A 57,671-nucleotide genomic window follows, 5' to 3' on the forward strand; every position below is an offset into this window, starting at 1 on the left:
CTTGCTAACGCTGTGTCTGTGTTTCCGTGTTAGCGGCTGCAAACATACAACCATTTTTTATTCCAACAACACTTTTTTTAAGCTTTTTTTAAAACTCATTTAACCCAACCTAAAAACAAGCTAATTTTCAATGGGTTATAATATCAACTTTTTTAAGACTTTTTTAATGCGATAACTCCGTAATATCGCTTACCATTATAATACCTTATTGAATTCAGTAATTATAGATATAAAAAAGCTCCGTTAATTAGTTATTAACGGAGCTTGCAATATTGTATTTTTATAATTTTAAGGCTTAGCAACCATAAAAAAGAACGTAGTTCCTTCGCCTTTTTTACTTTCTAACCATACTTTTCCGTCATTGCGCTCGATAATTTTCTTTACCAAAGCCAATCCAATACCTATAGAATCCACATGTGCTTGCAATTCTAACTTCTGGAATAACTGAAATATCTTCTGATGGTACTTCTCCTCTATTCCTGGACCATTATCTGAAATCGAAAAAACATAGTCATTTACTCCTTCCTTTACATCTATATCAATATGTACATTATCTTTATCGTTATGCTTAATCGCATTTTGGATCAAATTCTGAAAAACCTGCAATAACTGAGACTCGTTAAAATACACTTCCGGTAATTTATTCTTTATTTCAATAGTACAGTTCTCCGAACTATTCACCATAATTATTCTTCTCACTAAAGAATCGACATTCACCTTATTCATTCCTTTCTCTTTCTCCATTTGCAGTGAGTAATTTAGAATACCATTAATAAGCATATCCATTTGTGTTACCTGCTCCTTTATAATAAAAAGATTCTCGTGCATCTCCGAATCTTCTTCAACACAGTTTTCTTCTAGAAGTTCCTTGGAGGTTACCCACTCCGCCAAAGTATGAATATTACGCAGGGGTCTTTTTAAATCGTGAGACACTACATAAGCGAATTCTTCCAAATCCTTATTACGCTCATATAACTCTTTCGCTCTTTTCTCAAGATCCTTCGTTCGTTCTTTTATTTTAGATTCCAATTGAGAATTGACCTGCTCAAGTCCTTTTCTATATTGCATTGCTCCGTTGAGTATAATAAAAGAAAAGACAAATATGGTTGTAATAGAAATTAAGATCGCCCCTTCCGTAACTAGATCAACATTGTTTGTTTCTACCTGGTAGGCCATATGTAATAACTGAAATGTACTAAATAACACTATCAGCCACCTATTACTAAGCATTAAAACACCTCCAAAGGTAGCGATGTAGGCACCTAATAAATAATCTAACGAAAAATTATTCAGAGCCATCATATAAATCAGATAATGCTCAAAAACAAACATTGTTAGAAATGTAAGCAGTCCGTAATACTCAAGAACAAATTTGTTCTTAATCATAGGCGATAATCCCACTCCTAAAAAAAGAATAGTAAAAAACTCTCGAGCATATGGTACTTCCACCAAACTCGGATTAAAATGATAAATTAATAAAGAGTAAATATATACCCCCGGACCAAGTAAAGATAATACGATGCTATTATTTTTTATCTCAAAGGCCTCTAATTTCCCCGCATCCTTTAAAAATCTCCAAATCATATTAAGACAGAAAATGTCGCATTATCTTGGAATAAAATAAATAGTAATGAATATGAAGCTATCAATTCTACGATTGCAAGGGTAAGTATCGATAAAATACCTTTATTTAACGTTGTTTGTTTTTACACTCTTCCAAACCATCTTTTTTCCATAAAAAAACTCTACCAATTTTCATTAGTAGAGTTTCTTTTATTTCGTATAAATCATTTATTTATTCAAATTGAGCTGAAGAAGCTGTAACCCCTCTGTCAATTTTACGCATTAATCCAACCAATACCTTTCCTGGACCAACTTCAACAAACTCTGTTCCTCCATCAGCTATCATAGCTTGAACACATTGAGTCCATTTTACAGGTGCAGTTAATTGAGATATTAGATTTTCTTTTATTTCTTGTGGGTTTGTAACTGCCTTTGCAACTACATTCTGATATACAGGACAAGTAGGCTCATTGAATTGAGTTTCTTCAATCGCTTTTGCTAACTCCTCTCTTGCTGGCTCCATCATAGGTGAATGGAATGCTCCTCCTACCGGTAAAACAAGTGCTCTTCTTGCTCCTTTTTCTTTTAGAATTTCACAAGCTTTCTCGATAGATTCTATTTCTCCTGAAATTACTAATTGACCAGGGCAGTTATAGTTTGCTGCAACTACTACTCCTTCAATTTCTTCACAAACCGTTTCAACAACTTCGTCTTCAAGACCAAGAACTGCTGCCATTGTTGATGGTTGAATTTCACAAGCCTTTTGCATTGCTAAAGCTCTTTTAGAAACTAACTTCAACCCATCTTCAAATGATAAAACTCCATTTGCTACCAATGCTGATAATTCTCCTAATGAGTGTCCAGCAACCATTTCAGGTTTAAAATCATCACCAAGTACTTTTGCCAAAATAACAGAGTGTAAAAATATAGCAGGCTGCGTAACCTTCGTTTGCTTTAGCTCATCAGCTGTTCCTTCAAACATAATATCGGTAATGCTAAACCCTAAAATATCATTCGCCTTTTCAAATAATTCTTGAGCGATTGGAGATTTTTCATATAAATCTAATCCCATTCCAGTAAACTGTGCTCCTTGCCCCGGAAATATATATGCTTTCATCTGTTTGTCTTTATTATTTTATGTATGGTAAGTTGTAAATATCTAATGCTGATTTCAATTACTTCCTCTTCTTAAAGAATAATTATTCAACATATCGATTCTATTTTTAATTGCTATTGTTTGTTTCCTGCAAACATACAATTTTTAAAATTACTATCTTCGTTTTATGACTACACAACAGAAATCACAGGCTCTTTTAATTTATTTAATTCTAGCCTCTTTATTTATTGCTTCTTTAGTAACATCAAACTTAATATTTCAAAAATTCTTTTATTGGTATCCATTTGATATAACGGTTTTTGACACCAAGCTTTTTGAAGTTTCCGTTGGATTACTTCCTTACCCAATTACTTTTTTAATTACTGATATTATATCAGAGGTTTATGGTAAAGCCAAAGCGAATCAAATGGTTATTGCAGGAATTTTTGCTTCTTTCTTTTCTTTAGGAATTATATATATATCAAAACATGCTCCCGCTACAGAATGGTCTCAGGTAAATGATGCTACATTTACACATGTTTTTGGGGCAGCTCCTCTGGCTGTGTTGGCTTCCATGCTAGCATATTTGTTTGCCCAATTTGTAGATATTCGTGTTTACCATTTCTGGAAATCTTTTACCAATGGAAAGCATTTATGGTTACGCAACAATTTCTCAACCTTTTCATCTCAATTCATTGATACCTTAACTGTACTAGTTTTGTTATGTATGTTTGATATTGTTGAATGGAATAAATTTTGGGGACTGCTAATAAGTGGCGTTTTATTTAAGATTATTGTTGCCGCTTTTGACACTCCTTTATTATATGTTACAGTTTATTTTTTCAGAAGAAAGTTTAACTTAAAACCTGGTGAAGAAATTCCTAATTTTGATTCCTAAAAAAGGCAAATGACAACAAAGTTTTTCTACCATATTTTCAAAGACAATCTTCATCTTCCTCATGAAGTTTCTATTTATCTGAATTTAGCATCTAACTTATTAATTATTCTTGCATTCGGATATGCTCTATTCCGAATACTCAGATTTTTGGGAAGAAAGTATTTAAGCAAAATAGCATATAAAACGAAAACTTCATTTGATGATTTATTAATTAAAAATCGAGTTTTCTTGAACGTAGCAAGGATTGTAATGCTACTGCTCTTTAACTCTTCATTACATATTCTTTTAGAAGAATTTCCAATTACCTATAAATATTTAGACAGAGTTGTATCAGTTGTAATTACATTCTTTATTATTTGGTTTATTAGAAGTATACTTTTAACTATAAAAGATTTTTTAAGAGAACTTCCATCTTTTAAGGATAAACCATTGGAAAGTTATGTTCAGATTTTTATGGTAATACTATGGATGATTGGCGTGATTATCGCATTTTCATTACTCACCAATAAATCTTTATACAAATTTCTAACGGCTTTAGGTACTTTCTCAGCAATATTATTACTGATATTTAAAGATACTATACTTGGTTTTGTAGCAAGTATTCAGATAACTGTTAATGACACGGTTCGTTTAAATGACTGGATTACTATGGAAAAGTATTCTGCAGACGGTAATGTTATAGAAATTAATTTGGCTTCTGTTATTGTTAAGAATTTTGACAATACGATAACAAGTATTCCTACATACTCATTGATTTCAGATTCTTTTAAAAACTGGAGAGCGATGAGTAATTCTGGAGGAAGAAGAATTAAACGCTCTATTTTAATTAAGGCTAATTCGATCAAGTTTATTGACGATATAAAATCATTTGAAAGAATTGAATTACTGAAATCTTATATAGAGAATATTACACAAGAAATATCAGAATACAACAAAACGAATAAGGTTGACAAGTCTGTATTAATAAATGGAAGAAATTTGACAAACTTTGGATTATTTAGAAAATATCTTGATGAATATTTGAAACAGCATCCTCAAATAAACCAAGAACTTCTTTTTATGACTCGACAACTCGCTCCAACTCCGAATGGAATTCCTCTTGAAATATATGCTTTTAGTACGAATAAAGTTTGGGCAAATTACGAACGTATAATGGCCGATATCTTTGATCATATTTTTGCAAGCGTTCCTTATTTTGATTTAGAAATTTTTGAGCTCCCTACTGGAAAGGATTTTCGAAACCACTAATAAACAAAAAAGAGTCTCAAAATTGAGACTCTTTTTTTTAATGCTTTACTATTGATAGTTCTTTGTTCATTTTTAATTCACTTAGAACATTCAATGCTTCATTCATATAAATATCTTTTTTTAAATTTTTATGCCATGCCACTCGTTTATCTTTTAAAACAGTATCTTTTTTAAATAGCTCGTACTCATATTTTGGTGAGTTAAAGGTTAAGTTAGAATCGAACTTAAAAACTTCTCTAAACTTTTTTCCTTCATTTTCTCGTTTTAAACTTTCTTCTTTAAAGTTATTATAGTTTAAAGAAAGTACATTATCGTCTTGATTTCTTTTCAACCATTTCGCATACTCATTAATCTTTTGAAACTTTTGATCGTTCATCACTCTTTGTTGAGAGTTATAAACAACATCTCCAAAATTACTATAAGAGTTTTTCGCTTTATAATTTGCTTGCTTCACCTTATCCCAAGGCAACGCTCCTTCTAAATCACGCTCTCCAAACTCCATATAACTATATCTTGAAGGTAAAGCAATATCTGAATAAACTCCTTCTTTTTGAGTTGAACCTCCATTTATTCTATAAAACTTCTGAATTGTCATTTTCAAAGAACCTAAATCACTTGGATATTGCTCATAAAAACGGTTTATAGGTAAAATATTTTGAACGGTTCCTTTCCCATAAGTTTGCTTTCCTCCTATAATAACTCCACGTTTATAATCTTGCATAGCTGCTGCAAAAATTTCTGAAGCAGATGCAGAGAATTCATTTACCATTACAACTAAAGGTCCTGTCCATTGAATTTTATCGTCGATATCATTTTTCACCATTGGGTCTTCTCCTCTATATTTTACCTGAACAATAGGTCCTTTATCTATAAATAACCCTCCAATTTCAATAGCCGTTTTTAACGACCCTCCACCATTATCTCTTAAATCAACCACCAAGCCAGAAACACCTTCAGTTTTCAATCTTTCTATCTCTTTTTCCATGTCTTTAGCAGCATCTCTTCTATTCAGATCGCTAAAATCGATATAAAATTTAGGCAAATTTATAATTCCATATTTCTTCCCGTTTTTCTCAACAATACTTGATTTCACAAAAGTTTCTTCTAATTCAACTACATCACGAATAATTGAAATTACATGTTGCGATCCATCTATTTTTTTAACGGTAAGTTTTACTTCTGTTCCTTTTTTCCCTTTGATAAATTTAATGGCATCATCCAAACGCATCCCCACAATATCAAGTGGTTCTTCTTCTCCTTGCGCCACTTTTAAAATAATATCACCTGACTCTAAATCTCCTTGCTTCCATGCTGGTCCTCCAGAAATCAATTCTATAACATGCGTGTACATTCCCTTTTTTTGAAGTCTAGCTCCGATTCCTTCCAGCTTACCCGACATATCTTGATCGAATCTACTTTTCACTCTAGGTGACATATAGGTAGTATGTGGATCAAAGCCACTCACAATACTATTTAAGAAAGAAGAGTACCAATCTGAATTCTCAAGTTCATCAATTCTTTCATAAAGCTCATTCATGTTTTCCAACACCTTTTCTCTCGCTTCTTTTTCTAACTCTGTAAAACTCTTCTTTTTAAACGCACTATCTTTTTTAGCCTTATCTTCTTGGTTACCTTCTGCTTGCTCAACTCTACTTATCACAGACAATTTTAACTGTTTTCTCCAGTAATCTAATAATTGTGCATTGTTTTTGGCAAAAGGCATTTTTTCATAATCAACATTAATTTCTTCTTTCTTACTGTAATTGAAAGACTCTTTTAACATCGACTGATATATAGATTTAGCGTCTTCTAGTTTTTCTAAAAATCGACCATATACTAATTTATAAAAGTCAATATTTGTGTTTCTTAATTGATCATCAATTAAAAATTTATATTTGGAGAACTCCAAAATATCTTCTTGTGTAAAATAACGCTTACTAGGATCTAATGCGTCAATAAATTCATTATACACATGTTCGGAAAAATCATCATCTAACCCTTTTTGAACATAATGATATCTGCTTAATATGTTTTTTAACACATAAACAATTATTCGATCCTTTTCGGGATCTTCCGTTATGTTACGTTTCTCATTTGCACTTAAAGTATTTGCAAATAATAATGCTGAAATAAAAAATGGAATGATAAATTTCGTCTTCATAAATCGTCTATCGTTTTTTGGTAAGTGATACTATATATCATGGCTAAGCTACTAAAATAATGCCACTTTTGCTAACTCTGTTATTTTTTATAAATTCCTTTAAACAACTTTTTAGTTTCTTTTCCTTTTTCATCTACTCGAACCCAATCTTGAATAACCGAGCCATTTGCTTGTTTTACCCAGGTTATTTTATCCCTATAAACTCCTTTTTCCCCTTTGGTTAAATCACTTTGTAAGACCATCATTCCTTTTTCAAATTTCCCTTTTAATCTCAATATTCCTCCTTTATTATCAATCCAAATTTGATTCCAAGAATTATCTTTGTTGTTAAAGTAATTGTAACTTGTTCCTTTACTATTAGAGTTTTTGGATTCCCAATTTTCTTGAATAGCACAAGCATTTGTCATTTTCACCACTTTATTTGTACCTAGTAAAGATCCTTCTTCATTATATACCTTCCAGTTTCCTATCCAAAAATCGAATTGGGTGTACTCCTTTGTATCACAAAAACTTTGCTTGTTACTTTGAGCAGAAACCTTTGAAAAGATTGCCAAAAAAATGGATACTAAGACATAAATTATTACTCGTACCATGATTTTCTTTTAGTTGATTACGACAATTTTACGCAATAATTACGGATTCTTGTCCTTATGAAATGTTAAAAATCAAAAGCACAATAGCATCATTTCAGTTAACTTGATTTGTTAAATTAAACTAGCTTCGAAGATTAGATTCAAATGGTAGGCTACGTTTTTATTTTTCCAGATATTTTAAATCAACCCGATTAAACGAGTTCAATAAAAAAATTCATGTACTTTTGTTGTAAAACTTGATTTTATATGGAGGACAGACCTTTAATTTTAGTTACCAATGACGACGGTATTACCGCTCCTGGTATAAGAATGTTGATTGAAATAATGAATAAAATTGGAGATGTTGTTGTTGTAGCCCCAGATAGCCCTCAAAGTGGAATGGGACATGCTATTACAGTTAATAACGTTCTTCATTGTAATCCGATAACCATTGATGAAGGACCTCAAATTGAGTATAGTTGCTCAGGAACACCTGCCGACTGTGTAAAAATGGCGAAGAACGAAATATTAAACAGAACTCCAGATTTATGCGTTTCTGGAATTAATCATGGTTCAAACTCATCAATTAATGTAATCTACTCTGGTACTATGAGTGCTGCTGTAGAAGCGGGAATTGAGGGAATTCCAGCCATCGGTTTTTCTTTACTTGACTTTGATTGGCATGCGAATTTTAGAGCTGCCAAAAAGTTTATCGAACAAATCACCTTAAACGTAATTTTAAATGGGTTACCTGAAGGTGTTGTTTTGAACGTAAACATTCCAAAATTAAAAGAAAATGAGATCAAGGGAATTCGTGTTTGTAGGCAAGCAAATGGTTATTGGAAGGAAAACTTTGATAAAAGAAAGAGTCCCTACGGAAAGGAATATTATTGGTTAACTGGTGAGTTTATTAATAAAGATAAAGGGCAAGATACTGATATTTGGGCTTTAGAAAATGGATATATTTCTGTAGTTCCAGTTCAGTTTGATATGACAGCTCATCATGCAATTCAAAAACTGAATACATGGGATTTATAAGAAAAGAAATTAGCATTGGAGTTTTAATATCTCTTTTTGCTACAGCCTGTGGTTTTTTCATCTATCTACAGTATATCTCAAAGTCTGACTTAGCTACAACTTTCGAGCAAATTAAAGAAGGTGGTGTTTTAGGTACTGCCTTGGCTTTAGCTGCTATTCCAAATTTATTTGTGTTTTTTGTTTTCTTAAAAAAGAAGCAGGATTATAGAGCTAGAGGTGTTTTAATCGGAACTATTTTTATAGCTCTACTTACGTTTATTTTAAAATTCATATAGCTCTCAAAACAACTTAACTACGTGAAATACTATATACTTGCAGGAGAAGCTTCAGGAGATTTACATGGGGCCAATCTAATGAAATCGTTATTAAAACAGGATGAAAATGCTGATATACGATTTTGGGGTGGTGATCTTATGCAGAAAATAGGAGGAGAATTAGTGCTACACTACAAAGAAAGAGCCTTCATGGGATTTGCTGAAGTAATTATGAACCTCAGAAAAATCTTAGGGTTTATTTCTTTTTGCAAGAAAGATATTGCTGAATTTAATCCTGACGTTATCATTTTTATTGATAATTCTGGTTTTAATTTGAGGGTTGCCAAATGGGCAAAACAAAAAGGCTTTAAAACTAACTATTATATATCTCCTCAAGTTTGGGCAAGTAGAGCGAGCAGAGTAAAAGCCATTAAAAGGGATATCGACAAGATGTTTGTTATACTTCCTTTTGAAAAGGATTTTTATAAAAAGTATGACTATGATGTTGAGTTTGTTGGACATCCATTAATAGATGGTATTGATGGAAGAAAACAGATAGATGAAAGTCAATTTAGAAACGAATTTTCATTAGGTGAAAAACCAATTATTGCGTTGCTTCCTGGAAGCCGTAAACAAGAAATTACCAAAATGTTATCGGTAATGTTATCTCTTGTTGAAAACTTTGATGGTTATCAATTTGTAGTTGCAGGTGCTCCAAGTCAAACCTTCGATTTTTATAAACCGTTTATCGAAGGAAAAAACATTTCATTTGTTTCCAACAGAACATATGATCTTTTAAGTATATCGTATGCTGCCTTGGTTACTTCAGGAACAGCTACTCTAGAAACTGCTCTATTTAAAGTACCACAAGTTGTTTGTTATAAAGGAAGCAACTTGTCTTATCAAATAGCAAAGCGAATTATTACTTTAAAATATATTTCTCTTGTAAACTTGATTATGGATAAAAAAGTTGTTACTGAATTAATTCAGAATGACTTTACTACTGAAAACTTAAAAAAAGAGCTAGCGCTAATTTTAAACCCTGAACATAGAGAAACCTTATTTTCTGAGTATTACGATTTAGAACAGCTTTTAGGCGGAAAAGGAGCTTCAGACAAAACCGCAAGGTTAATCGTTGAAGGTATCAAGGAATAATATTTTTATCAAGTAGATGGCGATCACTATCTTTTGTTAAAATTTAAGAATATCTTACACTCAATTTAAAACGAGTCTTAGTATCTTAGTCTTGTCTTTTATTTGAAAAAGTATTTGCTGTATCATATCGCACATTCTTTAATTTAATACAATCTAAAAGATATTTTCTAGAAACTATTGAACTACCTCTATGATAAAAAAATTACTTAGCCTATTACTATTTTCACTTTTTCTTTATTCTTGTGGTTCCTCTCAAAAAGTAACTCAACAAACAAATAAAAAGAAAACTGTTAAAACATCTACTTCAGATAAACCCACACTTGCTGATAAAGTTGTTTGGACAGCTGTTTCATATAAAGGAATTCCTTATCGATATGGAGGGATGAATGAAAATGGCATGGACTGTTCAGGATTGATTTATGTTTCATTTAAAAAAAGAAATATTAATTTACCTCGTACTTCGAGGTTAATGTATTCTGAAGGCTATCCAATACCACTTAACAAAGTTAAAAGAGGTGATTTATTATTTTTTAATACTGCTAGAAGAGGTAGAAATGTCAATCATGTTGGTTTAGTTACTTCCGCTAAAAGAGGAAATATTCAATTTATTCATTCAACCAGTTCAAAAGGAGTTCTGGTAAGTTACTTAAGAGAAAAATATTGGAAAAGAGCTTTTATTAAAGCAAAACGAGTTATTAATTAATGTTGAGTGTTGAGTGTTGAGTGTTGAGTGTTGAGTGTTGAGTGTTGAGTGTTGAGTGTTGAGTGTTGAGTGTTGAATAATAATTTATACGTTTTATTTAATTGATAACATAAGTAATTTTCTGTTTCGCCTACAAATTATTAATGTAGTTTTATTAACTTTAAGACTCGTAATCAACAGTTTCCCCTAATGAAACAACAACTCTTCTTATTTATAAGTTTATCAAGTTTTATCATTTATTGTTATGTTAAGGCTAATGATACTTCTCCTGTCGTACCTGTAACCATTAAATTATCAAAAACAGAAAAAGTAATTGGTTTTGCCAACTCATTTTTAAATACTCCTTACAGAGCTGGAGGAACAACAAAATCAGGCATGGACTGTTCCGGATTAGTTCAAACATCCTTTAAAGAAATAGATATTAAACTACCGAGGTCATCAGCGGAAATGAGTGATTTTGGCAACGCTGTTTCTTGGAAAAACATAAAACCCGGTGATTTACTTTTTTTCAATATTGAAAGATTAGAAGGAAATATCAACCATGTAGGACTTGTTACAGAAATAGCCAAACCTGACATTTACTTTATCCATTCAACCACTAAAAAAGGAGTAATTACAAACTCACTTCAAGAAAATTATTGGGCAACTTCTTTTGTTAAAGCAAAAAGAGTTATTAACTAGATAGAATAAAAAAAGCTACTTCTCAGTAGCTTTTCATTAAGATTATATCAGGGAGCTTTTAAAATAATCCAAGTATTTTACCATTTGTTAGTTTTAGCAGATCATTCACTGTTACTTCATCAGAATATTGATCTATTTTGTAATCAATTAATTTACATTCAAAAGCTGCTTCTATATATGATCTTCGAGTTTTCATATTGTACAATTGAACCTCTACATCTTCATATCTTTTAAAGCTGAACCAAGTGTTTGATTTATATCTATTGTATTCATATTGGCTATCGGCATCATTAGTGATTAAACTAGGTAACACTTTACTTGTGTAGGTTTTATTGTTCTTTTTATCCGTAATCTCAATTAAAAAACCTGTATACATTGGTAAATCATTCTCTAAAGCAGCTACCGTTGGATCTGTATATCTCATCCAATATAGATCTTTTGAAAAGATCTCCTCTTTCATCTCTTGTCTTGACACACCGCTTTGAGAAAACTTCTGTGAAAACGACAATTTAAGCTCATACTTTTCATTTGAGTAAGTACGATAAAATTGACCTAGAACTGCTGCATCGGGTAAACCGTCAATACCATGTGTACTAGTACCTATACCACCTGAACTAGGATATTTAAAATCTATAGTTATTGGCTCATTATTGAGTTCAAACGAAATAGTCATTCCTTGCGGCTCGGCTTGAGGTTCCTCCTTCATTTCTTCAGATGAATCACTACAAGAGATATAAAAAATTGATAAGAAAATTAAGAAAGTGATTCTAGTAATAGCTTGTAATATAGTTTTCATTTTATAAGTAGTTTTGGTTTCACTCTTAAAACCAAACTCCATGCCAGAAAATACAAGTTAAATAAAAAAAGAGTCACATCATTTAGTAACTCTTTTATTATCAATATTTTATTTATTATTATTTTAATTTAACATTTTCCAAACTTTATCTTTGAGCTCCATTAAACCTTGTTGTGCTACTGATGATATAAATACAGAATCAACTCCCTCGGGTAAATCTTGTGATATTTCTTCTTTCAATTCTTCATCCAGCATGTCACTTTTAGAAATTGCCAATAAACGTTGTTTATCCAACAACTCAGGATTGTGCTTTCGTAATTCATTTAATAGAATTTCATACTCTTTTTTAATATCATCGCTATCTGCAGCTACTAAAAACAGTAACACTGAATTTCTCTCAATATGACGCAAGAAATAATGACCAAGCCCCTTCCCTTCTGAAGCTCCTTCAATAATTCCAGGAATATCAGCCATTACAAAACTTTGATGATTTCTGTATTCTACAATTCCCAAATTTGGTTTTAATGTAGTAAAAGCATAATCAGCAATTTTAGGCTTCGCCGCTGTAATAACAGACAATAATGTTGATTTACCTGCATTAGGAAACCCAACAAGACCAACATCAGCTAATACTTTCAATTCTATTCTATACCATCCTTCTTGACCTTCTAATCCCGGCTGAGCATATCGTGGAGTTTGATTCGTTGGCGACTTAAAATGCCAATTTCCTTTTCCTCCTTTTCCTCCTTCAAGTAAAATTACATCTTCACCATCTTCGGTTACCTCAAATAACACTTGATCGGTATCTGCATCTCTAAATATAGTTCCTAACGGTACTGGAATTATAATATCAGCACCATCACTTCCCGTGCTTCTACTACTTCCTCCATCTCCACCATGTTCCGCTCTAAAATGACGCTTGAATTTTAAATGGAAAAGTGTCCACATGTTTTTATCACCGCGAACAATTACATGTCCACCTCTTCCACCATCACCTCCGTCAGGACCACCTTTAGCCACAAACTTTTCTCTGTGCAAATGCATAGAACCTCTACCTCCTTTTCCAGAAGACGCATAGATTTTTATGTAATCGACAAAATTTCCTTCAGTCATTGTTTTTTGTTTTTTAATCGTAGTATGACAACCACAGAATTGATCAAATATATTTTGGTTAAAACCGCAGATTTACATTACTATACTTCATTAAAAAAGGTACTTTAATAAGTACCTTTTCAAATTTTATAACTTATCAAATATTTCCGATAGTCGTTCAGTAATATCTTCAATACTTCCAACACCATCTACTCCGTGATAATTACCTTTCTCATCGTAAAAATCTTTTAAAACAGCTGTTTTTGTATTGTATTCGTTAAAACGGTTTCTGATTTTCTCTTCATCAGTGTCATCAGATCTTCCACTAGTTTTTCCTCTTTCAAGGATTCTTTCAACTAATAAATCTTCATGAACCTCTAAAGCTACCATTCCGTTAATTCCTTCTCCCTTTTCAGCTAAAAACTCTTCCAATGCAATAGCTTGTGATTCTGTTCTTGGAAATCCATCAAAAATGAATCCATCAACACCTACGTTCTTCTCAACTTCATCTTTTAACATGCTAATCGTTACCTCGTCTGGAACTAACTCACCAGCATCAATATATTTTTTAGCTAAAACACCTAATTCTGTTTCGTTTTTAATGTTATAACGAAATACATCTCCAGTAGAGATATGCACTAGATTGTACTTTTCTTTTAAAATAGTAGCTTGTGTTCCTTTACCGGCACCAGGAGGGCCAAATAATACAATATTTTTCATTTTTGGTTGTGTTGTTAATTGATAAACAGCTGGCAAATTTCTTCCATAACCATTGTAATCTAATCCGTAACCTACAATAAAACTATCTGGAATACTTTTTCCTACATAATTTATTGGAAGTTCTTTTCTATAGACATCTGGCTTAAAGAAAAGTGTTGCTATTTTAAGTTCTTTTAAGTTTTTAGATTTGAATATTTCATAGATCTCTTGAAGTGTGTTTCCTGTATCAATTACGTCCTCTAAAATGACTACTGTTCTCCCTTCAAGATCTTCATTAACACCAATCAATTTTTTCACTTTATCAGTACTACTAGTTCCTTCATAAGATGCTAGTTTAACAAATGAAATTTCACAATCACCTTTATAAACTCTTACAAAATCCGCTGCAAAAACAAAGCACCCATTTAATATTCCAATAAAAAGTGGCACCTCATTTTCTGGCAAATCGTTTTTAACCTGTACGGCTAAATCTTTAACTATACGAGAAATTTCGTTTTTTGAAACGAACTCTTTAAAATATAAATCGTGAATTCTTGTAATTTTCATCTGACTGCAAAGATAGTTGCTTGATATTAAATGAAAAAACCGTTTTGAACTCTATTCAAAACGGTTTTATTATAATCGTATTATAATTTATTCTTTTTTCTTTCTTTTGGCCACATCGAACATAATCGGCGTTGCCACGAATAAAGATGAGTAAGTACCTACAACTACCCCTACAATAAGGGCAAACATAAATCCTTTAATACTATCTCCTCCAAAGAAGAATATAGCTAACATTACTAATAATGTTGTTAAAGATGTATTAATTGTTCTACCTAAAGTACTACTTAAGGCTTTATCAACTAAGTTTGCTGTAAGTGAATTACTATTGTTTGCGTACTCTCTAATTCTATCGAAAATTACCACGGTATCATTCAGCGAGTAACCAACTACGGTCAGAATTGCTGCAATGAATGATTGTCCGATTTCCATATCGAATGGCATAATTTTGTAGAAAATAGAGAAAACACCTAATACTACTAATACATCGTGGAATACTGCCACAACCGCACCAATAGAAAATGCCATTTTTCTAAAACGTAACAAGATGTATAAGAATACTACAATTAACGAACCTAATACAGCCCATAATGCAGCTTGCTTTATATCATCCGCAATAGTTGGATCTACTTTCATATAACTCATAATACCTCCACCATTGTTTACTTTTTCAAAACCTGGTTTAAAGTTTTCATAAGAAACACCTTCCAAATAAGGCTGTAGTCCTTTGTATAATGCACTTTGAACTTGTTCATCAACCTCTTTACCCTTATCATCAATTTTGAAAACAGTAGTGATTTTTAATTGGTTGTCAGCTCCGTAAGTTTTAACCTCTGGTGCAGTTCCAAATACTTCTTTTAAGTTATTTGCTACTTCATTCGCTTTCATTGGCTTATCAAAACGAACTACGTATGAACGACCACCTTTGAAATCTACTCCTTGCTTTAATCCTAATGTTAACATTGAAGCTAAACCGATAACAATTAAAGTTCCAGAAACGATATACGCTAACTTACGCTTCTTTAAGAACTCAACGCTGATGTTCTTAAACCAGTTTTTCGAGATGTTAGTGTTGAACGTTAAGTCAGTTCCTTTTGCAACTGATCTATCAATTAATAAACGAGTAATAAATACTGCTGTAAATAATGATGTTGCGATACCAATCATTAACGTAAGTGCGAAACCTTTAATAGGACCAGTTCCGAAAGCATATAAAATAATACCTGTTAATAAAGTAGTAATATTTGCATCGATAATTGCAGATAACGCTCCTTTAATAGAGAATCCTTCATCTACAGAAACACCTAATCCTTTACCACCATTTAGTCCTTCTTTAATTCTTTCGAAGATAATTACGTTCGCATCAACCGACATACCAATTGTTAAGATGATACCAGCGATACCAGGTAATGTTAATACAGAATTAAACGAAGCTAAAATTCCGAAGATAAATAAGATGTTTACCAATAAAGCGATATTCGCATAAGCCCCTGCTTTACCATAGTATAAAATCATCCATACTAAAACTAATAAAATAGCTAATCCAAATGACCAAATACTTGCGTTGATAGACTCTTGCCCTAATGACGGCCCTACTACCTCTGCTTCAATCATTCTTGCTGGAGCTGGTAATTTACCTGCTTTTAATACTGTAGCGATATCTTTAGCCTCATTAATCGTCATACTACCACCAGAAATCTGCGTGTTCCCCGTTGGAATTTGTTCGTTTACCGAAGGTGCTGTATATACATAATCATCTAATACAACAGCCACAAACTTCCCAGCATTTTCCGAAGTCATTTTTGCCCATAACTTAGTACCAACACCATTCATTTGCATATTAACAACTGGCATATTCGCTTTTGTCGGGTGGAAGTCTTGTTTTGCATCAGCAATTACATCACCTTCAATAGGCGCCACATCATTTCTGTTTGACTTTACGGCATACAATGCAATGATAGGAGTTAGCTCCTGATCTTTGTTTTGCTCCGTTCTTTTTGGAGTAAATGACTTATAGTCCCATAAAAACTTAGCATATCTTAAGTTTTTAGGTAATAAAGCTCTTATTTCTTTATTGCCTAATAAACTATTAACTTTTGCTGTATCTTGTAATTTAGCATAACCTAAAGTAGGACTTACTTGCTGAAAAGTAGGACTTAAATACGTAAATAATGATTTTTGATTCTCAACTTTTGTTGAATCCTTAGCATCTCCTAATAAATCATCAATACTATCTTCACTTTTTGTGGTATCCTGAACTTTCTCAACAGCTTCTTCTGTTTCTCCTTTTAATAATTCAATAGCCTTGATGTTAGCTGATTGAAAAAATGGAATTACTTCAGCATTGGTAAATACTTCCCAAAACTGTAATTCAGCAGTACTTTGTAATAACTTTTGTACACGCTCAATATCTTTTGCTCCTGGTAATTCAACTTGAATTCTACCAGATGTTCCAATACGTTGAATATTTGGTTGAACAACACCAAACTTATCAATACGACTACGTAATACTTCAAATGCAGTGTTTATTGAAGAATTGATTTCTTCTTGTAAAGTCGATTTAACCTGCTCGTTTGTTTTATTGAAGTTTATTTTATCACGTAATGATTTGGTAGCTCCAAAAATACTTGGATCACTTAATTTAACACTACCATTACTTATTTCTACGAATGAATCGTAAAATAAGTCTAAATAATTGTCTTGGCTATCTTTTTGAGCCTCATCTGCTTTTGCTAAAGCGTCTTTAAACACTTTATTTTGAGAATTATTAGACAATCCGATTAAGATATCTTTTACAGATACCTGTAAAATTGCATTAATACCACCTTTTAAATCAAGACCAAGGTTCATTTCCTTGTCTCTGATATCATCATAAGTGAATTTGGCAATTCCTAAATTTACTACTTCCTTATTTGCTACACTATCTAGATACCTTCTTTCGAATCTAGCTAATTCTCTACCATTATTGTCAGTAACATTACTCTTAGCGTACTCTTTAGCGCTCTTTTCCACCTTATTGGCAAAAAAAGTAAATGACAACTGATAGGCACTCACTAGTCCGAAAAGGACAGCAAATAATTTAATTAGACCTTTGTTTTGCATTTTTAATTAATTTAAATCGACTTTTTTTAAACGTGCAAATATAGTATTTCAAAAAAAGAATTGCCAATTCTTTTAGCATATTTATATAAAGCCCCCTTTGATTATTAACAAACTTTCATTAAACACAAGGATTTCTCTTTAATATTGCTTCTCAAACAGACTGCATAAAAAGTAAACTTTGATAAATCACCAATCTACTAATTCATAGATATCACCATGACTTTATGAATCCTAATAAAGAATTATTGCGTTTTGTAGATTTTAACAAAAAAGGATAAAGTGTGAAACATTATAAGTTCTTATTATATATGTATATTTACCTTATATTTTTGACTAAACAACATATAAATAAACAACTTAACAAATTGTAAAATAATGGCGCAAACATCAAGTACTGAAACTGTGCACTTAACCGACATAGAAATTGCACAAGCCAAAGAACTTCAACATATTAAACACATTGCTAAGAAATTAAACGTTGAAGAAGATGATTTAGAGATGTATGGTAAATATAAAGCCAAATTACCTCTGAATTTAATTAATGAGGATAACATTAAAAACAACAACTTAGTTCTAGTAACTGCCTTGACTCCAACACCTGCCGGGGAAGGAAAAACAACTGTTTCAATCGGCTTGACAGAAGGGCTAAATAAAATAGGGAAACAAGCTACTGTTGTACTACGTGAACCATCATTAGGACCTGTTTTTGGAATCAAAGGTGGAGCCGCTGGAGGAGGATACTCTCAGGTGGTTCCTATGGAAGATATCAACTTACATTTTACAGGAGATTTTAATGCAATTGAAAAAGCCAATAACTTATTGTCTGCATTAATTGACAATAATCTTCAAAGTAAAACAAACAACCTAAATATTGATCCAAGAACCATTCTTTGGAAACGTGTTATCGATATGAATGATCGTGCATTGCGCCAAATCACCATTGGTTTGGGAGGAACTGCGAACGGTATTCCAAGAGAAGATGGATTCAACATTACTCCTGCGTCAGAAGTAATGGCTATTTTATGTATGGCTACTAGTTTTGATGATTTAAAAGAACGTCTAGGAAATATTTTTATTGGATTTACATTTGATAAAAAACCAATTTTTGCTCGTGACTTAAAAGCTCAAGATGCTATGGCAATCTTACTAAAGGATGCCATTAAACCAAATCTTGTACAAACACTAGAAGAAAACCCTGCAATTATTCATGGTGGACCTTTTGCCAATATTGCACAAGGAACCAACACTATTTTTGCTACTAAAATGGGATTATCTTTATCTAACTATGTAGTTACAGAAGCTGGTTTTGGTGCCGATTTAGGGGCTGAAAAATTCTTAAATATTAAATCAGCTTATGCTGGGTTGAATCCAAAATGTGTCGTTTTAGTTGCTACAGTTAGAGCTTTACGTCATCATGGAGGATCTCCAAAAGATGAATACAACACTCCAAGTTTGGAACGTGTTCAAAACGGTTTTAAAAACTTAGAAAAGCATATTGAAAATATCCGAAAGTTTAATATTGAACCAGTTGTAGCGATTAACTCATTTATTTCTGATTCTCAGGAAGAAGTTGATTTCGTTATTAAGGCATGTGCTAATTTAGGTGTTCAAGCTGTAGTATCTGAAGGATGGGCTAAAGGAGGTGAAGGCACCAAGAATTTAGCCACAGCAGTGGTTGACGTTATTGAAAACAAAGCTTCACAATACAAACCTCTTTACGACTGGAATAGTCCAGTAAAAGAAAAAATTGAAACAATAGCTAAGGAAGTTTATGGTGCTACTTCTGTGGAATATAGTAAAAAGGCTCAATTAAATCTTCGAAGAATTGAACGATTAGGATTTAATGATTTTGCTATTTGTATGGCAAAAACACAAAAATCTTTTTCTGACAATGAAAGCCTAATCGGAAGACCTGAAAACTTCATAGTAACGGTACGTGAAATAGAAATTGCCGCCGGAGCGCAGTTTATTATTCCAATTTTAGGAAAAATGATGCGTATGCCAGGTTTGCCATCGACACCTGCTTCTGAAGGAATGGAAATAGATAATAATGGAAAAATATCAGGGTTATCTTAAGAAAACAACCTCCAAATAAAAAAGCATCGATAGTATCGATGCTTTTTTTTATTATGATATCTTCTTATTATTTCTTCACTTCAATATTTAGTGCCAACCCTTCATTAGATCGGATATTAAATACGGTTTCATCTTCAAAAATTAAATACTGTCCTTTTACCCCGACAAGTTTACCTTCATAAGCCTCTTGCTTTACAATATTTAAACTCTTAGGTTTTACTGGATACTTTTCAACAGGAAAACTGATATTGGTTTCTTTATTCGTTTCTATAAAATACTCCTTTGTCTCCTCTGGAATAAATGGCTTTAATTTATCTTTCCAATCGTTCAAATCAACATCTTCAATATCGTTTTTTAACATTTTTCTCCAATTGGTTTTATCAGCTACATGCTCTTTAAGTGCAACTTCTGTAATTCCTGCCAAGTACCTATTTGGAACTTCTACAATTTCAACAGCTTCATGAGCGCCTTGATCAATCCATCTCGTTGGAACTTGACTCTTTCTCGTTACTCCAACTTTCACATTACTAGAGTTTGCTAAATACACAATATGTGGTTGTAATTGCATTTCTTTTTCATACGCCAAATCTCTATCCTCTTCATTTAAATGGGCCTTACTTAATTCAGGTCTAAGAATCCAATCGGCAACTCTTGGAGACTCAAAAAAACAGCTTTTACAAAACCCTTGACGATAAATTGGCTCCGTTGAACCACAATTTAAACATTCATAACCAACGAAGCTTAATGATATTGTTTTATTAATCAATTGATTCATATGTAAAAAATCAGATTTCATGTCCAAATAATACTGTACAGAATCTAAATTTTCCGTTGCCATTTTTTTTAATACTCCTTGATATTGCATAACCTAAATTTTATTACTTTTAGCTGAAATTATTTTCCTTGTTTTAACCTAAACTGGAAAAAGCTGTTATTAGCGATAAACAGTAACAACAAACTACAAACTTAAAAAATATTATGGCGTTTACGTTTATAAATTCAATCATTTCTTGGTTTTTAAAAAAACGAAAACATCAAGTTGAACTCTTCTTAAAATATCCTATTGATGTTCAAAATGAAGTATTGTTGAAATTGTTAAACTCTGCAAAAAACACCGAATACGGTAAGTTACATAATTTTTCATCATTAAAATCCTACACCGATTTTGCCAATAAGGTTCCTATTAGAAAATATGAAAGTATTGAGCCTTTGATTGAACGTTGTAGAAAAGGGGAACAAAATATATTCTGGCCAACCCAAATTCGTTGGTTCGCTAAGTCAAGTGGAACGACAAATGCAAAAAGTAAGTTTATTCCCGTAAGCGACGAAGCAATCGAAAATTGTCACTTCAAGGCTGGTAAAGATATGCTTTGCTTGTACATAAATAATAATGAAGACGCTCAATTATTTACGGGTAAAGGGCTCCGTTTGGGTGGAAGCTCTGCGGTTTACGAAGATAACAACTCCTATTTCGGAGACTTGTCTGCTATAATTATCGAGAATATGCCTTTCTGGGCTGATTTTAGCTCAGCCCCAAAACAAGAAGTGGCTTTGATGAGTGAATGGGAAACCAAAATGGAAGCTATCATAGATGAAACCATCAATGAAAATATTACAAGTTTAGTGGGGGTTCCTTCATGGATGCTTGTTTTATTGAATAGGGTTTTGGAAAAAACAGGGAAAAGTAACATCCTTGAAGTTTGGCCTAATCTAGAGGTTTATTTTCATGGAGGCGTAAACTTCAATCCTTACCGTGAACAATATAAAAAACTGATTCCAAAAGAAGATTTTAGATACTATGAAACCTATAATGCGTCGGAAGGCTTCTTTGGAATTCAAGATAGAAATGAATCTGATGAACTTTTACTGATGCTTGATTATGGCATTTTTTATGAATTCATCCCAATGGATCAATACGATGGAGAGAATTCAAAAGCAATTCCGTTAGCAGAGGTTCAAAAGGATATAAATTATGCTGTGGTTATATCAACTAATGGTGGTTTGTGGCGCTATTTGATAGGAGACACTATTAAGTTTACTTCAACAGATCCATATAGAATTAAAGTCACTGGACGAACCAAACATCATATCAATGTATTTGGTGAAGAATTAATCATTGAAAACGCCGAAGAAAGTTTAAAGGCTGCCTGTATGAAAACTAATGCCACGGTAAAAGATTATACAGTAGGTCCTGTTTTTATGAATGGAAATGCCCAAGGTGCTCATGAATGGATTATAGAATTTGAAAAAGCTCCTGACAACCTGAATTTCTTTACTGAAATGTTAGACAATCATTTGAAAAACTGTAATTCAGATTACGAAGCTAAACGATATAACAACATGACTCTTGCAATGCCAAAAGTACACCAGGCACGAAATGGGTTGTTTTATGATTGGTTAAAAACAAAAGGGAAATTGGGTGGTCAACACAAAGTTCCTCGTTTATCAAACAAGCGTGAATTCATCGATGAACTTTTGAAGTTATAATATGGAAACTCCATTTTCACTTGTTGATAGTAGTATTTTCGGAGACCCTGATTTTTACAGTGCGATTCAAAATATAATGGAATACAAACAGTTTCCAAAAAACCATACAATGCATAAAGCTGGAAAAATTTGCAATCACTTTTACATTATTGTATCTGGAATAGCCAGAGTCTACTATATAAAAGATAAAAAGACATAACAGTACACTTCGCCGCTGAACAACAAAGCATTACTGCAGTTGACAGTTTGTTTCAGCAAAAAAAGAGCAAGTATAATATTGAATCTATTGAAGAAGTAGATGCTTTTGCTATAAGCATAAATGAATTAGAAAAAATTTTTAAAACCGAGCCGAAGTTTGAACGATTTGGGCGGTTATTTATGCAACAACTATTTGTTGAATTAGTAGAACGGGTTGATGACCTTCAACTCCATTCTGCAAAAGAACGTTATCAAACTTTGTTATCTAAAAAACCTCATCTTTTTCTTCGTGTGCCTTCCAAGTATATTGCATCATTCTTAGGAATGACTCCAGAAACGTTAAGCAGAATGAGAGGTAAATCTTAACCAAAACAACTACCTCCCCTCTGCACCCCTTCCACTTTAATTTCTTGACAATTATCAATGAAATCAATTTTTATGCTTACTATCTTTATTTTGACAAAAACTAACATCATCTTGTTTTCTTTATAATAATCATAGTGAAATATGTCGGATAGAAAAATACTCATCATAAACGGTCATCCAGACAAGGAGAGCTTTTGTTTCGGTATCCATAACGCATACAAAAAAGGAGTACAGCAATCAAAGGCTGAATTGAAAGAAATTATTATTCGAGAACTCCAATTTGATCCTAATTTAACATTTGGCTATAGACAAAGAACAAAATTAGAACCAGACCTGATTGAAGCGCAGAAAAAAATAATGTGGGCCTCTCATATCGTATGGATTTATCCCGTTTGGTGGGGATCATACCCAGCTATTATGAAAGGATTTATTGATCGTACTTTTTTACCTGGCTTTGCCTTTCAGAAAAGGGAAGGTTCTGTTTGGTGGGATAAATTTTTAACCAAAAAGTCTGCTAGAGTTATATCTACTCTTGATCAACCAGCATGGTATTATAAATTCATTAATAAATGTCCTAGTCATTCCTCAATTAAAAATCTTACATGCTCTTTTGTTGGAATAAAGCCCGTAAAATTTACTACAATCGGCTCTTTACGCCTATCTAAAGATGAGTATAGAAAAGCATGGCTTTCAAAAATCGAACTACTGGGTAAAAAGAACCAATAGCATTCACTATATTTAAAGTACAATTGCTAATTTCAAAACTTCAACGAAAGTAATTTTCATTGAAGTTTTTATTTTTCATTATTTTACATTAAGCCTTCTAATATCCAAATAACCCGCTACGCTCGTTATCAAAAAGAAAACAACACTATACACAAGTACTGTGGAAACTCCAAAAGTTTGAGGTCCATTACTTCCTTGTGAAATAGAAAGGATATTATAAGCATAAGGAAAATAAATTGCTTCAGGTGCTCTTGACGCAATTAAACCAATAATTACCATGATCATCCCAACAGCCAAAGGCACAATAAAGTTCTTAAATCGGAAGCTCAACCAAAATTGCAATCCAACTATTCCCAATGAAGCAACAAATGAAAGAGAAAGCATTTTAATATACTTAAAGTATTCCGGTTGAAACTCTAAAAAATTTAACTCAGGTCTCAACACTCCCAATAAAGAACCAAAAATTAAAATTGCTATAAAAAAGTAAATATATGATGCGATTATTGAACTTAGCACTACAAATAATTTACTATAGTAAACACTCCATTTTGGTATTGGCAAGGCGAACAAATGCTTTATACCTGTTGCCTTATGCTCCACTTGAATAATTAAGCTGGTTATTAAAACAATAAACATTGGCACCAAAAAAGGAATGGAATTTCTAATCTGGTCAAGCATGAACTTATTCCATGGGCTTACTCCTTCTGCCGGAATCAATTTCTCATATTTGACAAGGTATACTATAAAAAATAACAAAGGAATCATAATTCCACTGATAACCGCCAACCAAAATGCAAAGGTTCGTTTTAACTTAATTAATTCGTTTTTGGTATTTGATATATAAAATGTAATTGCAGTCATGTTTTTTAGTTTTCAGTTAATGATAAAAATAGATCCTCCAAATTATTTTGAATGCGTACCTGAAACACCTGAATACTCTTTTCTCTTAGAGCATCGATGATCCAAGTTATCTCATTCTTACTTTCAACTTCAATTTGAATAAAATCTTCATCTCTTGAGGTATTTTCCTTTTTTAACCCCTCTAAAACAACCATTGCCTCAATAAATTTATCGACCTCTAATTCAACTGCAATTTCCTTACTTTTAGATTGTTTTAAGGCCTTAACTGTATCTTGGTACAACATTTTACCATTTCGAATTATCCCCACATGAGTACATGTTTTTTCAATCTCACTCAATAAATGGCTTGAGATAAAAACAGTTGTCCCGTACTTTTCATTCAGTTCTCTAATCAGAGACCTCATTTCAATAATCCCTTTAGGATCAAGACCATTAGTAGGCTCGTCTAAAATAACAAGCTCTGGATTACTTAGTAAAGATATAGCTAAACCTAATCGTTGTTTCATTCCTAATGAAAAGGCTTTTACTTTTTTCTTTTTAGCATGACTTAGTTTTACAATCTCAAGAACCTCCTCAATTCTATCAGATGAAACTCCACCTCTATAATTTCCAGCAATTTTCAAGTTCTCAACTGCATTTAAGTGTCCATATAAAGATGGATTTTCAATAAGCGCTCCAATTTTACCAAGACACTCTAATCGGTTTTCGGTACCGAAAGGTTCTCCAAATAAAGAAACCACACCTGTTTGTTTTTTTAATAGTCCAAGAATTAAACGTATTGTTGTACTCTTACCTGATCCATTAGGTCCAAGAAACCCATAGATACTACCTTTGGGCACTTTTAATGTTAAATTCTCAATATCCTTTTTCTCCTTAGCATATGAGAAATTCAGATTTTGAGTCTCTATGATTAATTGATTCATACTTTGGTTTTATTTAGTTTACTTACTTCGAAAACGAATCAGCCAAAGTATTGTAACAAAAAACGGGTGTTTTAACATTTAAAAACCCTGTTAAAATTTGAGTAAATATCAAAGTCTCTTAAAAAATAAACCTAACAAATATTACTCTTTTTCTAATTTTTTGACAAAAACGCAAATCATGGAATTTGGGACGTGAAAAATGAAAAAAAAATTAAGAAAATAAATATTGCTCGTTTGTATAAAATAGATATTTTTGCCTTTATTTTTATTAAATCTAAATAAATATGAAGGTAATGTATTTTGACATACAATGTCTATTTACACCTGTTGATCTTACTTCTAGCTCACAAGAACAGTATTATTCGGCACCAATATTTCCTTCAGCAAATATTCAAGAAAGTTTAGGCAACAATAGTCCTGCCTCTTATCTAAATCAACTATATCTGAATCTTTATAGAAGGTACAAAGCAAGACTAAAAAACTTGTTCTAAATCATAAATAAATCCATGATTTAGAAAGCACTTCTATTGAAGCAAAACTTAAATACCCGAAAACTACAAACCAATAATCCCCTTGCTTTACCAACATAAGATAACCACTCGGTAAGCAATTTTAATTATCAAAAGTAGAAATATGAAGCAACTAATTTGTGCCATTTTGTGCACCCTATTCTTAACATCATGCAGTGAGCACGATAAGGTTATTCCTCCAGGCTTAGATGGCAATGGAGAGAATGTCGAATTACAAACAAATATTCGAATTGAAAACTTAGATCATAAGTCAGGAACCGCCGTTACCTCATGGCGCCATATCGCTTTTTTCAATTTCGAGAAAGGAATTTTAGTAAAAGAGCCCGAAGGCGATAACTGGGATATTGGCTTCGGTCTTAGACAACTTTATATCAACGGAGGAGTTTCTTCACCAGATGTTACCAGAGATGGAAATGGAAAAGGTGCTATTATCGACAGAAATTATAGTACCATCTTAGCAAAACCAGATGTTACCCTTTTAAAAGGTGATGACGAAGAAAATGAGGACTGGGCATTAGGTGAAGGGCTAGGGACGCGCTCATGGTATGTTATTGTAAACGCAGCTATTTTTAAACCTATTAAAAACAGGTCTTTCTTCATTGAAACCGCTGATGGAAAACACTATGTAAAACTAAGAATTATTAGTCCATACAAAGATATTTTTGATGGTTTTGACGACTTAGATTACAATACCGTAACTGGATTCGGGCACTACACATTTGAATATCAAATCATCAACAAACAAGACAACTTTAAACAATGATAAATAAACAACTAATTAATAAAACACTCTTCTTTATTGTTTTAGGGCTTCTTTTCTCAAATTGTAGAAACGATATAGATCAAGAGCTCTATGCTAAATATGACGATCAAATAACCCCAAGAACTTTAAAAACGGAGTTCTATTTAATACACTTTAAGGATAAAGGAGATCAACAAATTTCTGACGCCGAAAATTATTTCAGTCCTGAGGCAAAACTAAAACGTTCTCTTCACAATATTGAATACAACAGTTTAGACTTACCTGTTTCTAAAGAATATTTAAGGCGCATTAAAGAAACGGTCGATGTAGATATTGAACTTACCACTAAATGGTTTAATGCAGCAGTTATTGCTACTGACAAAGTTTTTAAGGTAGAAGATTTAGCCGGACTCGATTTTATTGAACGAATTGAAACTTTTGGAGAGAATAAGGATTTAAGTGTTTATGAAAACAATGTTAACAGTATTAATAGACTGAACACCCTTATGGCTCCTTTGAGTAATAATGCTCCTGTAATTGAAAATTTTGAAAATTCAAACTATGGGCATAATGAAGATTTTCTAACATTCCACAATAATTCATTGCTTTCTAAAGGTTTTTTTGGACAAGGAATTTCTATTGCAATTTTAGCTGATGGTTTTAATTTTGCTGACCACTCTGGAGCTAGCGGTGCTCTTGACGCAGTGCAAAAATCAGCACTTGCTCATATTGCCCATGAAAATCGTTTTATTGACACTTACCATATTCCTAAAAAAATCAATGAGGTAGATGCCGTAGCAAACGATGGTATTAAAGATTTGGAATATGCCGCTGCAATTGTAGAGGATCAATATATTGGAGCCGCTCCTCGCGCCAATTATGCGCTATATGTACCTGAAAGCACTTTACATGAAGAACAAATTGACGAGCTTTTATGGGTTAAAACTCTTGAAAGAGCCGATAGTGTTGGAATACACATCATAAGCTCTAAACATACTTATGGTGGTAATTTTGATGATCCTAATGCAAACTATCAACCGGAAGAACTAGATGGAAAAGTAGCGTTTTCATCAAGAGCAGTTGATATTGCCTTCGAAAAAGACATGCTCGTAGTTAATCTTTTAACAGGATCAACTTGGGGTGAACCAACATTAATAGCTCCAAATGATGCTGAAAATATTATTTCTACTTACGGAGGAAGCTTTAGCTCTTGGACTAATAACTACCGAATGAACACAAGCGTTACCACTACCGCCGATGGTAGAACAAAGCCAGATGCTTTTGGGCTTGATCTTTACGTAAAAGATATTCGAGGAGATGCTAATTATTATTCGAGAACAGCAGGTATTTTATTAGCTTCAAACATCGCTTGTTTATGGTCTTCAACCCCCGAAAAAAGTGCTAAAGAAATACGTCAATTACTTATTGACTCTCAATTAGAAAACAGCACCTTATCAGAAGAGGCCAACTTCCAACCTTTACCTAATATTAATCCAAGTGACAACAGTTTATATTTTAACATAAATAGAGCTTATGAACTCAGTAGATAAAATCATAAAATTCATTTTATTCACGATGTTATTGTCTTTCATATCATGTGTTGAAGACAACGATTTCGCTGAATATGAAAGCGCAAATAATTTTCAAATCACATCGAGAGGTCGAATTAAATATTTCAGAGATTTAGATGGGTTGTATCATTGGAAATACAAATTCAATTACGACGATTTAGGGAGAACAACCGAAATCTATTTCGGTGGTGACAATACTTTCGATCATAAACTAAAAATAATGTTCCGTTTCTCTTATTATGGAGATGACGCCAATAAGATGAAAGTTAAAGAAATTTATCGCTATAACGATAAAGGTAAATTTGTTGACATTATTGAACCTGATTATACTTTAATAGTGCCAGAGGAGGAAACTTTTCAAGCCACTCATCCTAATCTAACAAACTATATAAGAGAAATAGACGGTGGTGATGTTTTGCTTCTTTGTCAAAATATGGAAACAGCTTGGGTAACTCCTAATCATTTTGGAGGATTAGACACTAAAATTGCCTTCAAGCAAGCACATAGATTAAACTTTAAAGAATTCATTCCTCATGATTTCGTAAATGACTATTGGTCTCCAATGGCATATACTTACGACTTTAACGAAAAGGGACTTCCTACCGAAATTTACAGACCTGGCCCTTATTTCTTTAGTTGGGCAAAAATTGAATATTATGAATAAATATATAAAAACCTCAATCCTAATATTAATCTTAGTTATTACTTCGTGTGAAACTAATTTAGACTTGGAAATTGGAAATAGAAAAGTTTTATCTGAAACTTTTAAACTTGTTTCTATCACCGATAAAAGTCAAAATATTATAGAAAAGTATTCATACAACTCACAAAATAACTTAAGTAACATTACATTTCGATCAATTGATAATTTCAATTTGACTTATTCAAATGGTGTTTTAGACTTTATCAACACGATGAAGGTAGAGTTCGATGGGGACAAGGTTATTTTACAAATTAGTAATACCTCGAGAAAAGTTCTAGAAAAAACAGGTAATACCTGGAGAATAAGTAAAGAAACTCTAGATGGAACAGAATATATTACTGATGACTTTTTAGAGATTCGCTTTGATGAAAACAACAACATCAACAGTACTTTTCTTAACTCATATAACGGAACTAGTTTTTACTATTACGATGCAATGATAAATCCCTATCAAAACATACATGAAACACTAATAATATCTATGTTAAGCTACCCATTAAATATTATCGAAGAGAACATAGCCTTTATTGGAAGTACGAACAATGTTGTAAGATTTAGTAAAATGCCTAGAAACTCTCAAGACCAAAATTTGGTATCTGATCAGGCAAGCGTTAACGAAGTCATATATAATTACACACATCCTAAGTTTGATGTTCCTGTTAAAAGAAACCTATTCCCTGACAGACATAAAATTATATTATTTAACTACAACGAATAATTAAGGTCATAACAACTACGATTAATTGTTATTAACTACCAATAATTACAGCGCTTAACCCCTAAGAAACACAAAGATATAATTAATAAATATTCAAGGCTCAAACACATTGAGCCCAAGAATGCTATTATCATGAAACAACTAAAATATATAATAGCGATACTCTTATTACTACCTAGTATCGTTATTGCTCAACAGACCATAAGAGGTAAACTAATAGATGAAAATAAAAAACCTGTTGCCGGCATTTTAATAAAAGTACAGAATAGCCGCAATACGACTGTAACGAATCTTGACGGGTTATTTGAAATAAAAGCTTCTAGTTTTCCTGTTCGAATTTCAATAAAAACAGAGTTTTTTATTAATAAACAAGTTATTTATAAAGGTCCTGGTTTTAAAGAAATCAACCTAAAAAGTAAAATTTTTCAAATTGAAAACGTTGAAGTAAAAGCTAACAGAAGTAAAAAGCTTGAAAAAGAGTTTTCATCTAGTATTTCATTAGAATCGAAAGTTATTGAAAACACCTTAGAAGCAAACCCTGTAAATATTCTTAGAGGACAGGTTGCTGGTTTACAAATGAATGCCACTGCTGGAGGTGTTACCTCAGGAACGAGTATTATTATAAGAGGGCAAAAGTCTATTGCAGGAAATAACCAACCTTTATTCGTTATTGACGGTATTCCAGTAAGTAACGAAACTTCAGGAGCCAATGCTAACGGAGGACAAGACTGGGGAAATGCATTAAAAGATTTAAACCCTTTTGATATTGAAAGTATTCGCGTTTTAAAATCTGCTTTAGATGCCAATAAATACGGTTCCAGAGGTTTGAATGGAGTTATTGAAATTACCACCAAAGGAAATACTATGGAAGACGGATGGAGTTTTGATGCGAACATAGCTTCTAGTATTGGTCAGACTTTTGGGAAGCCAGATCTTATTAATTTAAACGATATTGATCCAAGTGACACCAGATCGTTATGGCTTACAGTAGCAAGTGATAATTACTTAAGTCATTTTGAAACTGCTAATTCTCAAACACTCTATGTATCTGCATCAAATAAAAGTGAGAATAACAAACTATACCTTTCATATACTGGAAATATTAACAAAGGAAACTACTTTGACAATACTTTTGACAAACATAGTTTCACCGTAAAAAACAGAATTGATTTTTCAGATAACTCTAGTATCAATGTAGGCGCCTTTTTAACTCAGTCTTTAAGCAGAAATGCCCCAACCATCGGTGCTCACAATTTCGCTTCACTAGGAAATCAATTCATAAGCACTCCAACAAATATTTTGGACAACTCAACAAGCAATGTTTTGGAAAATGAATCGAACTGGTGGTTATATGGTCATAAGGCTCAGAAAGACAATTTAACTCTTCGCGGTTTTGTTAATTATGATCAAGTATTGAGTCCATCGCTTACTTTGAATGCAAATTTAAATTCAACCTATTATCAAACAAAAACTACTGAGCTAGCGCCAGGATTCTTTAGAGATGTAGACGACCTTAGAAGAGAATATGTTTTATACGTTGATGAAAACACCCATAGCTACTTCAATCAAGCTAAAGAACAAACCGTTGAATTCACTGCTAGTTTAGGGTTAAAGCAACATTTAGATTTCGGAAACTTATCTGTTGACAATCAAATTACCGCATCATATTTCAATACGAAGTCAAGCATTTACGGTAACGCTTATTTGCCTAAAAGCTCCGTACCTATTACATTTATTAGAGGGTTTGAAAGTCAAATAATAGAAAGATATAGAAGTCCAAATGAACGCGTTTTAGAAAGTACTTTAGATGTAGATAATGCAAACCAAGTAGGAATTTTTGGTGTTCATGCCAGTTCTATTCTTTCATGGAAAAACAAACTATTTGGTCATCTTGCTGTAAAATATGATCGAAATAACTACATGAAATCTCTAGGACAGCTTAGCAATATAGAGCAGATATATCCATCTATAGGAGTTACCTATCACCTCATTAAAGACCTCCAAGATTTCAACCCCGTAAAGAAAGGTACTTTAAGTAAGTTATCGCTTAGAGCAAACTATGCCGAAGTTGGAAATGTAACAGGATTATACCATATTTCTAATCCTGTAAATAACGATTTAGAACTTCCATATCCATCATTCAGAACGATTACAAGACCGTACTACACTAGCAGTGCTGTTTTTGGACTTCAAAATAATTACCAAGTAGGGTTTTCAGTAGAAAGATCATGGGAAACTGAATTCAATCTTGATTTAGGTTTATTCAATGATCGCTTGAATATTGCAACCACTTACTATCTAAAATCAACAAACAATCATTTGTATGAATTGGTTACTCCGATAGTAAATAGTGCTACCCCTATAAGACAAATGCAAGTTGATGTTGAAAACAGAGGTTGGGAGGTTTTCCTTACTTCGGAAAATATTGTTAACGATAATTTTCAATGGACAACTCAAGTAAATTTTGCTCAGAATACTAATAGATTCAAAGGTCTTTCAGGAAGTGTACAACAATCACGTCAAGGACAAGGTGAAGTTAATCTTAGAGGAGCTCTTACAGGAAGTTTCGGAACAATGGTTTCGAATTATGCTTATATGAGAGATGAAAACAACAACAAAGTATTTAATGCTAATATGCAGTATTTGCCAAGCGGAGAACCAACAGTAATTGGAGATGCTAATCCTGATTTTCTTTTGGGATTATCTAACCAATTCAGATATAAAAACTTCGAACTTTCTGTAGTTCTTGATAGTAAAATCGGAGGAGATATTTTATCTGGAACTTATGGTTTGTTATATAGTAGAGGGGCGCTTAAAAACACCGCATTTGGTAGAAATGAAAACAATGGTGGAGTTTTAAGAACAGAAACAGATACTTATTTCAATCCGAATACCAATCAAAATGAGGTTAATTATATTAACTCGCACGATGGAATTATTCCTGACGGAGTTTTTGCAAATAATACTGTATTACACGGTCAGGATGTTGGTGGGCTAACGTTTGATCAAGCAAGAGAAAAAGTAGGAACAGATGCCAACGGAGTTTACCTACTTCAACCTTTAAAGGCCACCGATTATTACGCTGGATTTACACAGTTTAGCGGTGGTAAAGAAGAATCTGTGCATGACAACACATATATTGCTATTAGAGAAGTGAGACTTAATTACAACTTACCAGATAAATGGGCAAAAATGTTCAATGTAAACAATTTAAACATTGGCTTTGTTGGAAGAAACCTTGGTTATATTTATCAAAGTTTACCTTTTAACCTCAACCCTGACGGCTCATACAATAACAGAAATGGTGGAGCCTTTGAATTTGGCTCTTTACTTCCAGTAAGAACCCTTGGAGGTTATTTAAGATGTAGCTTTTAACCATTTCCTTTTTTTCATGAAAAAATACCAGTTACACATGTAGCTGGTATTTTATTTTATTGGCTTTTAACCGAAATTTTTACTGGTAATTTATACTGTGTTGTTACTGAAAAACCTTTTTTTATAGCAGGTTTTATTTTGGGTAATTTTTTAATAGAAACTTTTAAAAGACTATCTAAAGATGGTAGTATATCGTGTATTTCGGGTGAAGACTGAATGGATTTCAACTTTATCTCCCCCGTTTTATAAATTGTAAAATGAATCACAATAGTTTCGTCAATTTCATCCTGAACTGTAAAATCCGCTTCCGCCAAAGTTGAAGCTATTCTTTTCCTAATCTCTTGTTTGAAACAAGCCGTTTTTTCCGATTCATCTAAATTTTCGCAAGACACAAAAGTAGGGTAAGCATCAACACTTGTAAAATCTAGATTAGCTCTTAAATCCTCTTTTTTATTAAAGGAAAAATAATCACAAGCACCAAAGTAAAAAAGTATAAGCACTAAAATAAAGCAGTTTCTCACCCCATTGGTTTTGTGATGAAAATACTAAAAAAAAAATAATATTCCTTTAGGTAATCGCTTTTCTCTGTTCACATTAACACACCTCGCTAGGTTTCTCAAAATATTTACCATACCGAACCGATGATCTAAACGATATTTTAAAGTTGAATGTATTGAATACTGCCTGAGAATAACTTACAAATATTTAATCCTTGGGGATATCGAATACATAATTCCAAAAAATTATCATAAATTGACAAACGTTTCAGAGATTTCCTAAACGGGGAGGTTACTAAAGTAATTTTACTCTCGATAAGAACCTCATTTACATATTCAAATTTGTAGATACCAACTCTCAAAACATTTTAAAGACAGGTTGAATTTACCTGTGATAAGATAATTCTAGTAATCAATCAGAAATGATTACCAAGCAAAAAGCAACCTAATATATTATTAGGTTGCTTTATTGTTAATTTTCACTGTTCTAAATTTATTACTGGTTAAAGCATGAATTAATACTTTAAAGCATTATTTGTCCTTCGGTTATCGGCCAACTCTGTGTCCAAATAGGATAACCCCATGTAAAGTTTAAGCCAGGAATACCAAATAAACCTGCCCTTGCAAAGGCTTGCATTCCGGCCCTAAAGCCAGCAAACCAATCGATATAGCTTACTAAATCTGTATCAATATAATAGGTTCCGTTTACATAAAAACCTGCATTGGCGCCTATACCAACGCCTAAAACACCGTAAAACATAGTTTCAAATTCTCCATTAACTGCTACCGAAGCGTCAAAACCTACGGTTGCCGAAATTGGCTTAAATCTAAACCCTAAATCATAAGCATCATGAATATAACTCCATCCATTACCACGATTATATCGAATCCCTTCTTTTAATGTTACCGTTCCTTCAACACCAGTTGAAATACTGGCATTTACAGATCCATTCGCATCTAAAGTAACATTTACGGAATTCGTAATTACTACTGGCACCCATCCAATCCAAAAAGTTACTGGAGGTAATGGTATTTTAGCTAGTGGAATACTATGCTTAAATAAAGGAACTGAATGACTCCAAATAAGATCTAGGCTTGCTGTTTTTTTACTAGTAATAATAGTCCTAAACTCTTGCAATTGCCACCAATGGAAACGAACTCCAAAATCTAAAGAAGGCTGAACCGAGAAACTACCGTTTGCCTTAATTTGATCATGAGTAGTTGAATGATTCCCATCTGCATCAAAAATTACTCTGTTTAAAGAAATGGTAAAGGTTCCTAAATTAGCCCCTTTTTCCATGGAAGTATTATATGAAACCAAATCACCTTTATCTGTTCGTAAAGGTCTTTTGAGATCCATATTATCATAGTTATAGATTACATCAAGATTACCCTCAGGCATTAAATCCGTAACCTCAGCGATTTCTGTTTCAACAATTATTTTATCTCCTTCCTGAACAACAGATACAATTTTTCTTAAGAACCCATTGGGCGCTGTAGATAATTGCCCTGCAGCTAAATATTCTTTTCCTTTTAAATTTAATTGGCTATTCTTTTTAAAAACAATTCTATTCTCTTCTACATTTACAATTGATTCAACCAAGTTATCTCCCTGATTAAAAACGATAGTCACCTCTTTCTTATCCTTTTCTTGACTTGAAAGATTTTGACTAGTTAACTCCCCTGAAGTGTCGTCACTACATGACACTAAAAAAAGGACAATACATGTAACTACAAATAATAGTTTTTTCATAATTAGAACATTTTAAAATTTGTTAAAATTAACATATTCTTAACATTAAAATGTTCACATAAGTTTTTCCCAATTATTTTAAACACAAGAAAACCAACATTTTAACATCATTTTCTTGCCATTCATCATTAAAAATGAACTACTACCATTTCTCTATTATTCTAGAATTTCTCCTTGTTTGAAGTAATGCTTTTTAATCACTTTCAATCTTTCTTCCGCATGACTTGTTAGCTTTTGATCGAGAGATTTAAATCGCTCTAAATATGTCTTATAATGTTTATAAGCGATTCTTTTATCTTCATAAAAGTGTTCGGTAACCACAGCTAATCGATATAAGGCTCTGAAATTATCACGACTCTCTTTTAATGATTTCTCATAATGGAAAATCGCTTTTTTTGGCTCTTTAAGTTTTTCGGCCGTTAGTCCTAATTTATAATATTCTGTGTCTCTATACTCTTTTCCTATAAAAGTCGCAAAACTATAGTTCAAGTCTGCTCGTTTAAAATTCTCCTCTTCGAACTCTATATCTCCAAGATAAGTATATACTTTATAATCATTACGATCAATTTTACCTGCTTTTTTAAAACACTCTCTGGCTTTCTCAAAGTCTTTCAATTTGAAATAGGTTCTTCCTAACATTTTCTTTGTGTACAACTCATTGGGCTTAATGGAATCAATTCTTTGTAAAAGAACAAGAGCATCTTCGAATTTCTTTTCTCTATATAAATCATTTATCTTAAGCTTATTCAATTCTAAGTGATTTGGATTAACGAGAAGCCCTTGATTTACAAATATTGCAGACGAATCACGATCTTTGATACGCAAATAATCAACCGCCAAATTTTCAATAGATTTCATATGAGTATCGTCTCTTTCGTATGCATCTAAGAAACTATCCATCTTAGGGTCTCTTTGTTTTAGTAACTTAAAAGCCATCCCTTTATAATAATGATAATTAGCATTTGAGTTATCTTTTTCTATCAATTCTTGAAACAATCTCAGCGCCTTTTTCCCTTTTCTCAGTTTAACATACAACTTCCCCAATTGATACGTGACGAACAAGTTTTCTTTATCTTGCTCATGTAGTTTCTCATAGATTTTTATGGCCGCACTGAGCTTCTTCTGCTTAACATAAATAGCTCCAAGTTTTACACTGGCACTATAGCTCTCTTTTATTTTTAAGGCTTCTTCATAGTAAAAAGCAGCTGAACGAATATTTTCAAGATTATTATAAATGCTCGCTATTTTTTTATTAGTCTCAAAAGTACTTGGCTGCTCTTTTAGTAGTTTTAAAGCAGATTGATACCTCCCTCTGTTTAACAAACTATCAACTTTAGTAAAAGTCGAGGTCTGTGCCTCGACTTTAAAAAACATTACTGTTAGAATAATAGTTAATAAGCTCTTTTTCATAAATTATATTGTATTAATTGTTTTGATTATCCTTCTATATTTAATGTTATTGGTAAGGTGTACCCTACTCGAACTACTTCTCCCCTTTCTTCTCCTGGCACCATTTTAGGTAATTTACCTAACATTTCAATAGCTGCCAATTTCAATGCTGGATGAGGAGCTCTTGCCTGAAGATCTACCACTTTTCCTGTTTTATCTATTTTGAAAAAACAATAAATCCTTTTTTTACCTGGTAATAACCCTAATTTGTTTACCATTGACATATCAAAATACTTCATGGCAAAATCTGTCATACTTTTGTTAAAACAAGATTTATCTCCTTCATCACATCCTGGAAAAGTTGGAATTTTATCAACCTGTGAAAACGGTACATGATCAACATTTCGAAAGACTGAATTTGTTGCTTTTAATTTGAACGCTTCTCTATGAAGTCCAATAACTTTTCTCCCTTCAAAATCATATAATTTATAGTAGAATGGACTTTTATTATCATCTTTTGACTTTATTCCATCCAAAAAGTTATTCTTAAATTCTAACAACTCCTCCTTTTCTTCGTTATTTAATTCTTCTTGCGAAACTTCTTTCCCCAAAGATTCTCCATCAAGAGATATAAACAAATCTAAATGCGTTTCTTTTTTAGTTTCTTGGTATCTCCCTTTTGTTCCGATATAAACCTTTTGTAATTGTTTATTCTCAACTTTTTCTAACTGATTTTCACTACAGGAAGCATAAAACAACATACTCCCAAGAACTGGTATCAATAATAAATACTTAAGTTGTCTTATCTTTCTCGACTGATTTTTTGTCATCATAATTATTCGTTTTTTGATTAATGAATGTTTATAAAATTGATTAATGAATGAAATGTTTTCTACCTGAAAAACATCAGATAGTAAATTATTTATATAGCTAATTTTTTCTATTTCTTTGCTCACTTCTGCATCTGAAATATATTCATGAACAAGAGACACTCTATGTTGATAAACATATACCATAGGATTGAACCACATAATTATTCGCAGCAATTCAAAAAATAACAAATCAATTGTATGGTTCTGAGAGCAATGCACGAGTTCGTGTTTGATTACTTTTTCTCTTTTTTCTTCAGGAATGCCTTTACCTATAAAAATGTAGTTGAAAAAAGAGAAAGCATTGGTGGACTTCTCTAACAAAATTAACTTGTAACCTTTCTTTACCATAACTTCATTTTCTTTTATTAAAGTAATAACCTTCAACACCTTACTAAGAAACACTACAAAAAACACTAGGCTTCCAAAAACAAACAAAACATCTAAATAATTAATAGACTGATACCATGAGGTTTTTTCTATTACTTGTTGAGGAGATAAAACCACTTCAGGTAGCATAATTGTATACTCTAATGGTACAGACTCTTTTACTGATGGAAATTTTATCAGTGGCAAAACAAACGATATTGAAGCTGTACCTAATAAATACCATCTATTTTTAGAGAAAAATGTTTCTTTACTTAAAAACAAATCGTATACCAAGACAAATAATACTTGGAACAATAATACTTGAATAATGTAACTAATCATTACTTCTTATTTTTATTCACTTCTTTTAATATATTCTCCAATTCGGAGATATCCATCTTGTTTTCTTTTACAAAAAAAGAAACCATGCTTTTGAAAGATCCTCCGAAGTATCCATTAACCAACTTTTGGACACTTTGATTACTATAATCATTCTTAGCTATCAATGGGAAATACACATACCCTCTTCCTTTGGACTTATGGCCAACAAAATCTTTTGTTTCTAAAATTCTAATAATTGTTGAAACGGTATTATAAGCTGGTTTCGGGCTATCTATCTCTTCAATTACTTCTTTTACTGAAGCTTCTTGTAAATCCCATAAAACCTGCATTATTTGTTCTTCTGCTTTTGTCAATTGTTTACTCATGGTAATCTACTATTATTTGTTATTTTTAGTTTATTTCGATTATATCTTTCTTTTATTCAGGAAGCCTAGGCTTTTATTTTTAGCAATTATTTTTTTGATTGTTACTTTTTTATCTCAAAAGTAATAGGCAACGTATACTCTATATTTATTTTTTTCCCATCCTTATCTTCCCCTGGGACAAGTTTAGGAAGCTTTTTCAAAAATTCTATTGTGTGCTCTTTAAGTTTCGGATGTGGCGCTCTTACATTTATATCGTAAACAACCCCGTTTTTTCCAATTTTAAAAACACCATATATCCTCTTCTTCCCCGGAGCCAAATCTAAACTCTTTGCTAATTTTATATCGAAATGATCAATAACAAATTGAGCCATTCCTTCCATTAAACATTTTTTATCTCCATCGTTACACCCTACAAATGTCGGTGATTTGTGAGCTTGTGATAGTGGAATCCCAGAATTCTCGTAGTTATTATTAAAACTTTCTTCTACTTTCACTGGAATCTCTTGAACCCCTTCAATATAGAAGGTAATTGGTAATGTATACCCTACATTAACTTTATTTCCATCTTTGTCTTCACCAGGAACAAACTCAGGAAGTTTTTTTAAGACATCAAAAGTATATTGTTTTAAAGCAGGATGCGGTGCTCTAACCTGAGTATCGTATACCACTCCATTTTTACCTATTTTAAAAACGGCATAAATTCTTTTTCTACCAGGAGTTAGCCCTAAATTATTAGCAACCTTCATATCAAAATTCTCTTTAATAAAGTTTGCCATTCCTTTATTCAAACACTTTTTATCTCCCTCTTTACAACCAGGGAATGTTGGTGCCTTATGAATAACTGAAAAAGGTATTACATTTAAAACAGTATTTTCCGAAACCTTATTCTCTAAAACTTCTGTTCCTTTTGCTACATTTTTAAACTTCTTATCTTGAATTCCGTTAACTTTAGACTTTGAAGCTCTCTCCTTCTGTTTCTTTACTGCTTTAACTGGAACTATTAAATTATCAGAAGCTTTATCTCCTCCATTTGATTTCACGGAAATTGTATTTAACAACTTATTTTTTGCTTCAGCCTTGATACAGGAAGAATACACTATCATTCCCACGAGTGCAGGAAGCAGCAGCAAATATTTTAATCGTTTAACTTTTTTTGATTGTTCTTTTGTCATCATAATTATTCGTTTTTTAATTAATGAATGTTTATAAAATTGATTAATGAATGAAATACTCTCAACCTGAAAAACTTCAGAGAGTAAGCTGTTTATATAATGAGGTCTATTAGTCACCTTGCTCATTTCGGCATCAGTGATGTACTCATGTATTAATGTTATTCTTTTATGATATAGATAAATGGCTGGATTAAACCACAGAACTATTCGAAGTAACTCAAAAATTAATAAATCGATACTATGATTTTGTTTTACATGAATTAGTTCATGTTCAATAATTTCTTCTCTTTTCTCTCCTTCAAGTTTTTCTCCTATAAATATGTATCCAAAAAAAGAAAATGCGCGTGATCTCCCTGGCAAAAGAACCAAAGTATAACCTTGTCTTTTTTCTATGCGATTGCGAGAAATCAATCTCATCACCTTTACAAGTTTCATTAAAAAGATTAAGAAGAATACAGAAACTCCTAAATAGATAAAAATATTTAAAGCACTTAAAGATTCATACCAGGGCGATTTCTCAATAACTCTTTGTGGCGAGAGAACAACCTCTGGAAGCATAATCATATACTCCGTTGCAACCGATTCTTTTATTGAAGAAAACTTCGCTAGTGGTAAAAGTAATGACAGAAAAACGGTTCCTAATAAGTACCATCGATTTCCTTTAAAGAACGTTTCTTTACTTAAAAACAAGTCATAAATAAGTATAAACAGCGCCTGAAAAAGCAGTACTTGAATAATGTAATTTATCATGATCTCTGATCTTTATTTATTTCCTTCAATATATTCTCCAATTCCTTTATATCCATCTTATTTTCTTTTACGAAAAAAGAAACCATACTTTTAAAAGACCCTCCAAAATATCCGTTCAAGAGCTTATGAACGCTTTGATTACTGTAATCATCCTTTTCTATCAACGGAAAATAAACATACCCTCTTCCCTTTGGACGATGCCCAACAAACTCCTTTGTCTCTAAAATTCTAATAATTGTAGATACAGTATTGTAGGCTGGCTTAGGTTCCTCCAACTTTTCAATCACCTCTTTAACAGATGCTTCATTTAAAGTCCATAAAACCTGCATTATCTGCTCTTCGGCCTTGGTTAATTGTTTATTCATTATTGATGAAATTATTTATAGCTTTTTCAAATATAACTAATTTTTTAGTTTAAACTAATTTTTTAGTTGAACTGTAACAAACTTTAACATAAATCGTCTTATTAATGAACAAAAATTATACCCTATTTTTCAGCTATTTATTCTATGGATACGTTTTTACTAATTTTAGCTTTCTTATTTTCTTGCTTAGGAATCATTGGTTCTTTTTTACCCGTACTACCTGGTCCCATAACTGGTTGGGTAGGATTATGGCTACTCCATCTAACAAAAGCAGTTCCAATGAATACCTCTTTTTTGGTTATCACTTTTATTATTGCTTTGGTCATTTTTATTTTAGACTATTTCATTCCTGCCTTGGGAACCAAAAAATTTGGCGGATCTAAATATGGAGTGTACGGAACAACCATTGGACTTATAGTAGGACTACTCTCGCCAATTCCATTTGGTATACTAATTGGAGCTTTTGTTGGTGCACTTATTGGAGAACTCATGTACGATAGTAAAGACACCAATCGTGCTCTTAAAGCTTCTTTCGGAGCATTCCTTGGTTTTCTAGCCTCAGTAACCATAAAGTTCTCAGTAGCTGCTATCTTTTTTGTCTTATTTATTATTAAATTTTGGGAGTACAGTGGCAACTTTTGGTAGACCTAATAACTCACTTGGATAAACGAGTTTGAAAAAGTTATCATAAGATATTAACTAAAAAGCAAAAAAAAGCAACCCATCTCAGGGAAGCTTTCCATTGGTAACAAAACCATGGTGCTATTCAGCACCTTAACAACACAACTAAACGCTGCCTTTTACAACAAGACAGCCTGCAAATATACAAACTAAATTATAACTACCAAAAAAATCACATTTTTTTGAATAAAATCTGTCTCCTCTTTACATTGCTTAATAATTTTATTGATCGTATCTTTGCGCTTTTAAATTTAGAAACGTAAAAAACAAAGCAATGCAATTATCAGAACAAGAAGTTGTACGTAGAGAAAAGCTTGCCAAGTTAAGAGAACTTGGTATTAATCCATATCCAGCAGATTTATATCCTTTAGACACTAATTCTAAAGAGATTAAAGATGATTTTAAGGAAGGCAAGAAGGTTATTATTGCTGGTAGATTAATGTCTCGTCGTATTCAAGGAAAAGCTTCTTTTGCTGAATTGCAAGATAGCTTTGGAAGAGTTCAAGTATATTTCAACAGAGATGAAATTTGTACAGGAGAAGATAAAACCTTGTATAACGAAGTTTATAAAAAATTACTAGATATAGGTGATTTTATTGGTATTGAAGGAGAATTATTCACAACTCAAGTTGGAGAGTCAACTGTACTGGTAAAGAACTTTACTTTATTAAGTAAGTCATTAAAGCCTTTACCTCAACCAAGAGTTGATAACGAAGGAAATGTTTTTGATGCATTCACAGATCCTGAATTACGTTATCGCCAAAGATATGTTGATCTTGTTGTCAATCCTCATGTAAAGGAAGTGTTTGTAAAACGTACAAAACTTTTCAATGCTATGCGTCAGTTTTTTAATGATGCTGGTTATTTTGAAGTTGAAACTCCAATTTTACAACCAATTCCAGGAGGTGCCGCTGCAAGACCTTTTATAACGCATCATAACGCATTAGACATTCCTTTGTACATGCGTATTGCAAATGAGCTTTACTTAAAGCGTTTAATTGTAGGTGGTTTTGATGGTGTATATGAATTCTCGAAAAACTTCAGGAATGAAGGAATGGATAGAACTCATAACCCTGAGTTTACAGCAATGGAAATTTATGTAGCTTATAAAGACTACAACTGGATGATGGAGTTTACTGAAAAGCTTTTAGAACACTGTGCTATCGCAGTAAACGGAACTACAAAAGCTACTTTTGGAGAGCATGAGGTTGACTTTAAAGCGCCATATGCAAGAGTAACTATGGCAGATTCTATTAAGCATTTTACCGGGTTTGATATTTCTGATAAATCTGAAGACGAAATCAGAGCTGCTGCCGAAGGAATGGGAATCGAAGTAGACGATACTATGGGGAAAGGAAAGTTAATCGATGAGATTTTTGGTGAGAAATGTGAAGGAAATTATATTCAACCTACATTTATTACTGATTATCCAAAGGAAATGTCTCCATTATGTAAAGAACACAGAGACAATCCAGAATTAACTGAGCGTTTTGAATTGATGGTTTGTGGTAAAGAAATTGCCAATGCTTACTCAGAATTAAATGACCCTATCGATCAGCGTGAGCGTTTTGAGGCTCAATTAAAATTAGCTGAAAGAGGAGATGATGAGGCTGGAGAGTTTATTGATCGAGATTTCTTAAGAGCGTTAGAATACGGAATGCCTCCTACATCAGGATTAGGTATTGGTATTGACCGTTTAATTATGTTCTTAACAAACAATCAATCAATTCAAGAAGTACTTTTCTTCCCACAAATGAAGCCTGAAAGACAAGCGCCAGCTGTTGAATTAAACGATGATGAAAAAGCTGTTTTAGCTTTGATAGAAAAAGCTGAGAAGATTGATTTAAATGAGTTAAAATCTCAAAGTGGATTAAGCAATAAAAAATGGGATAAAACCATTAAAGGTTTAACCAAAAACAAACTTGCGAAAGTTGAAAAAACAGAAGAAGGTTTGTTTGTGGAGGTTGTTTAATCTATAACACAGATACAAAAATAAAAAGGAATTGCTTGTTTAGCAATTCCTTTTTATTTTTCATAACTCTCAGAATTTCATAAAGATTACAGAACTGATATAGTCAAAAAAGGTACTTAATGTCTCTTCTTTTTGGAAACCTCTCCTGCTAATTTAAGTGCATTAAAAGCATTTATAATTTTTCCTGATTTAGACATCTGATTAAATGGCATTTCTTTCCCTTTTTCTCTCGGCACTTTAACCATTATAGAATATTCTACTCCCGAATTTAAAATAATATTTTTAACCTCCGCTGAGGTTAAATCTGGATAATAAGAAAAAATTAAACCTGCTACCCCAGAAACTAAAGGTGTGGCTAATGAAGTACCACTATTATACTTAAATTTATTATTTACATCTGTTGTATACAGGTAATTCCCTGGTGCGAAAACATCTACATTTTCCTTTCCATAATTCGAAAATCTAGCAATTAAGTTTTTGTCTAATGAATAACTACTAGCTCCAACTACTATGAAATTATCCACAAACTCTTTTCCTGCTACATTATCTATTGGGTAAAAGTCTTCTTCATCAGTATTAGTCGCCTCGTTTCCTGCTCCATGTATCAATAAAACATCATTTTCTTTAGCATATTTAACAGCATCAATTACCCAATCTGAATGTAATGAGAAACGTTTTCCCCAACTCATATTTATAATTTTTGCACCATTATCAACAGCATATCTTATTGCCAGAGCGACATCTTTATCATATTCATCACCAGTAGCAACCATTACTACAGGCAATATTTTTATATTGTCTGAAACTCCCTTTACCTCCAAATTATTGGCTCTGCTTGCGGCGAGAAGACCAGAAACAGAAGTAGAATGTTGAAAAGGCACGTCACCAAAAACAATATTATTCCCATAAATAGAGTCTTCGATATCTTCACTATTTTCATTCAAACCTTCCCTTTCATTGTAAGATACATTATAACCATAAGTTATTAGGTTTTTATAATATTTATAATACCTTTTAAACTTATCTTCTGTAAAATTGTTTCTCTGAGCATACTTTAACACTTTTATCATCCCTTCTAATTCGGGATTTAATTTCTGAATACTGTCCAATTCATCCGGCATGTATTTTTCTTTATTGAAACGCTCCTTTAATTCTTGTTTCGCTTTTACATAAACTATGCTAATTGAATCAAAGTACTTCATGTTTGCTTTCGCTTTCTTTGCTTCTGAATAGTAAATACCCCTAACTCTCTTGTACATCTTATACTCTTCAAGCTGCTTTTCAGACAAACCATTTTTATCTTTATTTTCATATTTATCCTTGTAAGCCCTAACTATTCTGGTTATTTCTGAATTCTGGTATAAAATATCTTTCCCTTGTAAAGTTCCTAAAAAGTTCCATCCATTTATATCGTCTATATACCCATTTTTATCATCGTCTATACCATTACTAGGAATTTCTTTTTTATTTGTCCAAATATTATCCTTTAGCTCATCGTGATGAATATCTAACTTCGTGTCTATTACAGCAACGACAACCTCTTTCCCTTTTTTTCCTCTTAATATTTCAGAATACGCTCTATCTAGACTTATCCCTGGAATAGTATCAAGCTGTATATCTTTATGTTGCCAGTTTTTATATTCATTCTCTGTGAGCTTAATTTTCTTTTTACCAGATTTATAACTTATATAGGAGAGATTTCTTTGACAACTGCAACCATAAAGACTAATTAAAACAAATAGGAGATTACATTTTAAAAATACGTTCAAGTTTTTCATAATTTTTTTTTCGATTAAAATCCAAATATATGTTTTTTTATAAGTTTAATAAGTTGAATTTATAGGAATTCAATAAAGAAGTTTGACATTCAAAAAAAGCGAAATACCCATCAAAACTTTAACCAAAAACAAACTTGCCAAAGTTGAAAAAACAGAGAAGGTTTGTTTGTGGAGGTTGTTTAAATAAATCACTTTCTAAAATATTTAAAAGGGGAATTGCCGAAGCAATTTCCCTTTATTTTTGAACTGTATATATTAAATCACTTTTCAACAAATAGAACACTTCCAAAAACATCGGAATTTATATAACCGTCATCGTTATTATTCCCATGATACTTTTTTGATCCCATAAAATTCTCTCGTCGATTGTTACCATCATTATCGCCATAAGCAATTGAAAAACCTATTAATTTATTATCGGTAATTTTCAGGGGTATATTATTCTTCAATTTTTCATCAAATGTATTATCGTATAATTTTATTGCCATTTCCCATAGATACTTATTACCCTCCTGAGATTTTTTTACCTCAACATGATCATCAAAAAAGATGGTTTCTTCAGTTGTACTTTTATCAATTGCATGTCCCTCTGTCGAAACATGATAAGCAAAAGCCTGATGGTTAAACTTATGATTCCCTCCAGATTTATCTTCATCAATAAAAACCTCAACATAATCACCTTTCCAATAATTATCTTTCCCATTGGCAAGTGTCTCGTTTAAATAATCATCAACAACCTCTACCAAAATATAAAGATATTCTTCATCCCAAGCCAATTTAAATTTTCCCTGATAGTCTGAAGAACTCACAGGGTCTCCCATCCATATATAATTCATCCCATACCAAGGAATATCGTTCCATATTCGTTCTTCTCCAATACCATCCACTATAATTTTTTCCTGAGTTTTGTAAGCCTTGAAGTCTCCATTCTCTTTTGAAATTACTATTTCTTTTGCTTTTTTGACAACCTCTTTTTTAGGCAAATCGTTTGTAATTTTGACCTCCTCCTTACTTTTCTTACATGATGTCATTAATAAAAACATCAAAAGCAATTTTAAAAAAGCCTTTCTTTTATCCCCCATCCCTTTGTAGTTTATTATCTATTATTAATTGATTATCAAACAATTGAAGCCTTAAAAATAGAAAAACGTAGTTCAAAACCAAGAAACTACCTAAAAATCAAGACATTGTTAAATACATTTTCTTCTAAGTCAAATGTCTTGATAAAAACACATGAGGCATTCAAAATAGACAAATTATAAAACCCGAACACAAGCGTCGAAATATTTTAAATCTCATTTTAGTGAGTAAGGAATAACTCTGATATACGAACAAAATTTATATCGCAAAATCCATAAAATGAAAACATTAATCTTGGGCTTCCTTATAACTTTGGGCTTCTACACAACCGATAAAACATATACTGAATATGACCCCATAGCTGTTCTTGAACTTTTCACCTCTCAAGGGTGCTCGAGTTGTCCTTCCGCAGACAATTTATTAGACAGAATAAACAAAGATTATGACGATAAAAACGTTTTTGCTCTTTCGTATCATGTTTCCTATTGGAATTATATCGGGTGGAAAGATCCTTTTAGTGACCCAAAGCATACAAATAAGCAAAATGCATATGCCAGAAAATTTCGAAGTCGCTCAATATATACACCTCAATTAGTTATTAATGGGAAGGAACATTTCGTAGGCTCCAATGAAACCGCCATGTATTCAAAGGTGAAAGAGCACTTAAAAATAAAAACTAGCAATCAAATAGAAATCATTAAAACAAGTCGAAATAGCAACAACGTAAATATTAGTTTTAAAATTAATGGAAATACAGACGCAAGACAAACGCAAGTTATTCTGGTTTTAAAAGGTAGACAAACACAAGTTAAACGAGGAGAAAATCGAAATAGAACTTTAAAAAACAGCAACATTGTTGTTTCTGAAAAATTTGTTCCAACTTCAAATCAGCTAGCTGAGATCTCTTTGGATATTCCTACATATGTTGGCAATGAAGAAAAACTTCAAGTTATTGTACTTACCAAACACGATGATTTATCTATCACTGGAGCTTCAAAAAGCACCTATTTTTAACCAGTTCCTTAACTATATTCTTATAAATAAGTTTGGGCACCTCATCTAGTAGCTAAATCACAACTAGTAAGTAAAAAAAGAGATGTTTTTAAAAGACATACACTTTTTGTAGTATTTTTAGCATAAGTATCTCTTATAAATTACAAACAGATGAAAAGAAGAAACGTTGGTATTTTAATTTTTGATGAGGTCGAAGTTTTAGATTTCGCTGGCCCCTTTGAAGTTTTTGGGGTTACTGCTGACATTAATAATGATTTTTTCAATGTTTTTACAGTTGCAAAAACATCCAATCCTGTAATTGCCAGAAATGGATTATCCATCAACCCACATTTCGATTTCGACTCACATCCAGAAATTGATGTTCTGATTATACCAGGTGGCTCTATTACGCGAAAGATAATTACTGAAGAGCCTGAGATTTTAACATGGGTAAATAAAGTTCATAAAAGCACGGAAATAACAGCATCTGTTTGTACTGGAGCTATGCTTTTGGGGAAATTAAATTTACTCGACAATAAACGTTATACAACTCATCATGATGCTTTTGATTTTATGGAAAACCTAGTACCTACAGGATTTCTAATGAGAGAAGAAAGGTATGTAAACAGTGGTAATATATATACTTCAGGTGGTATTGCCGCCGGAATTGACTTATCTCTGCACCTAGTAGAAAAATTCCATGGTGAAGATATTCTAAAAAAAACCATCTTAGAAATGGAATACCTACCCAATGATTCAAACTTCAATGACTGGAATATTTAAGATTACTATTTTTCTTAAAAGAGTTGGTGAACAAAATTCTATTCTCTAGTTTTGGCTTATGAGTGAATCAAATTCTCTATGGCATATTGCACTTAGAAAATTCAAGAGAAATAAAACAGGGCTTTTTTGCTTAGCCTACATCATATTTTGCGGCTTCATTGCTATTTTTTGTTATTTATTAGCGCCAGACAATAGCAGTAATGCCAATCAAATGCATTTGGAAATTCACTCAAAACCACCTGGTTTCAATACCTTAATACTTAAGCTTCCCACCAAAAACAAAATCTCAAATAACTTTTTCGACACATTTCTTAATGGTAAAATGGAAACCCATTCTGAAATCCCCATAAAATCGTACACCTTAAAAAGTGATCACCTCGAAATCATTCAATCTTCCGATGGGTTAGTTAAAACATATCCTTTATCCATTTTTAACAACAATCCAAAATCATTCATTGAAAACAAAACATTTTGGTTAGGTACTGACAAATATGGACGCGACTTATTAAGTAGATTGCTAGTTGGTGCAAGAATCTCATTTTTTATTGGATTTATCGCTGTTTTTATCTCATTGGTTATCGGAATACCCATTGGAGCTTTTGCTGGTTATTTTGGTGGTAAAATAGACGCATTTATCATGTGGATCATCAATATTACATGGTCTATTCCTACTTTACTTTTAGTTATTGCAATTACCTTAGCCTTGGGGAAAGGTTTCTGGCAGGTTTTTATTGCTGTTGGATTAACAATGTGGGTAGAGGTAGCAAGAGTAGTAAGAGGGCAAGTAATTACAACCAAAGAACAACAATATGTTGAAGCTGCTAAAGCCCTTGGCTTCTCCGACTTTAGAATTATATTTAAACATATTTTACCCAATATTTTAGCACCTATTATTGTAATTTCTGCGGCTAATTTCGCTGCGGCTATTTTAATAGAAAGCGGACTTAGTTTTCTAGGAATTGGAGCGCAACCTCCTACTCCATCTTGGGGAGCTATGATCAAAAACCATTATAATTATATTGTATTAGGAAAGCCCTATTTGGCAATTATTCCAGGATTAGCAATTATGAGTTTAGTAATGGCTTTTATGCTTTTGGGGAATACTTTGAGAGATGTTCTAGACGTGAAGTCTTAACTACTCCTCTTTTACCTTCATCACGTTCTCTTTAAACTGCTCCTTCAATTCTTTGATAATTTCTTATTCACTTTAGCTAAAATGGTTAATTTCGTTTAAAACAAATCATCAATGAATTTTAAAGTAAACTTCACTACGAAATGGGCAGATTTCGATGCCAATATTCACATGCGTCATACTGCTTATAACGATTATGCCGCGGAATCAAGATTACGGTATTTTAAAAAGTATGACATCACCATCCATGATTTCACGAAGGAAAAAATTGGACCAATTCTTTTCGAAGAGAATACTAAGTTTTTAAAGGAAATCCATTTAGGAGAAGACATATCTGTTAATTTAAAACTTCTTGGTTTGTCAAGAAATGGTGAACGATGGAAAATTCAACATGAAGTTTTTAATAAAGATGGTAAGCTATCCGCAATAATCACTGTTTATGGCGCTTGGCTGGATTTAGTTAAAAGAAAACTCACGGTTCCACCAAGTAAGTTTCAAGACATTTTCAAGGAAGCTGAAAAAACTGAGAACTACGAAGAAATCTTAATCAATCAATAATGACAACATCAAGAAAGATTAAAGTTGTTGTTTTATTGGTTGCTCTTGGAGTAAGTTTTTGGTTAAATAATTCGAAAGAAGACCAAAAAAATACTCAAGAAGAAACTTCTGTTCAAACCAAAAATATTAGTGGATTTAACTACTTACCTACCTCAACAACTGGAGTGATTATTCATCATGACAATTACCAATTGTCATACAATGAAAAACACGAACAAGCTGAATGGGTAGCCTATTCTTTGAAAAAAGAAGATATTGTTTACACTAATCACAAAAGACCATTCTTTATTAGAGACCCTAAAGTTAAAAGTAAATCGGCAGATTGGAGAAACTATAAAAGATCAGGATACGATAGAGGTCATTTATGCCCTGCAGGCGATCGAAGATTTTCTAAAAAGGCGCATGATGAAACTTTTTACACCTCTAATATTTCGCCTCAAGAACATAAATTTAATGCTGGTATTTGGAACAAACTAGAACAAAAAACCAGGTATTGGGCAAAGAAATACGATCATCTATATGTTGTTACTGGAGGTATTTTAAAGAGTAATTTAAAGGCTATAGGAAAAGAAAATGTAAGTATCCCAGAAGAGTTTTATAAGATAATTTTAGATTATTCTGAACCTGAAATTAAAGCTATCGCTTTTTTAATGCCACATAAAGAAAGTAGCAAACCTCTTTATGAATTTGTTACTTCTATTGACGAAATAGAAAAGAAAACAGGCATAGACTTTTTCCCTTCTCTACCGGATAATTTAGAAAATCGCTTAGAAAAATCAACTCAGTATAAAAACTGGAGTTTTAGATAAAAAAAGCTGCCTCATTGTGTATATGAGGCAGTACTTATTTATACAACTTGAAGTATTACTTTTTAATAATTTTCTGAGAGTTCCCTTGGTTATCTTGTATAATGTAAATCGTATTGTTTTTTAATTTTTGTACTGTTGATGACTCTTCCTCTTTATCATTTACAATAACTCTTGAAAAATCGTTGAAATTAAAAATTAACTTAGGAAAGTGAAACCCTCTACTATAAAGATTACCACTACTTGTAATATACTTAAACGACTCAGAAACGTCGTTATTCTGCTCTCCTTGAGCGTTTTCGGCAACACTATTATTCTTATCAACATGTACAAAGAAATAATAAGTTTTAGAAGTATTTAATCGTGTATGAGACCCAATAACTCCAAAGTTAGAATCATAGCGATATGAAAAACATTTTTCTTGAGTACCATTTGAATTAATGGCACCATACGACTGGTTTGCTTTTATTGTTGTCCAAGCATCATAAATACTTGTCGTTGGTGAAATCAATACATCGAGTTTTGAATTTCCTGCATTTGCATTCCCTTTATTTTGAATGGTAACGCAAATATCATGATTAGTATCCTTTAAAAGTTTTAAGGGCTTATTAGCATTGTCGCTATATGTGTATTTAACTTCACCAAAATTGTCTGTAATAAGGTTATTAAATTGATCACGATACCCTATTTTTATTTGTTTTAATACTAGATCTGGTTCACCTCCAGTATTAGGATTCGATAAGGTCGAACAATTTCCAATGGCGGTTACCGAGGTATTTATATCAAAATCAGCATCTCCTCTACCCCAATAATTATTGGATACTACAAAATATCTAGTTCCTAAGTTAAAATTGTTCCCGAAATTAGCAGTATACACTTTGTTTGTAAGATGCAAATCAGCTGTATATAAATTTACTTTGTAAGTACCATCATGACTTCTAGAACCATGACATAAGTAATCTACTGCCTTTTGTTTACTAGTGAAGGTTATAATGTTGTGGTAATTATATGTTTTTTCATAAACAAATACATTGACATTATTTTCAGCGTAATCCAAATCCGCATCAGAATCGCCCAAACTTTCAGATTTATTGTTAATTACGCAATATCTTGAACCTAGATTAAATTCATTTCCAAAATCTACTTTCATCACTGAACCGACACTTGTATGATATTGAAAGATATTAGAAGGCAACTTTATATGTACCTTCATATTAAAACGATCGGAGCTTCTATTTTCACGTAAACTCTGATAAGAAGAATAAGTTGATAAGTTAAAGTAATAATATTTCATATTACATATCGTATGACTATTAAGACTATTAGATACAGAAGGATGGTTTAGATCAAAATCAGCATCACCACTTCCTTCACTCAAATTGGTAACTTTACAATAGCGCTTGCCCAAACCAAAATTACTTCCTAAGTCAAGGTAATAATAACTACCCAAATTCAATTGATTCGGATGCTCTATATTGACCTTAACAACAAATCGATCTACAACATCTTGAGCACAGGCTTTTTCTTGTGTGGAATAGGTTTCAAATCTATAATAAGTTATTTGAGAATAGGTCATTTTGGTGATAAATAGCAAAAGTAATAAGGTAATTTTCTTCATAATATATTTTTAAAATTTAATCAAATCTATTTCAAAAAACATTAATTCCTGTTAAGCAACTATTAGAGATATGTAAACTTTTGGCAATAAAAAAAACCGAGCTTAATGCTCGGTTTTTTTTATTTCTTTTATTCTTTCTGTTTATTAGAAATTATATCCTGTCCAAGCAAAAACTGAAGTATCAGCTCCACCAGAAGTAGCCTCTGTAACATTAATTGTTGCTCCACCAGAAGTAGTATTCTTAACATCACTAGAATCTAAACCATTTGCAGGGTTTGCATTTGCTGTAATACTAGTAGTATCGTTTGCGTCACCTTTTGAATCTTTTAAATCGATAACATCTGAAAATATTGCTCCAGTTCCTAAAGCTAAATAAGCATTGGTAATGTTTGCAGCTGCTCCTCTTCTAACTTTAATTCCATCAGACAAAGTTACTCCTTCTGCGTTATTTATTATAGTCAAACCATTTACTGTAAAGTTAGATTGGTTAATATCAGATGGCGTGTTACCGTCTAAGTTTCCATCGGCTTCAATTCCACGAGGGTCAGAAGTTACTGCAGTAAAACCATTTTCTCTAACTCCATATAAATTTGTACAAGTACCTACATAACCTTGTGTAAAATCAAACATATCATCTTTAGCATTTACAACTAAAATATTTGTAGCATTTACTGTACCTCCAAAAAATTCAATAGCATCGTCATCACCGTTTAAAATTGCAATGTTAGAAATAGTTGTTCCTGAACCAACTCCATTTAAAGTTAATCCATTATGCTCAGCTTCATCATCAATTCTTGCTCCAGTATATTCTATTTTTACATAATTTAAAACTCCTGAATTGTCGTTAGCAACATCTCCTCCGTACTCTATAGCAGTGTTAACCTCTGCAGTTGAGTTACTATTTGATCCATTTTGTCTACTTAAAGGTGCTTTACCGTTTAAGATGATACCACCCCAATCTCCAGACCTAGGACTTGTTGCATTTGAAGTAAACACAATTGGATTTGACTCTGTACCATTAGCAATAATTTTACCACCTTTTTCTACTAAAAGATACACATCGGTTCCTCCTGCTAAGGCTTTAACTCTTACTCCTGCATCAATAGTTAGAGTAGCGCCATCTTTAACTAATAAAGCTCCAGTCAAAGTATAATCAAGTCCAGACTGTAATCTTAAGTCAGTAGTTAAGTTTCCTGCTAAATTTTGAGCAGTTACTTCTCCACCTGGATTTCCCCCTGAAATTTCATCATCATTATCTAATGAACATGAAGCAAAGAATAAAGATGAGATTGCTATCGTTGATAAAATAATTTTTTTCATTTTGTTTTATATTATTTGTTTTGTTTTAGTCTCTGCAAATTTGCATTACTAATATTTCTTTATGTGTACTTAATTTTTAATGAATTGTTACGGTTTTAGGCTTACAATTAAAAATCATATGAAAAACCTAAACTTATATTTACCCCCTTTTTATAATTTCTTAACACTACACTATTCCTATTCACAGAACCATCTCTACTTGTTTGAAATTCAGGATTTAATAAATTAATTAATTTCAATTTGAAGTTATATTTCTTTGCTAGCTTTAATGAAGAAACTAAATCTAAAGTTGGGATTCCCTTCTCAATTATATTCTCGAAACCTCTTGTTCCAATAGAGTATACTCTATCACTGAAATAATTTAAAACAATTGACGAGGTAAATTCGCTATTCTCGTACTTCTTAGTAAAAGCTAAATCTGCATTTAATAAAAACGGAGTAGCACCTTCTAACTCACTAGAACTTTGTTGAAATTGTGCTATTGAATTTGAATTTAAATTAACTCTAGAATATAAATACGATGCATTTAAACCTGCCTTTAATTGGTAATCTTTTTTTTCATTATCAACAAGCTTTTTTCTCGCCTCCAGTTCAACCCCATATACATAGGCATCTTTTCCTACATTTAAGTAAGTTAAAACGTTACCAGCACTTGAAATTTCACTACGAGAAATAGGATTTTTAATCATTTTATAGAATCCAGTTAATGAAACTAATTCACCAGAAGACATATAATGCTCATATTTTATATCTAAATTATAATTATCTGATGGCTTTAAGTTTGGATTCCCCTGACTTGCAAAGTTTATGTCTTGATATTTAAATGGAGCCGTTTCTTTAAATTGAGGATATGTATAAGTTTGGCTAGCCGCTAATCTAAAAATATTATCTTCATTGAAACTATATTTCACATTGAAACTAGGCAAGATATAACTCTTATCAATTTCTGCTGCTCCATCTTCTCTACTACTACCAATATTTGTATCATAAGTAACTCTCTGAACGGCTCTTTCAAATTTCACCCCTCCAGAAAGAATTAACTTTTCACCTAATTGATAAACTACATTTGAAAAAGCACCACTTACTAAACGCTTTCCTCTATAGGTAAATGGAACAAACGTTCCAGCATCTTCGTTTCTCCTACCTCTTCCAGTTTGTAAACTAAAAATATTATTATTGATAGAAGCTTGATTAAACGTAGCATCTGGATTATTGATATCTATAATTGGTCCATTTCCTGTAAAATCATGGTTAAAAATTGTTGCCGCAAACAAACGCTCTGTATATCTGTAATCAGCTCCAAAATCAAACACACTTTTATCATCTTCATTAGCATTAAGCTTATAACTCAACTTCCCCTTAGCCGCATAGTCATTCTCTTGAAGCTTTGAAAAATATCTTTCGTTGGTTCCAGCACTACTTGTGTTAGGTCTTGTTTCTCCATTTCTAATTAAATATTCATTAGATCTTCTATCTGGTTCATTTCCTCTAACAAAGTTTAAAGCCCCTTTCCCTTCTACTGTCAATCTATCATTAAACTTGTATTTAGCCAATAATTGATTCACATACAATTCGTTGTTATTCGTTTGTTGTCTGCGAAGAAAAACCAAATCTCCTTCTTCTTGCGGATCATCTTTTCCATAATAATCACCCACACTTTGCTTGTTGTTATGGATAAATAAATGATTAAATGCTAAATCTAATCCTTTTCCTGATTTATACTTCAAATTCCCCATTAATAACTGAGAAGTATTATAAGTATATTGAGAAAATTCCATATCCCTAAAAGGCTCTGCTACGCCATCATTTGTTGTTTGCCTTACGTTACCTTCAGTAAAATTGTAAGCTCCACTAAATCCTCCAACAACGAAATAACTTAAAGTTCCCTCTTCTCCAACGGAATACTTTTTCCCATAATTAAAAGAAAACGAATTATTCAATTGAAAGTTTTGAGTTTTTGGTTTGAAAGAATTACTAAATGAATATGTATTAAGGTCAGTTACTTCATGATTTAACTTCTGAATACCTAACCTATTTGTTCCATCAATAGTTTGAAAATCTTTCTTCGCTAAAGTTTGCGAGTTACCACTTAACGACACTCCTAAGTTTGCTACTCTCTTTTTACGTAAATCCTTAGAAACAATATCAATGTTTGCTCCACCAACATCACCATTGATATCAGAAGAAAATACCTTGTTTATTCCTACACTTTGAATAATACTCGTATCAAAAAAGCTTAAGGATATATTTTTATACTCAGGATCTTCAGATGGTAATGGTAATCCATTTAATGTTGTAGAATTATACCTATCTCCTAATCCTCTCACTACAACGTTCTTAGCCCCTTTTGAAACTCCTGCCGTTTTAGTAACTGCAGCTGCTGCATTCGAAACTCCTTTTTTAGAAAGCTCTTGAGCTCCGATACTTGTTTTAATAGACACAGCTTTTTTCTGTTCTAATATTAAAGCGCTTTCTTTTTCTCTACTTACAGAAGCGCTAATTTTTACTTCTTCAAGCTGAACTCCTTGGTTAGCTCCTAAAAGTTGATCAACAGTAATCGTTTGTCCTTCTTTTACAACAACCGCCTTTTCTATGGTTTCATAACCAACAAAACTAAATACGATTGTTTGATTTCCGGCAGGTACATTTATAGAATACTTACCATCAATATCAGTAGTCCCTCCAATTGATGTTCCTTTTACAAAAACATTGGCAAATGGTAACGGTTCACCGCCCATTTCCTTATCGGTAACAGTACCTGAAACAACACCTTTACCTTGTGAAAAGACTAGATTACATAAGCTTAAAAAAGCTACGAATAACATTTTTCTCATTACTAACTTTGAATTCTGTTTAATTATCGCCGCAAAATTCAACCTAAGCTGTAAAGCTAATGTTAGCTGTAAATTATTCTTCTATTATTAGAATGTTGTCTTAATGTTAAGAACCCTGTTTAATGTTACCTTAACATTAATCACTAAGTAACTATTTGCTTTTTTGAAGATACCCACTAAGCCCATTTACCATCTGATTTACTGAAAGATAATAATCAATTTGTTCATCAATAGTGTTTCCCGAACCCAAAATTACAGTAGTTGGATATGAAATTCCTTTTGCAGTTGTGGCTAGCGTTTCAGCTAACCTGTGTATACCAGAGGAAGCACTTGTTTTTTTGTATTTGAACTCATACCCCATATACTTTATTGGTTTTTTAAACTCGGCGTCAAGTGAAATGAAATAGAAATTTTTGTTTAGCAAATGAACAACTTCAGGATCGGTAAATGTTTTTTCCTTCATAGCGAAACAAAACTTACACCAAGAAGTGTGTATAAAAACAACTACAGGTTTTTGTTTCTTTTTCTGCAACTGTTCTACTTGCTCAAATGTATAACTAAGAAGTTTCACATCATTTGACTGTGAAGCCAAATGATGTGAAACCAAAAATAGTATTATAGTTATTAGTTGTTTCATCTAAAACAGTCTGTATCGTAAGCCCAAGAACATTCTAATTCCCTGATTAGAAGCATACACATATGCCGGATCGAATGTTAAATTAGGTTTTTCAGGATCAAGGTTTTGATCAAAAGGATCAAAACTCCTTAAAATACTATTTGCCGCTGGAGTAAAGTTAAGGAGATTTTTAACCCCGCCAAAAAGCTGAAAATTATTGGCGAACTTTTTAGATAATTGAATATTTTGAATACTGTACCAAGGAGACTGAGGAGCTCTCGGATCATTATCACCTAATAGAGGTAAATCCATTGGTGCATATACATTCCCTGTATAATCGACTTTCAAATCAATATTGGGTATGGTATATGAAACACTCCAAGTACCACTAAAACTCTCCGTTAATAACTGACGTTCTGTAACTCCGTTTTCAGTTACGGAAACATCCATCAAAGTTGCTCCTGCAATTATAGAAAGTCCATTTTGCCAAGTAATATCTGCATTTAAAGAGATTCCTTTAGAAACCGAGTTACCATCTAAATTACCATATATAATCTTACTAGTATCCGTTTCATAGTCAGGAATAATCTTATTTTCAAAATAAGTATAGAACGTACTAGCATCAATATTAATTACTGTATTATTATCTGTTGCGATCTTCTTTACATAGTTAACATTGGCATTCCACGATGTTTCTGGTTCCAACTCATCTTCAAAAAATAATTCTCTAT

General features: G+C 32.3%; 49 protein-coding genes (1 of these 49 running past the window's edge). 24 read left to right on the plus strand and 25 right to left on the minus strand.

Annotation, left to right across the window (positions count from 1 at the left end; genetic code table 11):
- Positions 1-288: 288 nt before the first annotated feature.
- Both ACKTTV_RS10070 and fabD read right to left on the minus strand, forming a co-directional pair.
- Positions 289-1,584 carry a sensor histidine kinase gene (locus ACKTTV_RS10070; protein ID WP_408030716.1) on the minus strand — a complete coding sequence of 432 codons (1,296 nt, stop codon included), beginning with the start codon at positions 1,582-1,584 and terminating at the stop codon, positions 289-291.
- Positions 1,585-1,795: 211 nt separating this feature from the next.
- Positions 1,796-2,680, minus strand: a complete 885-nt coding sequence (gene fabD / locus ACKTTV_RS10075; RefSeq protein ID WP_408030717.1) for an ACP S-malonyltransferase — start codon at positions 2,678-2,680, stop codon at positions 1,796-1,798.
- A gap of 166 nt (positions 2,681-2,846) precedes the next feature.
- Between fabD and ACKTTV_RS10080 the strand changes: the two genes are divergently transcribed.
- Together ACKTTV_RS10080 and ACKTTV_RS10085 are read left to right on the plus strand one after the other, a co-directional pair.
- A complete protein-coding gene (locus ACKTTV_RS10080; protein ID WP_408030718.1) occupies positions 2,847-3,557 on the plus strand; it encodes a queuosine precursor transporter in 711 nt (236 codons plus the stop codon).
- 9 nt (positions 3,558-3,566) lie between these two features.
- Positions 3,567-4,805 (plus strand): mechanosensitive ion channel family protein, encoded by a 1,239-nt coding sequence (locus ACKTTV_RS10085; RefSeq protein ID WP_408030719.1) that lies wholly within the window; start codon positions 3,567-3,569, stop codon positions 4,803-4,805.
- Between the two features lie 37 nt (positions 4,806-4,842).
- Here ACKTTV_RS10085 and ACKTTV_RS10090 read toward each other — a convergent pair whose 3' ends face one another.
- On the minus strand, positions 4,843-6,966 hold the full coding sequence (locus ACKTTV_RS10090; RefSeq protein WP_408030720.1) for a carboxy terminal-processing peptidase: 2,124 nt from the start codon (positions 6,964-6,966) through the stop codon (positions 4,843-4,845).
- Between the two features lie 80 nt (positions 6,967-7,046).
- Complete coding sequence (locus ACKTTV_RS10095) at positions 7,047-7,559, minus strand: hypothetical protein (protein ID WP_408030721.1); 513 nt, start codon at positions 7,557-7,559, stop codon at positions 7,047-7,049.
- Positions 7,560-7,805: 246 nt separating this feature from the next.
- On the opposite strand from ACKTTV_RS10095, the gene surE reads away from it, so the two are divergent.
- The 5 genes from surE (at position 7,806) to ACKTTV_RS10120 (ending at position 11,369) form a co-directional block, all read left to right on the plus strand.
- Complete coding sequence (gene surE / locus ACKTTV_RS10100; RefSeq protein ID WP_408030722.1) at positions 7,806-8,576, plus strand: 5'/3'-nucleotidase SurE; 771 nt, start codon at positions 7,806-7,808, stop codon at positions 8,574-8,576.
- Positions 8,564-8,851 carry a hypothetical protein gene (locus ACKTTV_RS10105; protein WP_408030723.1) on the plus strand — a complete coding sequence of 96 codons (288 nt, stop codon included), beginning with the start codon at positions 8,564-8,566 and terminating at the stop codon, positions 8,849-8,851. The genes surE and ACKTTV_RS10105 overlap by 13 nt, the downstream gene beginning before the upstream one ends.
- Positions 8,852-8,872: 21 nt before the next feature.
- The gene (gene lpxB, locus ACKTTV_RS10110; protein WP_408030724.1) at positions 8,873-9,985 is read left to right on the plus strand and encodes a lipid-A-disaccharide synthase; all 1,113 of its coding nucleotides are present in this window, start codon (positions 8,873-8,875) and stop codon (positions 9,983-9,985) included.
- A gap of 190 nt (positions 9,986-10,175) precedes the next feature.
- Positions 10,176-10,688 carry a C40 family peptidase gene (locus ACKTTV_RS10115; RefSeq protein ID WP_408030725.1) on the plus strand — a complete coding sequence of 171 codons (513 nt, stop codon included), beginning with the start codon at positions 10,176-10,178 and terminating at the stop codon, positions 10,686-10,688.
- Between the two features lie 189 nt (positions 10,689-10,877).
- Positions 10,878-11,369 (plus strand): C40 family peptidase, encoded by a 492-nt coding sequence (locus tag ACKTTV_RS10120; RefSeq protein WP_408030726.1) that lies wholly within the window; start codon positions 10,878-10,880, stop codon positions 11,367-11,369.
- A 58-nt stretch (positions 11,370-11,427) separates the two neighbouring features.
- Here ACKTTV_RS10120 and ACKTTV_RS10125 read toward each other — a convergent pair whose 3' ends face one another.
- The 4 genes from ACKTTV_RS10125 to secDF form a co-directional block, all read right to left on the minus strand.
- Positions 11,428-12,165: a hypothetical protein gene (locus ACKTTV_RS10125; RefSeq protein WP_408030727.1), complete on the minus strand. Its 738-nt coding sequence runs from the start codon at positions 12,163-12,165 to the stop codon at positions 11,428-11,430.
- A 123-nt stretch (positions 12,166-12,288) separates the two neighbouring features.
- The gene (gene obgE, locus ACKTTV_RS10130) at positions 12,289-13,278 is read right to left on the minus strand and encodes a GTPase ObgE (protein WP_408030728.1); all 990 of its coding nucleotides are present in this window, start codon (positions 13,276-13,278) and stop codon (positions 12,289-12,291) included.
- Positions 13,279-13,404: 126 nt separating this feature from the next.
- Entirely contained in the window at positions 13,405-14,523 is a 1,119-nt protein-coding gene (locus ACKTTV_RS10135) for an adenylate kinase (protein WP_408030729.1), read from the minus strand.
- An 87-nt stretch (positions 14,524-14,610) separates the two neighbouring features.
- Positions 14,611-17,622 carry a protein translocase subunit SecDF gene (gene secDF / locus ACKTTV_RS10140; protein WP_408030730.1) on the minus strand — a complete coding sequence of 1,004 codons (3,012 nt, stop codon included), beginning with the start codon at positions 17,620-17,622 and terminating at the stop codon, positions 14,611-14,613.
- Between the two features lie 375 nt (positions 17,623-17,997).
- Between secDF and ACKTTV_RS10145 the strand changes: the two genes are divergently transcribed.
- Positions 17,998-19,698, plus strand: coding sequence for a formate--tetrahydrofolate ligase (locus ACKTTV_RS10145; protein WP_408030731.1), 1,701 nt, complete (start codon positions 17,998-18,000; stop codon positions 19,696-19,698).
- 67 nt (positions 19,699-19,765) lie between these two features.
- On the opposite strand, the gene ACKTTV_RS10150 is transcribed toward ACKTTV_RS10145, so the two are convergent.
- Complete coding sequence (locus ACKTTV_RS10150; protein ID WP_408030732.1) at positions 19,766-20,563, minus strand: DUF2797 domain-containing protein; 798 nt, start codon at positions 20,561-20,563, stop codon at positions 19,766-19,768.
- Positions 20,564-20,676: 113 nt separating this feature from the next.
- On the opposite strand from ACKTTV_RS10150, the gene ACKTTV_RS10155 reads away from it, so the two are divergent.
- From ACKTTV_RS10155 to ACKTTV_RS10165, 3 genes are all read left to right on the plus strand, one after another.
- On the plus strand, positions 20,677-22,185 hold the full coding sequence (locus ACKTTV_RS10155; RefSeq protein ID WP_408030733.1) for a GH3 auxin-responsive promoter family protein: 1,509 nt from the start codon (positions 20,677-20,679) through the stop codon (positions 22,183-22,185).
- Between the two features lie 246 nt (positions 22,186-22,431).
- Positions 22,432-22,749, plus strand: coding sequence for a Crp/Fnr family transcriptional regulator (locus tag ACKTTV_RS10160; protein ID WP_408030734.1), 318 nt, complete (start codon positions 22,432-22,434; stop codon positions 22,747-22,749).
- Between the two features lie 141 nt (positions 22,750-22,890).
- Entirely contained in the window at positions 22,891-23,475 is a 585-nt protein-coding gene (locus ACKTTV_RS10165; RefSeq protein ID WP_408030735.1) for an NAD(P)H-dependent oxidoreductase, read from the plus strand.
- 78 nt (positions 23,476-23,553) lie between these two features.
- Here the strand turns inward: ACKTTV_RS10165 and ACKTTV_RS10170 are convergent, their stop codons facing one another.
- Together ACKTTV_RS10170 and ACKTTV_RS10175 are read right to left on the minus strand one after the other, a co-directional pair.
- On the minus strand, positions 23,554-24,336 hold the full coding sequence (locus tag ACKTTV_RS10170; protein WP_408030736.1) for an ABC transporter permease: 783 nt from the start codon (positions 24,334-24,336) through the stop codon (positions 23,554-23,556).
- 5 nt (positions 24,337-24,341) lie between these two features.
- Complete coding sequence (locus tag ACKTTV_RS10175; RefSeq protein ID WP_408030737.1) at positions 24,342-25,259, minus strand: ABC transporter ATP-binding protein; 918 nt, start codon at positions 25,257-25,259, stop codon at positions 24,342-24,344.
- Positions 25,260-25,543: 284 nt separating this feature from the next.
- Between ACKTTV_RS10175 and ACKTTV_RS10180 the strand changes: the two genes are divergently transcribed.
- The 6 genes from ACKTTV_RS10180 to ACKTTV_RS10205 all read left to right on the plus strand — a co-directional run bounded on the left by ACKTTV_RS10180 (position 25,544) and on the right by ACKTTV_RS10205 (position 32,898).
- The gene (locus ACKTTV_RS10180) at positions 25,544-25,750 is read left to right on the plus strand and encodes a hypothetical protein (RefSeq protein WP_408030738.1); all 207 of its coding nucleotides are present in this window, start codon (positions 25,544-25,546) and stop codon (positions 25,748-25,750) included.
- A gap of 142 nt (positions 25,751-25,892) precedes the next feature.
- Positions 25,893-26,552: an HmuY family protein gene (locus ACKTTV_RS10185; RefSeq protein WP_408030739.1), complete on the plus strand. Its 660-nt coding sequence runs from the start codon at positions 25,893-25,895 to the stop codon at positions 26,550-26,552.
- Entirely contained in the window at positions 26,549-28,081 is a 1,533-nt protein-coding gene (locus ACKTTV_RS10190; RefSeq protein WP_408030740.1) for a S8/S53 family peptidase, read from the plus strand. Before ACKTTV_RS10185 ends, ACKTTV_RS10190 begins: the two co-directional genes overlap by 4 nt.
- Positions 28,065-28,766 (plus strand): hypothetical protein, encoded by a 702-nt coding sequence (locus ACKTTV_RS10195; RefSeq protein ID WP_408030741.1) that lies wholly within the window; start codon positions 28,065-28,067, stop codon positions 28,764-28,766. The genes ACKTTV_RS10190 and ACKTTV_RS10195 overlap by 17 nt, the downstream gene beginning before the upstream one ends.
- Entirely contained in the window at positions 28,759-29,523 is a 765-nt protein-coding gene (locus tag ACKTTV_RS10200; RefSeq protein WP_408030742.1) for a hypothetical protein, read from the plus strand. The genes ACKTTV_RS10195 and ACKTTV_RS10200 overlap by 8 nt, the downstream gene beginning before the upstream one ends.
- Positions 29,524-29,655: 132 nt before the next feature.
- Complete coding sequence (locus ACKTTV_RS10205) at positions 29,656-32,898, plus strand: TonB-dependent receptor plug domain-containing protein (protein ID WP_408030743.1); 3,243 nt, start codon at positions 29,656-29,658, stop codon at positions 32,896-32,898.
- A gap of 56 nt (positions 32,899-32,954) precedes the next feature.
- Here the strand turns inward: ACKTTV_RS10205 and ACKTTV_RS10210 are convergent, their stop codons facing one another.
- The 7 genes from ACKTTV_RS10210 to ACKTTV_RS10240 all read right to left on the minus strand — a co-directional run bounded on the left by ACKTTV_RS10210 (position 32,955) and on the right by ACKTTV_RS10240 (position 40,769).
- On the minus strand, positions 32,955-33,398 hold the full coding sequence (locus ACKTTV_RS10210) for an energy transducer TonB (protein ID WP_408030744.1): 444 nt from the start codon (positions 33,396-33,398) through the stop codon (positions 32,955-32,957).
- A 520-nt stretch (positions 33,399-33,918) separates the two neighbouring features.
- Entirely contained in the window at positions 33,919-35,148 is a 1,230-nt protein-coding gene (locus ACKTTV_RS10215) for a hypothetical protein (RefSeq protein ID WP_408030745.1), read from the minus strand.
- A 156-nt stretch (positions 35,149-35,304) separates the two neighbouring features.
- On the minus strand, positions 35,305-36,558 hold the full coding sequence (locus ACKTTV_RS10220) for a tetratricopeptide repeat protein (protein ID WP_408030746.1): 1,254 nt from the start codon (positions 36,556-36,558) through the stop codon (positions 35,305-35,307).
- A gap of 26 nt (positions 36,559-36,584) precedes the next feature.
- Positions 36,585-38,117 (minus strand): M56 family metallopeptidase, encoded by a 1,533-nt coding sequence (locus tag ACKTTV_RS10225; RefSeq protein WP_408030747.1) that lies wholly within the window; start codon positions 38,115-38,117, stop codon positions 36,585-36,587.
- Positions 38,117-38,482 (minus strand): BlaI/MecI/CopY family transcriptional regulator, encoded by a 366-nt coding sequence (locus ACKTTV_RS10230; protein ID WP_408030748.1) that lies wholly within the window; start codon positions 38,480-38,482, stop codon positions 38,117-38,119. Before ACKTTV_RS10230 ends, ACKTTV_RS10225 begins: the two co-directional genes overlap by 1 nt.
- Before the next feature lie 101 nt (positions 38,483-38,583).
- On the minus strand, positions 38,584-40,404 hold the full coding sequence (locus ACKTTV_RS10235) for an energy transducer TonB (protein ID WP_408030749.1): 1,821 nt from the start codon (positions 40,402-40,404) through the stop codon (positions 38,584-38,586).
- Positions 40,401-40,769, minus strand: coding sequence for a BlaI/MecI/CopY family transcriptional regulator (locus tag ACKTTV_RS10240; protein ID WP_408030750.1), 369 nt, complete (start codon positions 40,767-40,769; stop codon positions 40,401-40,403). The genes ACKTTV_RS10235 and ACKTTV_RS10240 overlap by 4 nt, the downstream gene beginning before the upstream one ends.
- Before the next feature lie 144 nt (positions 40,770-40,913).
- Here ACKTTV_RS10240 and ACKTTV_RS10245 point away from each other — a divergent pair, with 144 nt between their 5' ends.
- Both ACKTTV_RS10245 and lysS read left to right on the plus strand, forming a co-directional pair.
- Entirely contained in the window at positions 40,914-41,414 is a 501-nt protein-coding gene (locus tag ACKTTV_RS10245; RefSeq protein WP_408030751.1) for a DUF456 domain-containing protein, read from the plus strand.
- Positions 41,415-41,724: 310 nt separating this feature from the next.
- Complete coding sequence (gene lysS, locus ACKTTV_RS10250) at positions 41,725-43,422, plus strand: lysine--tRNA ligase (RefSeq protein WP_408030752.1); 1,698 nt, start codon at positions 41,725-41,727, stop codon at positions 43,420-43,422.
- 116 nt (positions 43,423-43,538) lie between these two features.
- Here the strand turns inward: lysS and ACKTTV_RS10255 are convergent, their stop codons facing one another.
- Both ACKTTV_RS10255 and ACKTTV_RS10260 read right to left on the minus strand, forming a co-directional pair.
- Positions 43,539-45,200 carry a S8 family serine peptidase gene (locus ACKTTV_RS10255; RefSeq protein ID WP_408030753.1) on the minus strand — a complete coding sequence of 554 codons (1,662 nt, stop codon included), beginning with the start codon at positions 45,198-45,200 and terminating at the stop codon, positions 43,539-43,541.
- 260 nt (positions 45,201-45,460) lie between these two features.
- Entirely contained in the window at positions 45,461-46,282 is an 822-nt protein-coding gene (locus ACKTTV_RS10260) for a sugar-binding protein (RefSeq protein WP_408030754.1), read from the minus strand.
- 277 nt (positions 46,283-46,559) lie between these two features.
- Here ACKTTV_RS10260 and ACKTTV_RS10265 point away from each other — a divergent pair, with 277 nt between their 5' ends.
- From ACKTTV_RS10265 to ACKTTV_RS10285, 5 genes are all read left to right on the plus strand, one after another.
- A complete protein-coding gene (locus tag ACKTTV_RS10265; RefSeq protein WP_408030755.1) occupies positions 46,560-47,294 on the plus strand; it encodes a DUF1223 domain-containing protein in 735 nt (244 codons plus the stop codon).
- A gap of 150 nt (positions 47,295-47,444) precedes the next feature.
- Positions 47,445-48,056, plus strand: a complete 612-nt coding sequence (locus ACKTTV_RS10270) for a DJ-1/PfpI family protein (protein ID WP_408030756.1) — start codon at positions 47,445-47,447, stop codon at positions 48,054-48,056.
- A 58-nt stretch (positions 48,057-48,114) separates the two neighbouring features.
- Positions 48,115-49,191 (plus strand): ABC transporter permease, encoded by a 1,077-nt coding sequence (locus ACKTTV_RS10275; protein WP_408030757.1) that lies wholly within the window; start codon positions 48,115-48,117, stop codon positions 49,189-49,191.
- A 111-nt stretch (positions 49,192-49,302) separates the two neighbouring features.
- On the plus strand, positions 49,303-49,746 hold the full coding sequence (locus ACKTTV_RS10280; RefSeq protein WP_408030758.1) for an acyl-CoA thioesterase: 444 nt from the start codon (positions 49,303-49,305) through the stop codon (positions 49,744-49,746).
- Positions 49,746-50,555: a DNA/RNA non-specific endonuclease gene (locus ACKTTV_RS10285; protein ID WP_408030759.1), complete on the plus strand. Its 810-nt coding sequence runs from the start codon at positions 49,746-49,748 to the stop codon at positions 50,553-50,555. The genes ACKTTV_RS10280 and ACKTTV_RS10285 overlap by 1 nt, the downstream gene beginning before the upstream one ends.
- A 55-nt stretch (positions 50,556-50,610) precedes the next feature.
- Here the strand turns inward: ACKTTV_RS10285 and ACKTTV_RS10290 are convergent, their stop codons facing one another.
- From ACKTTV_RS10290 to ACKTTV_RS10310, 5 genes are all read right to left on the minus strand, one after another.
- Positions 50,611-52,170, minus strand: coding sequence for a CARDB domain-containing protein (locus ACKTTV_RS10290; RefSeq protein WP_408030760.1), 1,560 nt, complete (start codon positions 52,168-52,170; stop codon positions 50,611-50,613).
- 144 nt (positions 52,171-52,314) lie between these two features.
- Positions 52,315-53,490 (minus strand): autotransporter outer membrane beta-barrel domain-containing protein, encoded by a 1,176-nt coding sequence (locus ACKTTV_RS10295; protein WP_408030761.1) that lies wholly within the window; start codon positions 53,488-53,490, stop codon positions 52,315-52,317.
- Positions 53,491-53,597: 107 nt separating this feature from the next.
- Positions 53,598-56,324: a TonB-dependent receptor gene (locus ACKTTV_RS10300; RefSeq protein WP_408030762.1), complete on the minus strand. Its 2,727-nt coding sequence runs from the start codon at positions 56,322-56,324 to the stop codon at positions 53,598-53,600.
- A gap of 151 nt (positions 56,325-56,475) precedes the next feature.
- Positions 56,476-56,961, minus strand: a complete 486-nt coding sequence (locus tag ACKTTV_RS10305) for a thioredoxin family protein (RefSeq protein ID WP_408030763.1) — start codon at positions 56,959-56,961, stop codon at positions 56,476-56,478.
- Positions 56,962-57,671, minus strand: partial view of a TonB-dependent receptor gene (locus tag ACKTTV_RS10310; protein ID WP_408030764.1) — the end only. It continues 1,522 nt past the right edge of the window; the window shows 710 of its 2,232 coding nt (coding positions 1,523-2,232); the start codon falls outside the window, past its right edge; its stop codon occupies positions 56,962-56,964.

The organism is Tenacibaculum xiamenense (assembly GCF_964513065.1).
GTDB lineage: Bacteria > Bacteroidota > Bacteroidia > Flavobacteriales > Flavobacteriaceae > Polaribacter > Polaribacter xiamenense.

Excerpts from the sequence above, each read along its gene's own strand:
- ACKTTV_RS10145 (WP_408030731.1), top strand. The coding sequence starts at position 17,998 with ATGGCGCAAACATCAAGTACTGAAACTGTGCACTTAACCGACATAGAA.
- ACKTTV_RS10225 (WP_408030747.1), bottom strand. The coding sequence starts at position 38,117 with ATGATTAGTTACATTATTCAAGTATTATTGTTCCAAGTATTATTTGTC.
- ACKTTV_RS10220 (WP_408030746.1), bottom strand. The coding sequence starts at position 36,558 with ATGAAAAAGAGCTTATTAACTATTATTCTAACAGTAATGTTTTTTAAA.
- ACKTTV_RS10270 (WP_408030756.1), top strand. The coding sequence starts at position 47,445 with ATGAAAAGAAGAAACGTTGGTATTTTAATTTTTGATGAGGTCGAAGTT.
- ACKTTV_RS10125 (WP_408030727.1), bottom strand. The coding sequence starts at position 12,165 with ATGAAAACTATATTACAAGCTATTACTAGAATCACTTTCTTAATTTTC.
- ACKTTV_RS10215 (WP_408030745.1), bottom strand. The coding sequence starts at position 35,148 with ATGAAAAAACTATTATTTGTAGTTACATGTATTGTCCTTTTTTTAGTG.
- ACKTTV_RS10285 (WP_408030759.1), top strand. The coding sequence starts at position 49,746 with ATGACAACATCAAGAAAGATTAAAGTTGTTGTTTTATTGGTTGCTCTT.
- ACKTTV_RS10260 (WP_408030754.1), bottom strand. The coding sequence starts at position 46,282 with ATGGGGGATAAAAGAAAGGCTTTTTTAAAATTGCTTTTGATGTTTTTA.
- ACKTTV_RS10080 (WP_408030718.1), top strand. The coding sequence starts at position 2,847 with ATGACTACACAACAGAAATCACAGGCTCTTTTAATTTATTTAATTCTA.
- ACKTTV_RS10135 (WP_408030729.1), bottom strand. The coding sequence starts at position 14,523 with ATGAAAATTACAAGAATTCACGATTTATATTTTAAAGAGTTCGTTTCA.
- ACKTTV_RS10105 (WP_408030723.1), top strand. The coding sequence starts at position 8,564 with ATGGGATTTATAAGAAAAGAAATTAGCATTGGAGTTTTAATATCTCTT.
- ACKTTV_RS10255 (WP_408030753.1), bottom strand. The coding sequence starts at position 45,200 with ATGAAAAACTTGAACGTATTTTTAAAATGTAATCTCCTATTTGTTTTA.
- lysS (WP_408030752.1), top strand. The coding sequence starts at position 41,725 with ATGCAATTATCAGAACAAGAAGTTGTACGTAGAGAAAAGCTTGCCAAG.
- ACKTTV_RS10190 (WP_408030740.1), top strand. The coding sequence starts at position 26,549 with ATGATAAATAAACAACTAATTAATAAAACACTCTTCTTTATTGTTTTA.
- ACKTTV_RS10180 (WP_408030738.1), top strand. The coding sequence starts at position 25,544 with ATGAAGGTAATGTATTTTGACATACAATGTCTATTTACACCTGTTGAT.
- ACKTTV_RS10200 (WP_408030742.1), top strand. The coding sequence starts at position 28,759 with ATGAATAAATATATAAAAACCTCAATCCTAATATTAATCTTAGTTATT.
- obgE (WP_408030728.1), bottom strand. The coding sequence starts at position 13,278 with ATGACTGAAGGAAATTTTGTCGATTACATAAAAATCTATGCGTCTTCT.
- ACKTTV_RS10070 (WP_408030716.1), bottom strand. The coding sequence starts at position 1,584 with ATGATTTGGAGATTTTTAAAGGATGCGGGGAAATTAGAGGCCTTTGAG.
- ACKTTV_RS10090 (WP_408030720.1), bottom strand. The coding sequence starts at position 6,966 with ATGAAGACGAAATTTATCATTCCATTTTTTATTTCAGCATTATTATTT.
- ACKTTV_RS10155 (WP_408030733.1), top strand. The coding sequence starts at position 20,677 with ATGGCGTTTACGTTTATAAATTCAATCATTTCTTGGTTTTTAAAAAAA.
- ACKTTV_RS10240 (WP_408030750.1), bottom strand. The coding sequence starts at position 40,769 with ATGAATAAACAATTAACCAAGGCCGAAGAGCAGATAATGCAGGTTTTA.
- ACKTTV_RS10195 (WP_408030741.1), top strand. The coding sequence starts at position 28,065 with ATGAACTCAGTAGATAAAATCATAAAATTCATTTTATTCACGATGTTA.
- ACKTTV_RS10230 (WP_408030748.1), bottom strand. The coding sequence starts at position 38,482 with ATGAGTAAACAATTGACAAAAGCAGAAGAACAAATAATGCAGGTTTTA.
- ACKTTV_RS10120 (WP_408030726.1), top strand. The coding sequence starts at position 10,878 with ATGAAACAACAACTCTTCTTATTTATAAGTTTATCAAGTTTTATCATT.
- ACKTTV_RS10305 (WP_408030763.1), bottom strand. The coding sequence starts at position 56,961 with ATGAAACAACTAATAACTATAATACTATTTTTGGTTTCACATCATTTG.
- ACKTTV_RS10280 (WP_408030758.1), top strand. The coding sequence starts at position 49,303 with ATGAATTTTAAAGTAAACTTCACTACGAAATGGGCAGATTTCGATGCC.
- ACKTTV_RS10115 (WP_408030725.1), top strand. The coding sequence starts at position 10,176 with ATGATAAAAAAATTACTTAGCCTATTACTATTTTCACTTTTTCTTTAT.
- ACKTTV_RS10265 (WP_408030755.1), top strand. The coding sequence starts at position 46,560 with ATGAAAACATTAATCTTGGGCTTCCTTATAACTTTGGGCTTCTACACA.
- ACKTTV_RS10185 (WP_408030739.1), top strand. The coding sequence starts at position 25,893 with ATGAAGCAACTAATTTGTGCCATTTTGTGCACCCTATTCTTAACATCA.
- ACKTTV_RS10175 (WP_408030737.1), bottom strand. The coding sequence starts at position 25,259 with ATGAATCAATTAATCATAGAGACTCAAAATCTGAATTTCTCATATGCT.
- ACKTTV_RS10150 (WP_408030732.1), bottom strand. The coding sequence starts at position 20,563 with ATGCAATATCAAGGAGTATTAAAAAAAATGGCAACGGAAAATTTAGAT.
- fabD (WP_408030717.1), bottom strand. The coding sequence starts at position 2,680 with ATGAAAGCATATATATTTCCGGGGCAAGGAGCACAGTTTACTGGAATG.
- ACKTTV_RS10300 (WP_408030762.1), bottom strand. The coding sequence starts at position 56,324 with ATGAGAAAAATGTTATTCGTAGCTTTTTTAAGCTTATGTAATCTAGTC.
- ACKTTV_RS10245 (WP_408030751.1), top strand. The coding sequence starts at position 40,914 with ATGGATACGTTTTTACTAATTTTAGCTTTCTTATTTTCTTGCTTAGGA.
- ACKTTV_RS10290 (WP_408030760.1), bottom strand. The coding sequence starts at position 52,170 with ATGAAGAAAATTACCTTATTACTTTTGCTATTTATCACCAAAATGACC.
- ACKTTV_RS10295 (WP_408030761.1), bottom strand. The coding sequence starts at position 53,490 with ATGAAAAAAATTATTTTATCAACGATAGCAATCTCATCTTTATTCTTT.
- surE (WP_408030722.1), top strand. The coding sequence starts at position 7,806 with ATGGAGGACAGACCTTTAATTTTAGTTACCAATGACGACGGTATTACC.
- ACKTTV_RS10275 (WP_408030757.1), top strand. The coding sequence starts at position 48,115 with ATGAGTGAATCAAATTCTCTATGGCATATTGCACTTAGAAAATTCAAG.
- ACKTTV_RS10235 (WP_408030749.1), bottom strand. The coding sequence starts at position 40,404 with ATGATAAATTACATTATTCAAGTACTGCTTTTTCAGGCGCTGTTTATA.
- ACKTTV_RS10085 (WP_408030719.1), top strand. The coding sequence starts at position 3,567 with ATGACAACAAAGTTTTTCTACCATATTTTCAAAGACAATCTTCATCTT.
- ACKTTV_RS10170 (WP_408030736.1), bottom strand. The coding sequence starts at position 24,336 with ATGACTGCAATTACATTTTATATATCAAATACCAAAAACGAATTAATT.
- secDF (WP_408030730.1), bottom strand. The coding sequence starts at position 17,622 with ATGCAAAACAAAGGTCTAATTAAATTATTTGCTGTCCTTTTCGGACTA.
- ACKTTV_RS10205 (WP_408030743.1), top strand. The coding sequence starts at position 29,656 with ATGAAACAACTAAAATATATAATAGCGATACTCTTATTACTACCTAGT.
- ACKTTV_RS10095 (WP_408030721.1), bottom strand. The coding sequence starts at position 7,559 with ATGGTACGAGTAATAATTTATGTCTTAGTATCCATTTTTTTGGCAATC.
- ACKTTV_RS10165 (WP_408030735.1), top strand. The coding sequence starts at position 22,891 with ATGTCGGATAGAAAAATACTCATCATAAACGGTCATCCAGACAAGGAG.